The following is a 57,186-nucleotide window of genomic DNA, read 5'->3' on the forward strand; positions in this document are numbered from 1 at the left end:
AATTGACCGTGCGATGCGTCCGGATTGATCGGGACGGACAAAAAACACAAAATCCGACACTTTTGACTGGTCCAAACGGACGATTTCTGGAGCGAACAGATACCAGGATTGGACCGGTGATCGCGAAACACGGCGTTATCAGACCGTGCAAGCTGAACGGCAGTTCATTTACGTCGGTGTTCAAAGGCCAAGGACAGGTCATTGTGCCAAAACGGCGGTCATCGCGCCTGTGACGACAACGAGATCCACGGATTGAAGTGGACCTGTTTGGGAAGAAAAGCCGCCCGCTTCACTAGACGTACGGGAGGAGGTGTACGCTGGCAGAACGGGCGACCTTGCTTCTCTACCAATGACCGTATTGGCTGGCGCAGCCATCTCACAACAAGAAAATGGTGATCTGGCCGTGAAATCTTCTGCATTGCAGCATTTGCTGAAGAAATGGTCACACCGACAAAGAAAACGCAAAAGTTTGGCGATCACGTTGTGCGTTTGGCTCAAGGTCCTGCGTGCTGCAGTGCGAATCCGGTGGTCTGTTGCGTCACGGGACGGCAGTCCGACTGCGTCGTGCAATACTCGGAATGTCCAGTCACCCTTTGTGCAAGATCAGTATGAACGGGCCAAGATATGTCATTATCCGATGCAGCCCGGACCGTCGGGCCGAACACTCAAATGCCAGCGGTGTCCAACAAAGCTCTGGTGTGCTGAAAAAATTCACCGCACAGTTACGATCGGAAGTCCGAAAAACACGGGAAAGCGCCAAATGCCCAATGCACCGAAACACAGCACGTACGATGTAGTGATCGTTGGCGGCGCCATTATGGGGGCTTCGACGGCTTGGTTTTTGACAGACAACTCTGACTTTGACGGTCGTGTTCTGGTCGTTGAACGGGACCCGACCTATTCGTCATGCTCGACTGCTCACACAAACAGCTGCATGCGACAGCAGTTTTCCAGCGAGTTGAACGTCCGCATCAGTCAGTTCGCTGCGGAATTTGTAAAGAATATGCGTCAATACATGGGGGGCGACGATCGGATACCAGAATTGGGAATTCGTAGCTTTGGCTACATGTACTTGGCCGATACAGCAGAATTTGCCGACACGTTGCGCTCAAACCTCGACGTACAGCATGCAGCGGGTGCTGCAACGCAACTGATGACACCCGACCAGATCAAAGCGGCGTACCCTTTCTACAATGTGGACGACATTCTGCTGGGATCCATCAATACTGTGGACGAAGGGTATTGGGATGGCGCAGCGGTCTTTGATTGGTGGCGCAGACAAAGCCGCGAGCGTGGTGTCGAGTATGTTCAAAATGAAGTGGTCGCGATGGCGCGTAACGCAACGGGGACCTCAATTGAAAGCGTCACGCTGGCCAGTGGAGAGGTTGTGTCGTGCGGACACGTCGTGAATGCGTCAGGCCCCCGTGCTGCACGTACGGCGCGCATGGCGGGCATTGATGTTCCGGTGGAACCGCGCAAGCGTTATTCATGGGTGTTCAAGGCTGAGCGGCCTCTTGATCGCGATCTTCCGCTGACCATCGATCCGTCAGGTGTCCATGTACGTGAAAATGGCGGTGGCACATACCAGGCGGGCGGGCACTCGGACGTTGATCCAGCCGTCGACTATGACGATTTCACAATGGACCACAGCCTCTGGGAAAACCATGTCTGGCCCATACTGGCCACGCGCATTCCGCAGTTTGAGGCGATAAAGGTGACCAGTGAATGGGGTGGCCACTATGCCATGAACACCTTTGATCACAATGCGATTGTGGGGCCGCATAATGAGGTTGAGAATTTCATCTTCCTCAACGGGTTTTCCGGCCACGGTCTGCAACAATCACCTGCGATGGGCCGCGGCGTGGCCGAATGGCTGACATATGGGGCGTTTCGCAGTCTCGACCTGTCTCTGTTCAGCTACGATCGACTTGTCTCAGATGAGCCTATCTTCGAAAAAGCAGTGATCTGAACAACTAAGAAACGAGCCGCCCAATGCGCATCGACAACCTTCAGTACTGCAGATGGTCTGAGAAAATATTTCGCCAGATGCGTCAGGGCGACATGGATGCCGTGCATGTCACCATTTCTTACCACGAGAATTTCAGGGAAACCGTGTTGAATTTCGAGGCGTGGAACCGTTGGTTCGAGCTTTATCCTGACCTCATCGTCAAAGGGGTGTCAGCCTGTGATATTGATCGAGCTAAGGCCGATGGCAAAACGGCGATCTTCTTTGGATTTCAAAACCCCAGCCCCATCGAAGACGATATTGGTCTGGTCGAAATCGTTCACACGCTTGGCGCACGCTTTATGCAGCTGACTTACAACAACCAGTCCCTGCTTGCGACGGGTTGTTACGAGAACGAAGATACCGGCATCACCCGAATGGGGCGGCAGGTGATCAAGGAGATGAACCGCGTAGGGCTTGTCGTGGACATGAGCCATTCGGCAGACCGGTCGACGATCGAGGCGGCGGATGTTTCGGAGCGGCCTATCGCAATTACCCATGCGAACCCGCACACTTGGCACCCGGCCTTGCGGAACAAGCGCGACGACGTCATCCAGGCGGTGACGTCGAATGGCGGAATGCTCGGGTTTTCGCTTTACCCGCACCACCTCAAGGACGGGTCGAACTGCACCCTGCAATCCTTTTGCGAGGCAATTGCACGTGCTGCGGACAAGTTTGGTACCGACAAGATCGGCATTGGGTCGGACCTGTGTCAGGATCAACCGGATTCTGTCGTTGAATGGATGCGCGTAGGCCGGTGGTCGAAAGAAATCGACTATGGCGAAGGGTCTGCCGCCAATCCGGGATTTCCTCCGCAACCGGATTGGTTCCGCGACAACCGTGATTTCGGAAACATCAAGAATGGTCTACGAGCGATCGGCATGTCCGACGACGAAGTTGACGGCATCATGGGGGGCAACTGGTATCGGTTTTATTCCGAGAATTTTGGTCCGGCGGTTTAAACGGAACGGATGGTGACGGCCATCACAATCAGCTTGATCGGCCTGAACAGTGTGAGTTGGCAGCGGGTCCGGCCATCCGATCCGTGACGGGCATGATGTAAAAGCGTTCGATTTCTTTGCAGAAATGACCGAGGACCTGTCGAAAGAGCAGGGGACGGAGGTGATCGTGCGCCGCTAAGCCTCTTGTTCGTTTGTACTAGCCGAGCTAAGGGCGAACCATGCAAGGTTTGGATTTCAAAGAAGGCGAAGTTATCGCAACGATAGCGGCATCGCCTGGACGTCGCATCCTGGGGATAGGTTCGCTTTGGGTGCTTTCACTGTTGGTGATCTATGTAGGCGTCGTGAGACCACCCGAGATTGGTTGGCAACTGTTTCTCTTTGCCCTCGGTGGTGGCTCAATTTGGATTGCGGAAAAGATGCGACGGGCAACTGCCCTAACGCTGGAGCTGACACCGGAAGTGCTGCGAGACAGTTCGGGTGCGATGGTTGCACTTACCGCCGACATCCAATCCTTGGATCGCGGCATGTTCGCCTTCAAGCCATCAAACGGGTTCTTGCTGCGTTTGAATACCGCGGGGGGACGAGCGTGGCGTCCTGGACTGTGGTGGCGTCTTGGCAATCGGGTTGGGGTAGGTGGTATGACCCCGGGTCACCAAGCAAAATTCATGGCCGAGATACTCTCGGCCATGATTGCAGAGCGTTCGTCGGACTAGTCATCCGTCCGACCAAAGTACGCGGGGCGCATAGCGAGGACGTGTGAACACAAAGTTCTGGATCTCGCGGTTCTGTAGGCCCGTCGCAAACGGTGGGTCATACTTGACGAATGTTTCGACCACCATCACGTGCTCGTTGTGCGGCATGACGGGCAAAAGCGTTTTCAGCTCGCTTACGTCAGCGTCTCCGCGCGCCGGTCTCCACCCCTTGGCTTGAGACCAATCGCGCTTGTACACACCATTCTCGGCGTCGTATTTCACGCTTGTCACCCGGACTGCCACGTTGCCTTCGGTATTGGCTGTCAGGTAGGCAAGGACGTCTCGTGTACCATTCATATAGGCCGTGTCCAGCGGTGTTGTTTCGCGCGAGATGATGTCGCCGATTGTGTACGCCGCCTTCTGATTGATCGAATGCTGCCGATACGAGTCAAAGATGGCAAACATCGACAGATAGGCCCAGAACAGAACCGGAATAATGATAACCGTTTCAACCGCAAGGCTGCCACGCTCGTCGTCGTGGAAGGTTCTTAGTTTTGCGATAAAGCGTTTCATCAGCTTGGCTCCTGCACAAATCCGGACATCGAGACCATTTTAACGCGGCCTGCACCATCCTTGGTGAACGATGCCCCCAACCCGGTCATCGGGAACACCGGTTTGAAGCTGTAGCAAGCGCGCAGCATCATCAGCTGGTGTTCGGCCCCGTGCACGAAGGTTGTCGACGGTGTTATGGGCATTGACACATCCGCACAGTCGGGCTCATTCGGGAACACTGCAAAGTTGCGCGCAGATACTGGCATCATTTCCAGTTTCAGCGTGGTGTCACAGTCTTCCAGGAAGCCGGCATATTCGCACACCATCGTTTTGATGTCGCTGTGTGAATAATTGGCTCCTGTATTCAGCCGGACGTTGCGGACCGCAATGTCCAGGCCCCGATCCAGAAATCCTTGGCGGACTGAATAGATGCCGAGTTCGACCGATGTCATGAAGAGGGTGAACATAAGTGGGATTGCAAGTGCGAATTCCACCACCATCTGGCCATCCTCTTCACGCCGGAAACGGCGGAGGAACGATTTGGGATTGAAGGTCATTGGGTCAGCCTCAGTTGGTTGATTTGCTTGGCAATTGCCGCGAAGGCTTCGGTGATTTCGACGCCTTCCACCCGGAAGAAGTGACTGGGCGAAGACGCGCAGTCTTCCATGACACCTGCAGAGTAGTCGGTGACTTCGAAGCCGACGGACCACACGACGATACCTTGTTCTTTGGCGGCGTCGCAGATGTTGCTAAGCATGGAGTCAGCCTGTGCCGACGTATACTTGGTGTAGCGCCAATTGCTCCAACTGCCGCGCACATAGTTGTTTAGGTACCAGTGCAGCGGATAGCGGCTCCAGTGTGCGTAGTGTGAAGTGTTGGCATAATACCATGGCTGGATACGTGTCGTGTCCACGTTTTGACCATCGGTCATCAGAACGACCGTCTTGAGCGTTTCACCATCGGAGTAGGCAGCAGGACGATTTGCGAATACATCAGCCACGATGTTTTCATCCGGCCCGGCCAGCTCCTGGGTGATCGGGCGGAAGGTTGGGTCCAGCAGCGCCACGCCCCATTTCATACCAAGGTGGATCGATGTGTTGGCGCGTGCGCGGTAATCTTCGATCGTGTTCTTGAGAGACGTGGCGTTCTGGCTGAACGGAACGATCTCTTCGAAGCTTTGCTTGGGGCAACCAGGGTTGCTGACTGGATTGGAGTAGTTCCAACCTTCGTCAAAGTGCTGCATCTGCTCATATGTTGAATCCAGATCCAGACCAGTTGTCGAAAAGTCTGGAATTTCGAAGTCAACGCAATACGAGTAGTTGTGCAGGTGGTTTGTGTCCATCCGCGAGAAGATTTCATACCCGGCATTCACCTGCGCGGTGTATGGGATCAGAGAAATCGAGATCAGGTTCTCGTTTTCCTCTCGAATGACGGTGTCCACAAAAGTCGTGGCCGCATCCTGCAGGTTCTCCATCTTATTGTTCCAGCCCATCGAGCCGGAAATATCGAGAACCATTGAAATCTCAACATTGGACACACGCTCTTCAGCCTGAGCTAATGCTGGTACAGGCAGTTCACTTACGCCCATCAGGCGCATAAACTGCGTGTTGGTCGACATATTCGCCGATGCGGTAACCGTCCGAAAATTCAAACCTTGGTCAACGGTCACCGAAGAGAGGTACGCACTCATCCCGGACTTGTCGAAGTAGTCGCGTACCACGGCTTCAGGATCCAGAGGCTGATCCAGGTCGGCAGCCGCCAGAACGGCGCGGTCAACAGTTGCCTGCATCCGCGTGCGTTCCATCTCGTTCCGCATCAGGTCGACGCCGATGCCGCCAACCAATATCATCATAAAGAACATCGCGACGGCGAAAATGGTCATGGACCCCGAGTCGTCGCGCGCAAATCCGGCAACGCTGTTTTTCAGCCCCGCCTTTGTCGTCAGTTTCCGTGTCCACATCATTAACATAATGCACCTTATATTTTTTGGTCATCACAGGCCTTAACAGCCTTTTGTCCAACAGTCGGTGTGGCGTCCGAATGTGGCCGAAATCAGGCAAAAGGGGGAAACCTATGGGGAGATTTGGAATGGATTGTCATCAATCCGTCTGCGTATGTCATACTGTTTACAATTCATTAAGAAGTGACGCTAAAGCGTGTGATGTTCTCAATACGCACAAAAAATTCGCACTGGTTAACGGAACCGTCATAGGCTGGCTTCAATGACTCGAACTCAAGTGAGTCGTGCCGGAAAAAGGAGATCCCGGATGAGCACCCCCAATGAGCCCAGTTTCCGTGAAAGTGTGGACATCATGTTCAACCGCGCTGTTGCACTGATGGATCTTCCACCGGGCTTGGAAGAAAAGATCAGGGTGTGCAACGCCACCTATACCGTCCGGTTCGGCGTGAGACTGCGCGGACAGATACAGACGTTCACTGGATATCGATCCGTTCATTCAGAGCATATGGAGCCGGTAAAAGGCGGTATCCGCTTTGCCTTGGGCGTTAATCAGGACGAAGTCGAAGCGCTGGCCGCGCTGATGACATACAAGTGCGCACTGGTCGAAGCTCCATTCGGGGGCTCAAAGGGCGGATTGCATGTTGATCCGCGCGAATATGATGAGCACGAGATGGAGTTGATCACCCGTCGTTTCGCATACGAGCTGATCAAGCGCGACATGATCAACCCGGCTCAGAACGTACCTGCCCCTGACATGGGGACCGGTGAGCGCGAGATGGCTTGGATTGCTGACCAGTATAAGCGGATGAACACGACCGACATCAATGGCGTGGCTTGTGTCACCGGCAAACCGACCAATGCTGGCGGCATTCAAGGCAGGACCGAGGCCACTGGTCGAGGTGTCCAATATGCGCTGCGCGAGTTTTTCCGCGATGCCACGGGCGTCGAGAAGGCTGGTATGTCCGGTACGCTGGATGGCAAGCGGGTCGTCGTCCAGGGGCTGGGCAATGTGGGATACCACGCAGCGAAGTTCCTTGCCGATGAGGATGGTTGCAAAATCGTCGGCATCATTGAACGCGATGGTGCGCTTGTAGATGATCGCGGTTTGGACGTGGATGCAGTACGCAACTGGATTGCAGGTCACGGCGGCGTCTCGGGCTATCCCGATGGCACATATGTGGAAAACGGCAGTTCAGTTTTGGAGAAGGATTGCGACATCCTCGTGCCTGCCGCCCTTGAAGGCGTGATTAACCTTTCGAATGCGGCTCGGGTCACGGCACCGCTGATCATTGAGGCTGCAAATGGTCCGGTGACTGCGGGTGCCGATGCCATTCTGCGCGAAAAGGGAACGGTCATCATTCCGGACATGTATGCCAATGCCGGTGGTGTTACCGTGTCTTACTTCGAATGGGTCAAGAACCTCAGCCACATCCGCTTTGGTCGGATGCAGCGCCGACAGGAAGAGGCGCGGCACCAGCTCGTTGTGGATGAGCTGGAACGGCTTAGCCGCCATCTGGGCGATGCGTGGTCGATGACCCCGGATTTCAAAGATAAGTACCTGCGGGGCGCGGATGAACTGGAACTGGTGCGTTCGGGTCTCGATGACACGATGCGGGCAGCATATCAGTCCATGGCGTCAGTCTGGCACGATAGGGGCGATGTCGATGATTTGCGTACGGCCGCGTATCTCGTGTCGATTGGTAAGGTGGCCGACAGCTATAGGGCCAAAGGACTGTAGTTGCGCGATGACGAGCCAGCGCCGGAATGGCGGTGCTGGTTCGCCACCCGGTGCTTGACCGAATTGGCGTGGAGGCCCGTGTTTCAGGGTTGATGTCCTTTTCTGGTGTTTTGCGTGCAATGGTTCGCCACCAACGCTGCACATGGTATTCTGACCGTCCAATCAGATGGTACAGGTGCATCTGCAATCAATCGACACCAACGAACAATGGTGACCGCAAGTGTCTTGCTTGCGTGCTTGACCGAGCTGCATGCATCGGCTTTTGCCACTTTTTTTACCTTACACGAGAGGCAAATCCGATTGGGATAAGACCGTCGGCAAAGTCAAACATGGCCGGGCGTTAAACTCCTGATGGTTATCACCTGACAGCGTCGTAAAAAACGGGTCTGCAGCGCCGAGCCCCGGTTCGCCGACATTCGAGGCTGAAATACCTCACCTGTGACGTGAAAAACGGTGCGTGCATCGCAATTCGTCGCTGGCAGGCCAGCCCGTGTCGAAAAGCACCGAAAGTTGTGCCGCAGCTCTTGCTACACCCCACGGGATGGTGATGGTGGTGCCATGAAGGAGCGGAGGTGCGCATGCGCTTTTCAGGGCTGAAAGTGTTGACCGAAGGGCTGACCGGGAACAAGGGCTGGGGTCCGCATTGGCGCAGCCCGGAGCCGAAGTCAGAATATGATATTGTGCTCATCGGCGGCGGCGGCCACGGATTGGCCACTGCTCACTATTTGGCCAAAGTCCATGGATTGACCAACGTTGCGGTGCTGGAAAAAGGGTATCTTGGCGGCGGGAATGTTGGTCGGAACACAACCATCGTTCGTGCCAACTATATGCTGCCCGGAAACTCGGAGTTCTACTCCCATTCCCTGAAGCTGTGGGAAGGGTTGGAAGAAGACCTGAACTACAATGTCATGCATTCACAGCGGGGTATCATCAATCTCGTACACTCTGACGGTCAGCGGGATGCCTTTGTTCGTCGCGCAAACTCGATGTGCGGGCAGGGAGATGACGGAGCGATTCTGGACCGAGCGGGCGTAGAAAAGCTGCTGCCTTTCCTCGATTTCGACCAAACCCGTTTTCCGATCTATGGTGGCCTTTATCACAGGCGTGGGGGCACGGCGCGACATGATGCCGTGGCATGGGGTTTCGCACGTTCGGCCAGTGATCGCGGTGTTGACCTCATCCAACAATGCGAAGTGACAGGCATCGATGTGGTCAACGGTGTCGTGAAAGGCGTGCAAACAACCAAGGGCCCGATCCGTGCCAAGAAGGTCGGCATGATTGCAGCGGGGCGCTCCAGCCAGGTCGCTGCCATGGCCGGTCTGCGTCTTCCCATCGAGAGCCACGTCCTACAGGCCTTTGTGACAGAAGGACTGAAACCCTGTCTTGATCATGTTGTGACCTTTGGCATGGGCCATTTCTACATCAGCCAGTCGGATAAGGGTGGCCTTGTTTTTGGCGGCGATCTCGACATGTACGCAAGCTATGCCGCCCGGGGGAATCTGCCGCTTGTCGAGCACGTTGCCGAGGCCGCGATGACCCTGATGCCGGTGATCGGGAAGGCCAAGATGCTCCGCAGTTGGGGCGGCGTTATGGACATGTCCCCTGATGGATCCTTCATTATCGACAAGACCGAAATTGAAGGCCTCTTTGTGAACACTGGTTGGTGCTATGGCGGTTTCAAAGCAACGCCTGCTTCTGGCCATACGTTTGCGCATTTGCTTGCCACAGGAAATCCGCATCCTACCACCGTGCGTCACCGTTTGGATCGTTTTCGCACGGGTCGTGGGCTCATGGACGAAGAGGCCACCGGGTCTCAGCACAATCTGCACTAGGAACGGTTGAGATGATCAGAGCGACTTGCGGCGATTGTTGTGAAAAACGGAAGGTGTGGATGTTGCGCCCCTATGGAGAAGCCTGATGCGACTGCACTGTCCGATTTGCGGTGAGCGTGATCGACGCGAGTTTTACTATCAGGGTGCGGCTGTGATGCTTGAACGTCCTGGTCCCGATGCAGGCGCGGCGGCATGGGATGATTATCTGCATTTGCGTGACAATACCGCCGGGGATCTGGATGAACTGTGGAGCCATGACGCAGGTTGCGGCGCGTGGCTGCGCGTGACGCGAAACGTGTCGACACACGAGATCAAGACCGTGGTACTGGCACGGGAGATCAAGCGATGAGGGTTGATGGCAAAGGACTGATCGACCGGTCGCAACCGGTGACTTTTCGTTTTGACGGTACTGCGTACCGGGGATTTGCGGGCGATACGCTGGCATCCGCCTTGCTGGCGAATGATGTGCGGCATGTGGCACGGTCGTTCAAGTATCACCGACCGCGCGGCATTCTCACCGCCGGGTCGGAAGAACCTAACGCACTGATGACCATCGGACGCGGCGCTTCCGCCGATCCCAATGTGCGGGCAACGGTGCAGGAACTCTTTGAGGGACTTGAGGCGCGTAGCCAGAATTCATGGCCATCGCTGGGGTTTGATCTGCTGAGTGTGAATGACCTTGCCGCGCCATTTCTTGGAGCGGGGTTCTACTACAAGACGTTCATGTGGCCGCGGGTGTTCTGGGAAAAAGTCTATGAACCTTTTATCCGGCGCGCGGCGGGTTTGGGCGCATTGAGCGGCGAGCAAGACGCCGATCATTATGAAAAGGCCTATGCGTTTTGTGACGTTTTGGTGATCGGTGCAGGGCCGGCTGGCCTGATGGCGGCATGGACAGCGGCGCAATCAGGCGTTCGTGTTATTCTGGCCGACGAAGACAGCCGAATGGGCGGGCGCCTGAACGCGGAAACCTTGGCCATTGATGGAGCATCGGGCGCGGATTGGGCTGCGCGCATGGTGTCGGAACTGGCGGCCATGGACAATGTGCGCCTGATGCCGAGAACCACGGTAACGGGTGCGCATGATGGTGGTACATTTGGCGCTCTTGAGCGTGTGTCTCACCATTCGAATGGTGTGCCCAAGGGCGGGGTTAAGGAAACCTTCTGGCGCATCGTGGCCAAACGGTCCGTGTTGGCGGCAGGGGCGATCGAACGCCATGTTGCATTTCGGAACAACGACCGCCCCGGTGTTATGGCGGCAAGCGCAGTGCGTGCATATCTAAATCGATTTGGTGTCAGCCCGGGCAAAGCAGTGACAGTTTTTGCCAACAATGACGATGCGCACCGCACTGCCATGGACCTGCAGGACGCAGGCGTGCACGTCGCGGCGGTCATTGACAGTCGCCGGGATGCTCAGGCCATGGGAGACTATCGGTTGATGTCAAGCGCAATGGTGTCCGATGGCCATGGGCGACGCGGTCTGGAAGCGATTTCAGTTCGGACCGCTTCGGGTGTTGAGAAAATTGCCACGGATTGTCTGGCAGTTTCGGGGGGATGGAACCCGACAGTGCACATGACATGTCACATGAACGGACGGCCCACATGGCAGGACGACATAGCCAGTTTCGTCCCGACACCGGGCGCAATTCCGGGCATGGATACAGCAGGGGCTTGCAACGGAAGTTTTGCGACAGCTGCATGTTTGGCCGAAGGCGCCGCGGCAGCTATGCGCAGCCTCGAAGCGCTTGGCGCGACATCGACCGAGGTCGCAGTACCTGAAGCTGATGACAGCGCGTACAAGATAGAACCGCTGTGGGCCGTGCCCGGAAACGGCCGTGCGTGGCTGGATTTTCAGAACGATGTGAGTGTGAAAGACGTCAAACAGGCCGCGCAGGAGAACTTTGCGTCTGTCGAGCACATGAAGCGCTATACAACGCAAGGCATGGCGACGGATCAAGGCAAGAATTCGAACGTGGCCGCGTTGGCAGTCTTGGCCGATGCAACGGGTCGCGGCATCCCTGAAACGGGCACCACGACATTCAGGCCTCCGTACAGCCCAGTGGCGCTTGCAGCGCTGGGAGCAGGCGCACAAGGCAAAGGGTTTGCGCCTGAACGTAAAACCACAAGTCACGCCGCCACCGTTGCTGCTGGTGCACCGATGATTGAAGCCGGGCTTTGGTATCGTCCGTCGTATTACCCACTGCCTGATGAAACGACATGGAGGCAATCCTGCGATCGCGAGGTTGGGTGGGTACGAAATACTGTTGGCATCTGCGACGTCAGCACTCTTGGCAAGATTGATATCCAAGGGCCGGACGCAGCGCAACTTCTTGATTTCGTTTACACAAACATGTTCTCGACCTTGAAGGAAAACCGCGTGCGGTACGGTCTCATGTTGCGCGAAGACGGGTTTGTCATGGATGACGGAACCACTGCGCGGTTGGGGCCCAATCACTATGTCATGACCACCACAACCGCGGCGGCCGGCCAAGTGATGCGGCACTTGGAGTTTGTCACGCAGGCGCTGCGCCCCGATTGGGATGTGCGCATCATGTCCGTGACCGAACAGTGGGCGCAGTTCGCTGTGGCTGGACCGAAAGCGCGCACGCTTTTGAACGGTTTGTTGGATCATTCCATCGATGATGATCAATGGCCCTTTATGTCTTGTGGAACGGTGGGCGTGCAGGGTGTCGAAGGGCGCCTTTTCCGTATCTCGTTCTCTGGCGAACACGCCTATGAGATCGCGGTGCCATCCCGCTTTGGTGACAGTCTTTTCCGGTTGCTTGTCGCGCGGGCTGAAGCACTCGGTGGCGGTGCCTACGGTATGGAGGCTTTGAATGTTCTCCGCATTGAAAAAGGATTCATTACCCATGCTGAGATTGATGGCCGCGTGACGGCACAAGATATCGGGATGGAGCGTATGCTGTCCAAGAAGAAGGACTTCATAGGTGCCACCATGGCGCGACGTCCCGGTCTGACTGAAGACGGTCGCGCGCAGCTGGTGGGCCTGAAACCTGCAGGTGCGGTGAAACAGCTGACGGCGGGTGCCCATATCTATTCCGATGGCGAAGAACCGATGCACGAACATGATCAAGGCTACGTCACGTCGGTGGGTTTTTCACCAACGCTGGGCCACTACGTCGGATTGGGTTTTGTAAGAGACGGGCTGATCCGACATGGTGACGTATTGAACATGGTTGATCATGTGCGCGGTATCCAGACGCGGGTAGAGCTGTGTGATCCGGTGTTCTTTGATCCAGAGGGAGGGCGGACACGTGGCTGAATTGATGGCAAAGACCCCCCTTGACGATATGCCGCCGCGCGGCATTGGGTCCTGCACGCTGGAAGAAATTGACTTGGGTGCCCTGACATCGATCTCTCCCTATGCGGGGGCTCAGATAGACGCACCGTTCAAGGCGGCGCATGGCATGGCATGGCCTGCACCAAACCGTGCAACTGGTAAGGCCGGCGCGCGTGCTATCTGGTTTGGGCGAGACGTTAGCCTTTTGGCTGGGCCAAAGCCTGACCCGAAACTTGCAGAATACGCCGCACTGACAGATCAATCGGACGCATGGACCGCAGTGGCGCTGTCCGGTGACCGGGTTGAAGATGTCCTGGCCCGCCTTGTACCTCTGGATCTGTCAGTTGCGCAGTTCAAACGCGGTCACACAGCGCGCAGTCAGATCCAACACATGAATGCCTCGGTTACGCGCATCGGGACGGACAGATTTCTGTTGATGGTTTTCCGCTCTATGGCGGGCACGCTCTTGCACGATTTGGAGAGGGCCATGGCAAGCGTCGCGTCACGCGGCTAAAAACGACCAAATCGATTCCCAAGTGTCTGGAGCTGTCCATGATCCGTTTTGCCATAGTTGCCGCCATTGCGTTTTCCGCAGTCCCTGCTTTTGCCCAAGACAGCAAAGAGGAAAGCTGTGGATATCAAGCCCAGGTGGTCGGTGCCATCCAGCAAGCCCGACTGGACAGGGTCAAGGAGCGAGATGTGCAAAGCCACATTCTGGCGCAGAACCCTGACTGGCCCGCGCAGTACAATAACGCAATCCCTTTGATCACACCTTGGGTGTACGAACAAAAGCGCCGCGTATTGCGTAACGAAAGCCTGTCGGATGCGTGGAGTGAGTTGTGTCTTCAGCAGTGACTCGACTCCTGCGGCCACACCACCAATATTAAGGGCATGAGCCTGCCCCCCGGATTTCTCGATGAATTGCGCACGCGCCTGTCCCTAGGGCAGGTGGTGGGACGTAAGGTCATGTGGGATGCCCGCAAGTCCAATCAGGGCAAGGGCGACCTGTGGGCGCCGTGCCCGTTTCACCATGAGAAGACGGCCAGTTTTCACGTCGATGATCGCAAGGGCTACTACTATTGCTTTGGTTGCCATGCGAAGGGCGACGCAATCAGCTTTGTGCGCGAGACCGAGAATGTTGGCTTTATGGAGGCTGTTGAAATTCTTGCGGGTGAGGCAGGTATGCCGATGCCTGAACGCGACCCCCGCGCGCAGGAAAAGGCCGACAAACGCACCCAGCTTGCCGATGTCATGGAAATGGCCGTCCAGCACTTCCGCCTGCAACTCAAAACCGGCGTGGCTGGTCCGGCGCGTGACTATCTAGAGCGGCGTGGCCTTGATCCGGCAGCGCAAGACAGGTGGGAGATCGGCTTCGCGCCCGACGCGTGGCAAGGCTTGTGGGACACACTAAAGGGCAAGGAGGTCGAGGATGATCTGATCCTTGATGCTGGCCTTGCCAAACCCAGCCAGAAGGGTGGTAAGCCATACGACACCTTCCGGGGGCGCATCATGTTCCCGATCCGCGATGCACGTGGGCGCTGCATCGCCTTTGGTGGGCGGGCGATGGACCCGAACGACAACGCCAAGTATCTGAACTCTCCCGAGACGGAGCTTTTTGACAAGGGGCGCAGCCTCTACAATCATGGACCGGCACGGACGGCGGCGGGCAAGGGGCAGCCGCTGATTGTCGCTGAAGGCTACATGGATGTTATCGCGCTTGCGGAGCATGGGTTTGGCGCTTCCGTAGCACCTTTGGGCACAGCCGTGACCGAGAACCAGCTCGCGATGCTCTGGCGCATTGCAGATGAGCCGATCATTGCGCTGGACGGGGACAAGGCTGGGCTGCGGGCGGCCATGCGCTTGATCGATCTTGCATTGCCTATGCTGGAGGCAGGTAAATCATTGCGCTTTGCGTTGATGCCGGAAGGGCAGGACCCGGACGACTTACTTAAAGCCCAAGGGGCCGGTGCTCTGCAGAAACTGCTGGATGGCGCTATACCTATGGTTCAATTGCTCTGGCAACGCGAAACCGAGGGCAAAACCTTTGACAGCCCTGAACGCAAGGCTGCGCTCGACAAGGTATTACGTGACAAGATCAAGCTGATTCAGGACCCATCGATCCGCCAGCACTATGGGCAGGCGGTCAAGGACATGCGCTGGCAACTCTTCCGCCCACAACGCAGTGGCGGCGGACAAAAGCGCAACTGGCAGAAGGGTCGCGGTTGGCAGGCACCGCCTGTTCCAATGCCCAGCACTAAAACTTCCGCACTAGCGGCAGGTGATGCGCAAGTGACAGACCATCTACGGGAATCGGTGATCCTTGCGGCGCTGATATGTACGCCTGAGGTGGCTGAAGAATTTGAAACTGGGCTTGAAAGCTTGGCCTGTGATGATCGCGACCATGCCGTATTGCGCGACCTGATCTTACGCCATGGGCATGCTGGTTCTGATGTGTTGCAGGAAAAGATTTTCAGCGCGCTGGGCCCGGAAGCCCTTGATAACCTGCTCTCTTCACGCCATGTGGCAATTGTCCCATGTATCCGCACACCCGGCGATGCCGACATGGCCCGTATGACCGTGGCCGAAGAACTCGCAAAACTCAGCGCGGTGAAGGGACTGAATGCCGAGATCGCAGATGCGGTGCAGGACCTCGAAGGTGTGGCTGATGAAGGCGTGACATGGCGCCTCAGCCAAGCGGCTCAAGCCGCAGCTCAGGCCAGCCGTAGCGGGAAAGAAGATGATTCAGAATATGAGACGGGCGACAACGGCGCCCGAATCAGCCGCAGTGAGAGGGATGCTTTTGCAGCGCTCATGGATCAGATCAGCTTCTCAAAACGCGGTAACTGATGCGATTTGGTCTCAAAACATAAAGAAAATGCACGTACATGGGTGGCCGAATCACCCAAAGCACTAAATGTTTCTGGGAGTGATTCGTGGGGACGAATCACCAAGGAGCCCCGGTAAAGGAGCCCAGTATGGCCGCAAAAGACACGAACGAAGACGCGAAGACCGAAGATCAGGACGGCGCCCACTCGCTGGACATGAGCCAGGCAGCCGTCAAAAAGATGATCTCCGAAGCCCGCGAGAAGGGCTACATCACCTATGATCAGCTCAATACTGTACTGCCGCCTGATCAGGTCAGCTCTGAGCAGATCGAAGATGTGATGTCGATGTTGTCCGAGATGGGCATCAACATCATCGAGGACGAAGAGGCCGAAGAGGAAGAGCAGAAAGGCTCGACCGAGGTCACGACCACCGAAGGCACCCGCGACTTGACGCTGGGCGCGACCGGTCAGGAAAAACTCGATCGCACCGATGACCCCGTGCGCATGTACCTGCGCGAGATGGGTAGCGTTGAACTGCTGTCCCGCGAAGGCGAGATCGCCATTGCCAAGCGGATCGAAGCCGGTCGCAATACGATGATCGCAGGGCTTTGCGAGAGCCCGCTGACCTTTCAGGCAATCACCATCTGGCGCGACGAACTTCTCAGCGAAGAGATTTTGCTGCGCGATGTGATCGACCTCGAAGCCACCTTTGGTAACCAAATGGGCGAAGACGGCGAAGAGGTTTCCGAACCTGTTGTCGACACCAGTGCCAAGCCCGAGGAAAAGGCGGATGCAGGACCAGAGCTTGATGCCGACGGCAACCCCATCGCCAAAGACGACGACGAAGACGAAGACGAACAGGCCAACATGTCGCTTGCCGCGATGGAGGCTGCGCTCAAGCCGCAAGTGCTTGAAGCGTTGGAAGTCATTGCACATGATTATTCCTTGTTGTCCGAAATGCAGGACAGCCGGATCTCTGCAACGCTGAACGAAGACGGTTCGTTCAGTAAAGGCGACGAAGAAACCTATCAGAAGCTGCGGGCCGAGATTGTTCTGCTGGTGAATGAACTGCACCTGCACAACAACCGGATCGAGGCGCTGATTGACCAGCTCTACGGCATTAACCGCCGGATCATGCAGATCGACAGTTCCATCGTGAAACTGGCTGACCAGGCACGGATCAACCGCAAGGAATTTGTGGACGCTTATCGTGGTCGCGAACTCGATCCGAACTGGCTGGACGAGATGGGCGAAAAGTCCGGTCGCGGTTGGCAGATGTTCATTGAACGCTCTGCCGAAAAGGTCGAGGAATTGCGTGCTGACATGGCGCAAGTGGGCCAATATGTTGGCCTCGACATTTCCGAATTCCGCCGCATTGTGCAGCAGGTTCAGAAGGGCGAAAAAGAAGCCCGTCAGGCCAAGAAAGAGATGGTCGAGGCAAACCTACGCCTCGTGATCTCGATCGCCAAGAAATACACCAATCGCGGCCTGCAGTTCCTTGACCTGATCCAGGAAGGGAACATTGGCCTTATGAAGGCAGTCGACAAGTTCGAATACCGTCGTGGCTACAAGTTCTCGACCTACGCCACGTGGTGGATTCGGCAGGCGATCACCCGCTCCATCGCGGATCAGGCACGCACCATTCGTATCCCTGTGCACATGATCGAAACGATCAACAAACTGGTCCGCACTGGCCGCCAGATGCTTCACGAGATCGGGCGCGAACCCACCCCCGAAGAACTGGCCGAAAAGCTGCAAATGCCGCTTGAGAAGGTTCGCAAAGTGATGAAAATCGCCAAAGAGCCGATTTCGCTTGAGACCCCCATCGGGGACGAGGAAGACAGTCAGCTTGGCGATTTCATCGAGGACAAGAATGCCGTGCTGCCGCTCGACAGTGCCATTCAGGAAAACCTCAAGGAAACCACCACACGGGTCCTTGCCTCGCTCACACCGCGCGAAGAACGCGTGCTGCGCATGCGTTTCGGTATTGGCATGAACACCGACCACACCCTCGAAGAGGTGGGGCAACAGTTCAGCGTGACCCGCGAACGGATCCGTCAGATCGAAGCCAAGGCCCTGCGCAAGCTGAAGCACCCCAGCCGCAGCCGCAAACTGCGCAGCTTCCTCGACCAGTAGCGCGTTTTCAAATATCGCGGGCGGTGGCCGCCACGTCACCGCCTGCATCAACTGCCGCGCATTACAAACACGGAGTTGGCCCATGTCCCTTCTCAAAAAACTGTTTGGCGGCGGCGCACCAGCGGAGCCGGAAGGCGAAACCTATAACGGCTTTAGCATCATCCCAACGTTGCAAAAAGAATCCGATGGATACCGTATCTCTGCCCGGATCGAGAAGGAACTGGGCGGAGAAACCAAGATCCACAGCCTGATCCGTGCAGACACCATAGCGTCGCACGAAGACGCGACCAAGGCGACAATCGCCAAGGCCAAGCAGGTCATCGACGAACAGGGCGAAGCGCTATTTCGCTGAATGCGTATTGCGTCACTTGATCACGGTGCCAACACTTGCCTTTTCCCGTAGCGTTGGGACGTCAAGGACAGTCCAATGCCGCGCCCAAACCCTCTCTCACCCGACCTGATGTGCCATCTGAACCAACGCGACGTGATCGTGTTTGATGGCGAATGCGCACTGTGTTCAGGGTTTTTTAAGTTCATGCTGCATCACGACCGAAACCGACGGTTTGATTTCGTGCTGGCGCAATCACCTCTCGGCGCGCGCCTCTATACTGCGCTGAACCTGCCCACGGACGACTTCGAAACCAACCTCGTGATTGTTGACGGACTGGTGTATCAACGGCTCGACGCCTTCGCCGTCGCGATGAGCTGCCTAGACTGGCCTTGGAAGGCGTTGTCGACCTGCCGATTCCTACCGAGGGCAGTTAAGGACCCTCTCTACCATCTGATCGCGCGCAACAGGTATGCCATCTTCGGTCGCTACGATACGTGCATGATGCCTGACGCGGGGGTGCGGTCGCGGTTCGTTGCAGAGGGCTGGACCTGACCGGGGTTGTACTCAAGGTGTTGGGGAATCGGGCGCGGGAATTGCCCGGCCCCTTAGTGGCGTTTCACTCCGGTGACCGCAACGCCGTCTACGTTGGCGCCGTGACCGTAAAACAGGGCAATGCGTTGTTCAGGATTTTATGCCGCATGGGAGGGTTCCCTGCGCCGATGGCCAACCGCCCCATGCGCATGTCCATTACCTCGGATGCCAAGGGGGAACAGTGGCACCGCGATTTCGACGGGCACACCCTGTCCTCAACTGTCCGGCAAGTCTCGCCCACCGATGTTGCAGAGCGGTTCGGCCCCTTCGATGTGCACATGCGCCCCTCAGTGACCGAGGACGGGCTTGAAATGCCCGTCTCTGGGATACACCTGCTTGGCATTCCTATGCCAGCTTTCCTGTTTCGTGGAAGCGGCGGGCGCGAAACGGTGGACAAGACCGGGCAGATTACCTTCTACGTATCTTCACGTGTATGGTGGCTTGGATGCGTGATTGACTACAGCGGCACGCTTGTGCCGTCCTCTACGTCAACTCTGAGTCAACAAGGCTAAACTCCTAAGTCACATATGTGCGTTTGCAACCAATCCCAGCCCAGCGCAGGATGGCGTTATGCAAACCACATTTCAAATCCAGACAGGCGGACAAGGTCTCTACGAGTTTACTCGTGACGTCGTGAACTGGTGCCGCGGAGACGGCTTGCTTACGCTCTTCGTTCAACACACATCCTGCTCTTTGCTCATCCAGGAAAATGCAGACCCAGAGGTGCAAACCGACTTGCAAAACTTCTTTGCCCGTCTCGTGCCGCCCAGTACGCACCCTTCGATGTCTTACTTGACGCACACCTACGAAGGGCCAGATGACATGCCAGCACATATCAAGGCAGCGCTGCTGCCCGTCAGCCTGCAAGTGCCGGTTCAGAACGGACAGCCACAATTGGGGACCTGGCAGGGGATTTATCTGTTCGAACATCGCGACACCCCTCACCATCGACGGGTCGCTGCCTATCTTGGGTAAAGGACAAAGCATTTTTTTACTTGATCCCGTTCATGACGACTATGTCGCCGCAAGTTGATTTTCATTTCAGCCTGCACTGCCTACATCCATTGAACAAAGGAGACACCCGATGTTCAAACCTATCGCCCTTGCCTTCGCCATAACGCTGCCAACGTTGGGACATGCACAGGATTTCGTGCGCCGCGAGCGATTTACTATTCCGGTCAATCAGATCGACGGCACAACGTTCGAGGTGATTGAGGCGGATGCCGCAGGTGGGACGCAAATTTGGTGCGCGGCAGGAATCTACGCGCGCAACGTTTTGGGGTTGCGTGGCGGCGACTTGTACATTGCAGAAGGACGCGGGGACGCGCAGACTGCATCTGGTCGCAAGGGGGTAACTTTCAGCACGCAAGCTGTTTCCGACGCGTTTTCATCTGTCGGCCAGGGCGTGCGCCGTTCGGGCAAGGTATTTTCCATGGCCCATGCCTATGCCCTTTGTCGCAATTTGCCATTCCTGCGGGTGCGCACGTCAAACGATCAACTCGTACGGCGCTAGGGAAGGGACCGCTTATGTAGCGGTGTCATTTCCCCCCTACCCAAAACCTAGACAACCGCCTATAGTTTCGCGGAACGGGGGAAAACCCCCACTACAGGCGGGACTAGAACAAGGGGATGGGCGATGCGCTGTCCGTTTTGCGGGAATATTGACACACAGGTGAAAGACAGCCGACCGGCAGAGGATCACGTATCGATCCGGCGCAGGCGTTTCTGTCCGGCTTGTGGTGGACGGTTTACCACTTATGAGCGTGTTCAACTGCGCGATCTGGTGGTCATCAAGTCCAACGGCAAGCGCGAAGACTTTGACCGTGACAAGCTTGAACGATCTATCCGTATCTCGATGCAGAAACGGCCCATTGATCCTGAACGCATTGATCAGATGATTTCCGGTATCGTACGTCGTCTGGAAAGCATGGGTGAAACCGATATTCAGTCAAAGCAGATTGGTGAAATCGTGATGGAAGCACTGAACCGTATCGATACGGTGGCATATGTCCGATTTGCCAGTGTTTACAAGAATTTCCAGGCCGCGGACGATTTCGACAAGTTCGTGGCTGAGCTGCGACCAGACGCCCCTTCAGACGAGTGAGCGAAGCGGAGGACATCCGTTTCATGTCACTTGCGTTGTCTCTGGGACGGCGTGGAATGGGGCGAACGGCTCCAAATCCGGCGGTGGGATGCGTTGTTGTAAAAGATGGGCGCATTGTCGGTCGGGGGTGGACCCAACCGGGCGGTCGGCCGCATGCCGAACCGGTGGCTCTGGGGCAAGCGGGTGATGCCGCACGCGGGGCAACGGCATATGTGACTTTGGAGCCTTGCGCACACCACGGCCAGACGCCACCTTGCGCAAACGCCTTGGTCGACGCGGGCATCTCGCGCGTGGTGATCGCCACACAGGACAGCGATGCGCGTGTCGATGGCGCGGGTATTGCAATCCTGCGCAAAGCGGGTGTCGATGTGACCATGGGCATATGCGAAGCTAAGGCACAGGCGGATCACGTGGGCTTCTTTCTTCGTACTGAACAGGGGCGCCCGTTTGTCACCCTCAAGCTGGCCAGCAGTTTCGATGGTCGCATTGCGACAGGCACTGGCGAAAGCCAGTGGATTACTGGTCCTTTGGCGCGCAGACAAGTTCATGCTCTGCGGGCTCGGCATGATGCCGTTATGGTCGGGGGCGGCACGGCACGGCACGACGACCCGTCGCTGACCGTGCGAGGGTTTGGCGATGTACAGCAGCCCGCCCGCGTCGTGGTGTCACGCCGGTTGGACTTACCCCTTCTGTCGACGCTTGCACGCACGGCCAAAGACATCCCCGTTATTGTTTGCCACGGACGCGACGCTGATCCGGTTCTTCAAGACACGTGGCGCGATCTGGGGGCCACTCTCCTGCCTTGTGGCACATCGGGTAGCCAGCTGGATCCACATGACATCTTGCAGCAACTCGGCGGTCACGGTTTCACTCGTGTATTCTGTGAAGGCGGCGGGGCGCTTTCGGCATCACTGATCGAAGCAGACCTGGTCGACGAACTTGTCGGTTTCACTGCCGGCATCGTCATCGGCGCGGAAGGCTTACCAAACATTGGGGCGCTGGGAGTCGAGACGCTTGCTGCCGCGCAACGTTATGCTCTGAAATCAGTATCGCCGGTCGGGGAGGACATTTGTCACACATGGACGCGCGTTTAGCGCCATAAGTGAGCGCGACTGGCCAACAAGCCTTGTAGCTTCGACAGCATTCTGTTGGCCGGTCCCGGGCGTGGCAAAGGTCCGTCACGCAAACGCTCGACAACAACCTCGACGGGGCATGCCGTTCCCGTTACGGGGTCGAAATAGCGCGGGTAGTCTATGAGTGTTGCGTGCACCAATCCGTTCAACGGGATATTTTCGCGTCGGCGCGGCGGCACGTCTCCTAGGTCTTCGGTCAGTCCCCAACCGGCGTAAAAGGGCGCTCCGGTTGTGACGACGTGTACGCCACGCAACAGCGCTTCGAAGCCTGTCAGCGACGTCATTGTCCACACCTCGTCCACCTGCGCCAGAAGGGCGGCAATGTTTACATGCCTTGCAACGGCATTGGCCAAGTCATTGACCTCGAGATCACCCGGGCGAAGACCTGCTTCCACATCCGGGTGTGGTTTATAGATCAGGATGTCATTTGGCCGCGCTTTCCGCACCGCTTCAAGCAGCGCTCGATTTGTGGAAATCGAACCGGCGCCCAACCGGATGGATGCGTCATCCTGGACCTGGCCGACAACCAACACATGCCGCCCTGCGGGCAAGTCGGGTGGATCGCCAACCATGTTATACTTGCTCAGACCGCCCCCGGTCAGCGCGCCTATCAACCGTTCGACCCGTTGGGTTTGGTCGGAGCGTAAAGTGCGACGTGCACGGATCAAGTGCTCCAAGCAGCTGGGCGAGGATGGATCATAGTAAATCCCCAAGTCGTCGGTGACCAAAGACAATGGCGGCACCAGTTCCGCACCCAATCCGCGCGACCGCAAAAATCCGTCTTCGACCCGAATGGCACCTTCGTGTCTCGTATCTGCTTGACCGGCCCACACCATCCAAGGGCGGTTCATCGCGCGTGCCCGGTCAGCGTTGTCTTGAAATTGGACAGGCGTGTGGCGACCGAAGAACTTTTGCAGAGGTTTCCGCTTCCACAAACGCATACCGCTTGCGACCCATCCCTTGTGATCAGCCCGCCACGCACGCGTCTCTGCTCCCAACGCTTCCATTGCAGTTGTAAGGGCGCACAGGCAATCGCGGTGCGGGTCGTACCATTTGGGGTACAGGATCATGGCACCTGCAAACAATTGTGCACGGGTCAGCACCCGCTGTCGGCGCTGTACTGGAAACTCGTCAACTGTCAGTCCCCAACCTGCATAGAAGGGTTGCCCAAATACCCGCGGTTTGTGCCCTGCAATGATTGCTTCGAACCCCAGTCCGGATGATACAGTGTAAACGGCCACCGCCCCTTCCATTAGTGCCCACGGGCTGACCGGATCAGACATTAACGAAATACGGTCATTGCAGTCTTCGGGGTCAAAGTATCCTTCGCGAAAGCCCTGAATGGTTTCCGGATGGGTCTTGATCAAGATGCGAGCGCCTGGATGCTCATCTTGTGCGACGAACAGCATTTCCAGAAACCGATTCCGGTCGGCACCGCATGCCGTAACGGATGCATCCCCGCGCGTTTGATCAATCACCAGGACGTATCCCGGATCGGGCACTGGCAGTTCGGGATCGAAGCCGGTGTATTTGGTGAGATGTGCTTCTTGCATCCGCGCCATCGCTCCGCGCGCGGTATTCAGAATTGCGGTGTCGTCCAGCGGATTGGTTGCTAGTATCTCTTCCAGATCAGAAGGGGTTGTCGGATCAAAATGCACCCCTTTGTGATCGATCAAAAGCCCGATCGGAGGGCTGCCAGCACGTCCGGGTAAAACGGAGCGCAAGAACGCGTCTTCGACCCTTACCAGATTTGCGTCACGTCGCACTGCCACGGTTTCACCCCGGTGCGCCGTCGGAGAGTTCCCCCAGACACCGACCATCCCATCTGGGGCGGGCAAACCCAGGGTGATGTCATAGCCAGCCAGCTCGACAATGCGCCGTACGCGCCCACGACCAAGGAAGCCACCATTATACACGTAAAGCCGCCGGGCCTTTTTGGGTCCGGCGGCAGAAGCGTTTTCTCGAGGCATCCGGGTCAGTTGCCAGATACACCATCGGCAAGCGTGTTGACGCTCGAGACCGGCGTGGTGATCGAAGTGATGATCTTGGCGAACTGGGTATAGGGCGCTTCGGTCACATAGAGCGTGTCGCCGTCGCGGATCACGAAGTCCCGCGCTTGGAACATGCCGTTGGGCTGGGTGAGATCCAGTACGTAGACCAACCGCTGTGCGCCCACGAGATCATCACGACCCAGAACAACGTTGGCAACCGCGGCAGGCTCGTTACGGAAAACGAAGATGCCCGTCGGGTCCGATGTGTTGGTTTGCAAACCACCGACTTGCGCAATTGCCTCAAGTGCGCTCAGGTTTTGGCTTTCAAATGGCACGCGCGCCTGTCCACCGGTTGCACCCAGTGCGGTAAAGGCGCGGGTGTCTTCTTCGACCAGAACACGGTCTCCTCCACGCAGGGCAATGTCCAGTTCTGGATGGTCATAGATATCTTGAAACCACACTTGGCTGCGCATGCCGCCCCGGATGACCGTGACGCGCGCAATCTCTGGCACAATAGTGACGCCACCGGCGCGGGCAAGCATCGTTGAAAGGGTGCGTGTCGGACGTTCAATGGCATAGACGCCCTGCGCACCAACGGAACCGATCAGCGACACGGTTGATCCGTCACCGGCCACGCGCCGCACCTGCACCTGCGGGTCAGGTGTTTGGTCTTCGAGCTTTGTGGTGATAATTCTGCGAATGGCGTCGGGTGTGTTTCCCGCGGCCCGAATGCGGCCCGCATATGGGACAAAAATGAAACCGGCACCGTCAACCTGCACTTCTTCCAGGATAGTGGAATTCACTGACTCTCCGGCCAACAGGCCATCGTCAACGTTCTCCCAGATGGTCAGCCCCAGAACGTCCCCAGGTCGGATCGTGTCTGAGCCCAAAAGGCCTGCGTTCCGAAACTCATCAGAAAACCCCAGTGCTGGTGTGACGGCTGTGGCCTCGGTGACCCGGTCATTGACGGACACGATAAAGGCGTCGCCTTCACGCTGAACTGAGCCTGCGAAAATCTGACGTTTGTTCGGACCGATCTGCGGCAGACCGCAAGATGCCAGAATCCCCAAAAGGGCCAATGACGCAGCCACGCGCGCCCAGCGGAACGGTAGGAAAATCACTGCTCGGTCTCCTCGACCTATTTTTGTTCTGCCTCGGATGCGGTTTGGTCCGCACCAAATTTTGTGTATCGCGACGGTTCTCCGACGCTGACTTGTCGTCAAGCTACCGGAGTCTGGGGATAAAATCCAGCCATAGGGATAGTGGTGGTCAGGTCACCAACCGCAACTGTTGCCTTGGCGCCGCGGTGCCGGATGCCAGCGCGTCATAGGGATCGTCCGGTGAAAGCATCATGTCGACGACCTGACGCAGCAACTGGCGTCGCCCCCGCGCTGAGTAGTAGCCGCCTGGAATCTGGCTGGTTTCCAGCAGGTAGCGGCGATAATCGCGGTATGCACGGTTGTCGGGTCTGCTTGCCCCGGCAAAGAAAGCGGGCAGGGGTTGATCGCTTACAAATTCAGGTTTTGCAAAAACGGCTTTGCCAAAGACCTTGAGTGGAATACCGCGCCACAGCACCTGTTGTGCAGATGTTGAATTCACGGTGACCGCGCTTCGAGCGTCGTTCAGCAGTTGCGCAAGCTTCCCACCCCGCACAAAGTGAACCCGCCCTTGGAGACCAAGTTCCCGCGCCAGTGTTCGAATAGTCTTGCGTAGAGGCGTGCGACCGTCTTCCAAAGGATGCGCCTTGATAACAAGGTGATGGTGCGACAGGGCGCCTTCGGCAAAACCACGGATCACGAGATCCAGAAATTCTGGCATTGTGTTGAAGGGAGAGTGTTCTTGAAAGCTGCTGTCATGCTCAAGCTGGAGCAGTGCGATGTGATAGGGAAAGCCGCCATATCGGATGCGCAGAGTTGCTTGCATTCGGTCCAACGTCTGAACCGGCATCAAAAGCAATCGTTTGAGGTAGAGCTGAAATTCGCGTGTTACGCTTAGCGCGCGGTGGGGTTGGAAATTGCGATAACGTCCGTTTCGAAACATCACAAACCAATGATAGAGCGCGCCATAGAATATATGCTGGCGCATGTCGCCCCAAGTGCCGGGGGGCAAAGGGGCCTCCATATCTGACAAAGCCAATGCTTCCTGCATCTTGGTTACGGACATGTCCATCAGCCGCGAATGACCATTGGAACCACCGCGTTCGTAGGTGATCCAGTAGGGGCGCATGTAGCCTTCCTCGAAGACGTGTACGGTGACGCCGCACCGCTTGGCTTCGGCCACCGCCTGCGCGTGGATCGGGCGCACGTCGCCATAAAGGACGATATCGGTCACGCCTTTGTCAGCCAGCAATTCGGCAAACATGCTTGGCCAATCCGACGTTCTGCGGGTGAAGGGAATGTAGCTGTTTTTGTGAAACCAGAACGCCTGATCACCGGCATTGAACCCGACGCGCCAAACAGTCGCTCCTGCACGCCGCAGCATTGCGCCAAGACGATTGAAAAATGGCCCGTGCGGTCCCTGTAGAAACAGGAACACCCTGTCTTCGGGAGCGTGCAGTGTCATTTGGTCCCTGATACTCGGCAATGTCTTGATCTATGATGAACACCTGACTGGGGCAGATTTATGGCCCAATCGGCGAAATTCCGCAACGTGCCTGACACTTGCCCTTGCTGATGGGCAGAGTTACCTCGGGTCAGAACGGCAAGGAGAGCGATCATGTTCACGGGCATCGTCACCGATATTGGAACCATCACTGACCTGTGGCAGGAAGGTGACCTTCGTGTGCGCATCCAGACAGCATATGACACGTCCGGTATTGATATGGGGGCATCCATTGCTTCGGATGGTGTCTGTCTAACTGTCGTTGACCTTGGTCCTGACTGGTACGATGTGCAGGTCAGCGCCGAAACCGTCTCTAAAACCAATCTGTCGGGCTGGGCCGTTGGTCGCCGCGTGAATTTGGAAAGAGCGCTGCGCGTTGGCGATGAGCTGGGAGGGCACATTGTATCAGGGCATGTCGACGGCGTTGCCGAAGTGGTGTCCGTCGTTGACGACGGGGACAGCACGCGGGTGCAGCTGCGCGCTCCCGATGAACTGGCGCGTTTTATTGCGCCGAAAGGGTCCGTCGCGCTGAATGGCACGTCTCTGACGGTGAACGAGGTGCAAGGCGTCGTCTTTGGTATCAACTTCATTCCTCATACCAAGGACGTGACAACCTGGGGCGATGTGGCCGTCGGTGATGCAGTCAACCTGGAGATCGATACGTTGGCCCGTTACGTCGCGCGACTGGCCGAGGCCGGTTGATCCGGCGGACAGGCTACGCCTGACACCATCATTCCGCAGTCGACATGCGTGCTCGCATCACGACAGGTTGGGGTTCCTAAGTGAGCCAGGGCTTGAGGGACGGTTTTGCGCGAACGAACAGGCGCGCAGGAATTGTGCGCCGGGCAACACTGGCATTGCCGCGTCCGATCCTCTATGTCGCCCACAACGCTGCCACAGGTGACCCATGAGCTTTGAGACCCCAGGCCCGGTTGAGACTGATCTTGCCGCCGCCATTTCGCCCATCGAAGAGATTATTGAAGATGCGAAGTTGGGCCGGATGTTTATCCTGGTCGATCACGAGGACCGGGAAAACGAAGGTGATCTGGTGATCCCCGCCAATTTTGCTGATGCGGCGGCCGTGAACTTCATGGCGACCCACGGGCGTGGTTTGATTTGCGTGACTTTGCCTGCTGAACGTATCGACGACTTGGGCTTGCCGATGATGGCCATGCACAACTCCTCTCGCCATGAAACGGCCTTTACCGTGTCGGTCGAGGCGCGCGAAGGTGTCAGCACGGGCATTTCCGCAGGTGATCGTGCTTTAACAATTTCGACGCTTGTGAACCCGCAAGCCACCTCTGCCGACTTGGCGACCCCTGGCCACGTGTTTCCCTTGCGTGCGCGCAAGGGCGGTGTTTTGGTCCGCGCGGGCCATACGGAGGCGGGCTGTGATGTGTCGCGCCTGGCAGGGCACTATCCGTCGAGTGTCATTTGCGAGATCATGAACGAGGATGGCTCAATGGCGCGGTTGCCTGACCTCGTCGACTATGCGGCCAAGCACAAGCTCAAGATAGGTACGATTTCCGACCTCATCGCTTACCGTCGTCGCCACGACAACCTGGTGGTGGAAACGGACCGCCGCATGGTCACGTCCCAACACGGCGGTGATTGGGACATGCGCATCTTCACCGACCAGACCTATGGCATTGAACATGTCACGCTGTCCAAGGGGGATCTGACGACGGACGAACCCGTGTTGGTGCGCACCCACGCGTTGGCCGAAGTGACCGATATCCTGGGCCTTAGCGACAAACCGGTTGGTGAGTTGCCGCGTGCGATGGAGCTGATCGCGGCAGAGGGGCGGGGCGTTGTCTGCCTGTTCCGCGAGCCGCGCAAATCGCTCTTTACTGACGAAGAGGCAGGGCCGCGCATTGTGAAAAACACCGGACTCGGCGCGCAGATGCTGTCCAACATGGGTCTGTCACGTCTGGTCCTGCTGACAGACAGCCCGCGTACGACCTATATGGGCATCGACGCTTACGGACTTGAGATTGTCGGCACCCGCCCCATCCTCGGAGAGAAATGATGGCATCCATCGACCACCACGTGCTGGACCGCCCCAGCTTTGACGATCCAACCAAGTTGTTGATCGTCGTGTCCCCTTACTACAAGCAAATCGCGGAAAACCTCGTGGCTGGGGCAAAGACCGAGATCGAAGCCGCCGGCGCCACCTGGGATCTGGTCGAGATGCCCGGAGCGCTTGAAATTCCAACAGCTATTGGCATCGCCGAACGCCTTTCCAACTTCGATGGCTACGTGGCGTTGGGCTGCGTGATCCGTGGTGAAACCACGCACTACGAAACGGTCTGCAATGACAGTTCTCGCGCTATTCAACTTCTGGGCTTGCAGGGCCTTTGTATCGGCAACGGCATCCTGACGGTCGAGAACACCGAGCAGGCCGAGGTGCGCGCCGATCCTGCGGCTCAAAATAAAGGTGGTGGAGCTGCAGCAGCGGCCTTGCACCTGATCGCGCTCAGCCGTAAGTGGGGCCGCTCCAGCAAGGGGGTCGGGTTCAAACCGGCCACCGAGTATCAGCTGGCAGGCAAGACAGGATCCACCACCGCATGACCCTTTCGGGCAATCAGAAACGCAAGATGCGCTCGGCCGCGCGGCTATATGCTGTGCAAGCGCTGTTCCAGATGGAGCAGACGGCGCAGACCGTAGATCAGATCAAGGTCGAGTTTATGGACCATCGCTTTGGCGCGTCCTACGAAGGGGACGAGATGGCCGAGGGTGATCCTGACCACTTTGCCCGCGTCATGGATGATGCGGTAAACTATCAGGCCCCGATTGACCAAATGACCGACCGGGCTTTGGTTGCGAAATGGCCGATTGCGCGGATCGATCCAACGCTGCGGGCCCTGTTTCGCGCAGCGGGTGCCGAGCTGCGAGACTCAGGCACACCGCCAAAAGTGGTCATTGTTGAATATGTGGACGTCGCACGGGCCTTTTTTCCAAATGGGAAAGAGCCGAAATTTGTCAACGCAGTGCTTGACCATATGGCGCGAGAGGCTCGGCCAGAAGCATTCTGACGGTGGTTTTCGAATTCGAGTACTTTGACTGACAGGATGGTTTCCGTCTTTCGGTGACGTTCTGCTGTGTCCCGAACGGATTGTGGCTGGTTCAGTTTCGGGACGCGGGCGTTCGCAGTCTGACGTCTGCTCCATCGAGGCAAGTCCCTTTATTCGAATAAACACTCATTAGCATGTTGGCGTTGGCTGAAGTGGGCGCGGCATGTGTCGCACCGCGCGTCGCTTGAACTGTCACTTTGCAATCCCCAAGTCGACTTCGAGTGGAACACGCCTTCGAGTTGTATTGCTCGCGGGTGGTGCGCCCATCGCCTCTCAACCGCCCAAAGACGCAAAGGATGAATTTCATAATGGGTCGTGAATTTACCCTTTTCAGCAGCAAGGAAACAAAGAGCCGCAGCGACATAGCGACTTTCCTACACAGCCTCGCCGATCGCCTTGATACGGCAGAGGTGACCTTGCGGAAAGGTCAGGACGAGATCGTGCTAAACCTGCCCGACCAGATGACACTCGAGTTGAAGGTTGAGGACGAGGAGAAGCGAAACAAGGGCCTTCAACACAGCCTTGAGATCGAGCTGAAGTGGTTTGACAATGATGGGCCAACCGGGCCTGTCGAGTTGGGTTAGGGTGCCACATCAATCAGCGTTCTTTCGGGCGCATTTTACCAACTTGTTCTGATCTTGATATGGTGCTCACCCTTTTGATGGGCACCAGCCAGATTATGCTGTCTTGTCTTGCTGCCTGGATGCCGCATGATGTTACTCATTCGATGCGGTACCTGTGCTGTTTGCTGGACAATTTGCTTGCTTTGGCCGACAACGCGACCCGGACCTCAGTTTCGGAGCACCATGTCAGTTTTCCACATTTTGAAGATAGGTTGCAGTTCCCAGTTCAAGTGGGATGGGGCAAGCGGTCTGAACGGCATGAATCGAAACAATGCCAAACTGATGCGAGGGGCGGGATGACGGACATTCTGTTCAAAAACGCGAAGTTGGTGGACCCGGAGACTGACAAGGTGACGACCGGCGCCCTTATCGTGCGCGGCGGCAGCATCGCCGAAATACTGGCACAGGACGTTGATTTGACTGCAGATGCGTTCGCTGCGGCGAACTTCTCGCGAGTGGTCGACTGCGAGCGCAAACACCTTGCTCCTGGTATTGTGGATATCGGCGTTAAAGTGTGTGAGCCGGGAGAACGACATAAAGAGAGCTTTGGCTCTGCGGGGCTTGCGGCGGCGGCGGGCGGAGTCACCACGATGGTCACTCGTCCAGACACCGATCCGGTCATTGACAACCCGGAAACCCTGGAGTTTGTGATCCGCCGTGCCCGAGAAGCGGCACCCGTTCATGTGTTGCCCATGGCTGCCCTGACCAAAGGGCGGCAGGGACGTGAAATGACCGAGATCGGGTTCCTTTTGGATGCGGGCGCCGTTGCCTTTACCGACTGTGATCAGGTGGTCACCGACAGCAAGGTTTTTGCCCGCGCTTTGACCTATGCAAGATCACTGGGCGCGCTGGTGCTTGGGCATCCACAGGACCCGGGCCTAAGTTCTGGTGCGGCCGCCACGTCGGGGAAATTTGCATCGCTTCGGGGGCTACCTGCAGTATCACCAATGGCAGAGCGTATGGGGTTGGACCGTGACATAGCGATGGTGGAAATGACCGGCGCGCGCTATCACGCGGACCAAATCACTGTTGCCCGCGCGCTTCCGCCGCTTGAAAGGGCGAAAGGTAATGGTTTTGACATCACTGCGGGAACATCTATTCACCACCTCGCGCTGAATGCGCTCGACGTGTCTGACTACCGCACGTTCTTCAAGATCAAGCCCCCCTTGCGGGATGAGGAAGACCGGGTAGCGATCGCCGAAGCCGTTCGCACCGGCCTGATAGACATCATCAGCTCAATGCACACGCCGCAAGATGAAGAGAGCAAACGCCTGCCTTTCGAAGCGGCGGCATCTGGTGCGGTCGCTCTTGAGACATTGCTGCCTGCGGCGATGCGCCTGTTCCATGCTGATCAAATCGACCTGCCGACACTGTGGCGGGCAATGTCGCTGAACCCGGCCAAGCGCCTTGGCTTGGACTCTGGGCGGCTGGCCGTGGGCGCGCCGGCCGACCTCGTCCTGTTCGACCCACATGCGCCTTTTGTGATGGATCGTGCCACACTCCATTCGAAATCGCGCAATACCCCATTTGACGGGGCTAGGATGCAAGGTAAGGTTTTGGAAACCTTTGTCGCTGGACGATCCGTATACAAAAGAGACTGAATGCCCCTTCTTGAAAGTACGCAAGCCACGTTGGTCCTGTGGGCCGTGATTGGCTATCTTCTTGGATCGATCCCGTTTGGTATGGTCTTGGCGCGGGTGATGAACCTTGGAAATCTGCGCGAGATTGGATCAGGCAACATCGGCGCCACCAATGTTCTTCGGACCGGTAACAAGACCGCGGCTGCGCTGACCCTTTTGCTGGATGCGGGAAAGGGCGCACTGGCGCTGGTCCTGGCGCGCTTGATCACGGGGAGTGAAGATGCAGCCCAGATTGCCGGCCTCGCCGCGATGCTGGGGCACTGCTATCCGATCTGGTTGCGGTTCAAAGGCGGTAAGGGTGTCGCCACCTTTCTTGGCTTGTTGATTGCGCTGCATTGGCCGGTGGGTCTTGGAGCTTGCATCGCGTGGCTGGTCGGGGCTGGCCTATGGCGCATTTCCTCTATGGGCGCGTTGGTTGCCGCTGCGGCGTCGACATTCCTTATGATGTTTCTCGGCGGGCAGGACGGGCTGTTCCTTGGAGTTATCCTCACGCTTTTGGTGTTTTGGCGGCATCGGGAAAACATCCGCCGTATCAAAGCAGGTACAGAGCCGAAGATCGGTCAAAAAACACCGGGTCAGTAGTGCAAACAACAGCTCTCAGGTAACTGAGTTCCTCCGTCAGCTGGCAGCGCCAAGCAGTGCCGCATTCCCGCCGGAGGCGGTGGTATCTACACAAATGTGGCGTTCAACATGGACATGCGCTTTGTCAGGCTGTCCCGTGATCAACGGGATGATCGGTCCACTGCGTTTCGCGAGCGCTTTTTCCAGCGCGGTTCCTTGCTGCATATCAGTGCCCCACCAGAGTACCCCGCCATAGGCTGGACCATCGGTTAGCGCCTTGGGGTCAACTTGTCCTGTCGCTGGCACGGCAATGCCGCCCAAGGCTGTTACAGCTGCCATTTGCGCAGCCGTCGCCTCTGCGCCGGGGCCTGCGCAAAGCAACGCGGGTCGTGGCGAGCGGCTGTGCATATTGGATTCACCCGTTGGCCCAGGCAAAGCGGTGCTGTCCTGTACAGTATCTGAACCTGGCGGCAACGATGGGGGGGCGACCGTGCTAGGCCATGTGGTGCACGCCTGAACAGCTCTTTGCCCACGGAAACGCAGCAGATAATCCGGACCACCTGCCTTTGGTCCCGTGCCCGACAGACCATGCCCACCAAAAGGCTGACTGCCGACGATGGCACCGATCTGATTGCGATTTACGTAGATATTGCCTGCCGCGATACGGTCCGTAACATGTTGCACCCGATCATCAATGCGGGTGTGAAGGCCGAATGTCAGCCCATAGCCCGTGTCGTTGATCGCATCGATGATCGCGTCCAGATCAGTGGCGCTGTACGTCGCAATGTGCAGAACAGGGCCAAATACTTCGCGCTCAATATCCTTAATTCCGTTCACGCGGATCAGGGCGGGGGCCACGAAATGCCCGTGGTCCGGTGTTTCCAACTGATGCAACAGCCGCCCTTCCGCGCGCGCAGTGGCGATATGCGCATCTATGCTTGCTTGAGCCTCGGCATCGATGACAGGACCCACATCAGTTGCAAGGTGCCAAGGTGTACCAAGCTGCAGGGCGTCCATCGCCCCAATCAACATCTCAGTCAGGTGGGGCGCGATATCTTCTTGAACATAAAGGCATCGTAAGGCCGAACAGCGTTGCCCTGCTGATTGGAACGCGCTTTCAACGATGCTTCTCACGACCTGTTCCGGCAATGCGGTGCTGTCGACGATCATCGCGTTCAATCCGCCGGTTTCTGCAATCAACGGTGTGCCGGGTGCAGTATGATCGGCTAGGTTTGCCCGGATGCGCAATGCGGTTTCGGTCGAGCCCGTAAAGGCGACTCCATTGACGCTTGGATGGCTGGTCAGTGCTGCCCCAATGTCACCTGCGCCCAAAATCAGCTGTAACGCGGCGCGGGGAGCGCCAGCCTCGTGCAACAGTTCGACGGCCCGGTGTGCGACCAGCGATGTCTGTTCGGCCGGTTTGGCCAGGACCGCGTTTCCAGCTGCAAGCGCCGCCGCCACCTGGCCTGTGAAGATAGCCAAAGGAAAGTTCCAGGGGGAGATGCATACAAATTTACCCGCTGGGGCACCACCGTCCGCCTGTGTCGCATAGTAACGAAGAAAATCGACGGCCTCGCGCAATTCAGCCACGGCATCCGGCAGGGTTTTCCCCGCCTCTCGGGCGAGAAGCGCAAAGAGCTCACCGAACTGCGCCTCGTAAAGATCGGCGGCCACGTTCAGCACGCGGGCGCGTTCCGCAGCAGACGCAGGCCATGTCACCGCGTCCGCGATCGCTTGTGGCACCTGATCGGGCGTCGCCCAAGAGGCGCTTCCGACCACGTCCTGAGGGTCGGCAGGGTTCTTGATTGTCTGTCCAACACCGGTTCCCGCACTGACAGTCAATGTCTGTGCCGTCCACTGGTGCGCGGCAAAGCCCTTTCGTGCGGTTTCAATCCGCGACAGCGTAGGTGCATGTGTCAGGTCGAAGCCCTGTGAGTTTTGGCGCTCGGGTGCAAACAGCGAACGACCATCAGGGATTTTGATCACGCTATCTTCCAAGGCTTCGAACGGGTCCGCTGCCACCACTTCTGGCGGCACATCCTCGTCCACGATCTGGTTCACGAAGCTGGAATTGGCGCCATTCTCCAGCAGGCGTCGCACCAGATAAGCCAAGAGATCGCGATGCGCGCCCACCGGCGCATAAATCCGGCATCGTGTACCGTTTTCGCGCAGCACCATGTCGTGCAACGCTTCACCCATCCCGTGAAGACGTTGAAATTCGAAAGGTTGGTCATCGGCCATGTGGAGGATCGCCGCGACGGTATGGGCGTTGTGGGTTGCGAATTGCGGATAGATGCGGTCGGTTAGACCCAGCAGTTTGCGAGCATTGGCAATGTATGAAACGTCGGTTGCTGCCTTGCGCGTAAAAACGGGGAAACCTGCAACTCCCTCGACTTGCGCCCGTTTGATTTCAGTATCCCAGTAGGCGCCCTTGACCAGTCGGACCATCACTTTGCGGTCATACCGGACGGCCATCTTGTGGATTGCATCGATGGCGGAACCCGCACGCGGCCCATAGGCCTGTACCACCACACCGAACCCGTCCCAACCCGCAAGGGCCTCTTCGCGCAGGACCGCATCAATGACCTGCAGCGACAGCGACAATCGATCGGCTTCCTCGGCATCCACGTTCAGGCCCATTCCTGCGGAAGCCGCCAGAAGAGCAACTGATCGCAGACGCGGTACAAGCTCTCGCATAACGGCGCCCTCTTGAGCGCGTTCGTACCGGGGATGCAGGGCCGATAACTTGACCGAAATGCCGGCATTCTCGCGGATGTCGGCACTGTTACACGCACGAGCGATGGCAGAGATCGCCCGTGAATAGCTCAGGTGGTAACGCCGCGCATCGGCATCCGTCATAGCAGCCTCGCCAAGCATGTCATAGGAATAGGTGAAACCTTTGGCTTCCATTCCAGCAGCGCGATCCATTGCGCTGTTTATGTCTTCACCCAACACGAATTGCCGCCCCATCTCTTTCATCGCACGAGAGACGGCGACGCGGATCACTGGTTCGCCTAACCGTTTGATTGCGCCACGCAAATGGCCAATTGGCCCCGGTTGATCATCATCCAGTACACGGCCCGTCAACATGAGCGCCCAGGTTGATGCATTTACGAGTGACGACGTTGAATGACCCAAATGCTTGCCCCAGTTTGAAGGGGCAATCTTGTCTTCGATCAATGCGTCGATGGTATCGGCATCGGGCACACGCAACAGGGCTTCGGCCAAGCACATAAGTGCGATACCCTCATCTGTCGACAAGCCGTATTCGGCCAGGAATGTCTCCATCAACCCAGGTGTATCTTCACTGCGGATGGCATTGACCAAACCGGCGGCGTTTTCGCAAATTGATTTTCGATCCTCGGCAGACAGGTTGACCGTTTGGATCAGGTCCGCAAGGACGGCGTCTGGATCTGCATACATATCCGCGTCAAGCTGAGTGGCCAGTTCACGGTTCACTTCTTGTACCATGGCGCTTTCCTTTTCCATTTAGGTAAGTGTAACATCCTGTGAGCGGTTAAAATGATTGAAATTGATAGCAATGGCAGGACAAATGACGGGTTTGAGCTCAGCTTTAAGAGCGAAGGAACCAAAGGCACTGGACAAGCTGGATCAATCGATTCTGACAGCCCTTGCCGAGGATGGGAGGATCAGTATCACCGATCTTGCGATACGGATCGGTCTGTCCAAATCTCCGACACAGGCGCGGCTGCGGCGGTTGGAAAAAGACGGGATCATAATGGGGTATCGCGCGCTGCTTGACCCGATCTCCTTGGGACTTGATCATGTCGCGTTTGTTGAAGTGCGCCTGAGCGACACCCGAGAGGCAGCACTGCGTGCGTTCAATTCAGCCGTTCAGCAAATTCCGGAAATTGAGCAAGCCCACATGATTGCCAGTCATTTCGACTATCTCTTGAAGGTCCGCACCCGCAGCATGGCCCAGTACCGCCAGTTCCTTGGGGATGTGATTTCAAGCCTTCCGCATGTGGCATCGACCTCAACCTATGTGGCGATGGAGGCCGTCAAGGAGGTCATGCTGCCCGGGCTTGACTAACGTGTGGCTTGACCAGTGAGATCGCAGCATCATTCTTGACGTCATGAGATACGTGATTTTGTCCCTTCTTTTGTCCACGCCCGCATGGGCGGACAATTGTCCGCCAGCGCCGGATATTTCAGTCGAACTGCAAGCGCTGATCGGCGATGCGAACGCTGCGCCGGATGAACGCAACGGACGGGTTGCGTCCGACCAGATGTGGCAATTGTGGCTGCGTGCGCCCGATGAAGCTGCACAAGAAATTCTGGATCGTGGGATGCGCCAACGCAGCAGTTTCGACTTTGCTGGTGCCTATGACAGTTTTGATGCGCTTGTGACGTACTGTCCGGACTACGCCGAAGGATACAATCAACGCGCATTCATCAGTTTCCTGCGGGAGGACTTTACCGCTGCGCTAGTTGATCTGGATCGGGCGCTGGACCTGTCTCCTGATCATGTAGGTGCACAGTCTGGACGTGCGTTGGCGCTGATGAACCTTGGACGACGGGACGAAGCGCGGACGCAGCTTGAGAAGGCACTCGCTAACAATCCGTGGCTGTCCGAACGTCACTTGCTGGCCGATGGCGCTCCACTCGGCCCGGGAGGGCAGAAACTGTAGCTCTCATAGCCCGGCTGGTATGTGAAGAATGCCGAATTGTTTCAGTGAGATGTAAGCATTTCGCAGCGGTTGAGCATCGTACAAGCTGTGCCGGAATTTTGCGCCAAACCACCGTGGTCAAAGCTAAGAATCTATGGCAACGTCCTGACCAGATGCGGACGTGGTGGAATCGGTAGACACAAGAGACTTAAACCATGTTTTGAGTGCCCCGAGGGAAACCTCGGGAGTAGAACTGCTCAAATTCGGGGAAAGCTAACGACCACACTGGTCCATGCCAATCCCGAGCCAAGCCGACGAGGTGGGTGATTTCGTCGGAAGGTGTAGAGACTAGACGGGCAGCACCTAAGACCGGGCAACCGGAGAGGGTGAAGGGATAGTCCAGACCACAAACGGCGCGATAGCGTCGGCGGCGAAAGCCGTAGCAGGTAAGAAAATCTCTCGATCGTATGATCGTGCGGGTTCGAGTCCCGCCGTCCGCACCAGCACTCAGTCCTTGGCCTTTACATCAGGTAGACGGTGTCACGACGCTGGGTTGCCTTCATGCATGTGAAAGTGCCGTTCCACCCCTGTTCCCATGTGCTTCTTCAAATTTTCATAAGTTGGATGCGGCGTCGATACGACGATTTTTGGCTGTGTTAAGTCAGCAGTAATTGCATTGGCCTAAGGACATGGCTCAGCTCATGTCGCTGCAACACGTGTTGCTGCGCACAACGTCGAGGGTCATGCCATGCAAGTTACCGGTCGCAATTTGCCTGTTCTGCCTCGCCTGAACACTTTGATGGCGAAAGCAGTTTTGATGACGGCGTTGGTCACGCTATCGGTTCTTGCCGCAATGGTGTCCTTTGACTACTCAGCGCAGCGCAGCCTCCTCCATTCCGAATTGGAGGCCCGTGCGCAAAACGTCACTGAACTTCTTGCCATGCAAATGGGCGGGTCCATCAAGTTTGCAAATGATGTCGCCGTTTCCGAGATAACCGAAAGTGTTATTGCTGCCGCCGAGCCCGAAGTGCAGGGCGCAATGGTTGTCGCCTCGGATGGAAGACAAATGTTTGCGAGTTCTGGAATGGATGACCAGGCACTGGAGGCGCAGTCTCTTGCGGTGAACGCGATTGAGACGGGACAGGTGTCGGCAGCAGAGAGCGGATTGATGGTCGCATATCCGGTGATGTTCGGCCCGGAAGCAACTGTTGCCGGGGCGGTTGTCACAACCTGGGACGATGCGCAGATGATCGCCTTACTCGCGCGCAATCAGATCATGGCCATGGCTGTAGCAGCGGCGGTTTTCATTTTCGCGATGGCGCTGATCATTACATACACATGGTACGACGTGTCACGCCCATTGAACGGGCTTGCCGACGCCATGTCCGCAATTGCACGAAAAGAATACCAAACCGATGTGAGCGGAACCAAGCGTGGTGATGAAATCGGAAACATGGCGCGACGTTTGGACGGGTTCAGGCTGGCATTGGCCAAAGCGACGAAAGGCCAACGCGAAAGTGCATTCAAGGGCGCAGCTTTTGAAGGGTCCACAGCCGCGATGATGATGGTGGACGAAACCCACCAGATCATCTTCGTCAACCCGTCCTGCGCTGCGCTGTTGAACAGCCTGTTGCCGGATCTTGAAACGTTGTGGCCTGGGGTTCGGTGCGACGCCTGGATTGGGTCCAATTTGAGCGACATGAAAGACGTCGTGGGACTGCTCGACGTTTTGAGTCACCCGGACGGTCCTCAAGACAACAGTATGGTTCTACGGATCGGTGAACAGCATGTGCGTATCAATCTGAGCCAAACGAAGGATCATATGGGGCGAACCATCGGTGCCGTTGTTGAATGGTCGGATCAGACCACTGCGCATCGCGATGCAGCCCTGCTGGCGGGAATTGACAGCACGCAGATGCGCATTGAATTCGACAATGTTGGCCAATGCTCTGATGTGAACCAGGTCGCCGCACGGCGTTTGGGTTTCGAACCGTCTGCTTTGACAAATGTAACGCTGGGCAACTTGTTCGCTGCCGACCAGCCTGATCCGAAAATCCCTGGCGATGTTCTCTCTGCGTTGCGGAAAGGACAAAACTTACACGGTAAAATACATCTCCTGTCTCACAGTGGCCAACGCCTGGTCATTGATGGCGGTTTCGTCTGTGTCCGTACGGAAGGTGCTGAGATTGAACGCTGCATCTTGATTGGTACGGATGTGACCGACGCCGAGATGGAAGTGCAGGATGCGCGAGATCACCAAGCAAAAATTGCGCGTGAGCAGGCCGTGGTTGTCATGGCCTTGGGGCAAGGGTTGCAGGGGTTGTCTGAAGGCAACTTAACCACCGAACTGACAGACCCGTTTCCGGAGGACTATGAGAAACTGCGGCTGGATTTCAACGGCGCACTGATCAGTTTGCGCAATGCGATGGCGACAGTGATGCACAACGTGAACTCCATTCGCAGTGAAACAACCGAGATCACAAGTGCGGCCGATGACCTGTCTCGTCGCACAGAACGACAAGCGGCCACCCTGGAAGAGACAGCAGCAGCGTTGGATGAACTCACCTCTTCCGTGCGATCCGCTGCCGAAGGTGCAGATGCGGCAAGCAAAACGTCAGAGCATGCAAAGCGCAACGCGCAGCAGGGCGGCGACATCGCACGCCAGGCGGTGAGTGCCATGGACGGTATCAAAACATCGTCTCAAGAAATTTCCAAGATCACTTCAGTGATCGACGACATAGCGTTCCAAACAAACCTGCTGGCGCTCAATGCAGGCGTCGAAGCCGCCCGCGCCGGAGAGGCAGGTCGCGGATTTGCAGTTGTTGCGACCGAGGTGCGCGCTCTGGCTCAACGATCCTCAGATGCGGCACGGGAAATCAATACGCTCATCTCTACCAGCGCTGAACAGGTTCAACACGGCGTCGAACTGGTTGATCGCACGGGGACTGCCCTCTCGTCCATCGTATCTTCCGTGGCTGACATCTCCGAACGGATGATTGAGATCGCGACATCTGCCCGCCAACAATCCGCGGGTTTGAATGAGATCAACGCGGCCGTGAACGAACTTGACCAAGTCACGCAGCAGAATGCCGCAATGTTTGAGGAAACGACTGCAGCCAGCCATGCTTTGACGGGCGAAGCTGACACACTTGCGGACGCCGTCGCGCAATTCAGAATTGGATCGGAGCGGCACCGGGACAAGCAGTCTTCGGTCACCTGCAACGTCCCGTCAGAGGCAAATCCGGCGCTGGCCGTGAATGGTGCCCTTGCGATTGAGTTTCCGAAGCATGACGTGTCTGATCCAACAGGATGGGAAGAGTTTTAGTCCGTTGCGTTTGCTGTGGATTGTTTCAAACCTTCGCGGCACTTGTCGCGACAGTGCATCGCCGACAAGAGCGTGACACGACAAGGCGCTCATCGCCGGAAGCTCGCTGGTTCAGTGAACACGCCAGTGGTGCCAAACCAGCCCTACAATAAGGCGTTGGTGATCAGGCAAACGACGCGAGTTTGATCACTTTGTCTGGTCGGACCTGTAGGACCAGCTGCTTTCAAGCACGGCCGCCGGCGAACCGGTCCTGCCATACCTGCCGTTCTTCATCGCTGATCTTGGCAAAAAGGTTTTCCGGTACGGCAAAGCTTTGCCCAGCGGGCAGGGTGTCGAGCGCATCGAACGCACTGTCGGGCCATTGAGAACTTTCAATCTGCAGCGCAGCGTTCATCTTTTGGGCCGCATCTGGTATAAAGGGTGCTGAAAGGGTGGCATAGAGGACGATCAGGTTCAGACCAAGGCGAACCTGCATAGCAGCCGTTTCCGGGTCTTCCTTGATAGTGGCCCAAGGCGCTGCCGCTTGGAGATATTCGTTCCCTGCAACCCAGATTGCGCGAAGTTCTTGCGCGGATTTACGCACTTCCATTGCATCCATCATATTCGCATAGCGTGTGAGGCGGGTGTCCAGTTCGGCAATCAGCGCTTGTTCCCGATCGCCATATGTCCCACCGTCCGGAACGGTCTCACCGAACTTGGAGCGGCAGAACTTTGTGACGCGGCTTACAAAATTGCCAAGGACGTCTGCGAGGTCCTTGTTCACGCCTTGCTGAAAAAGTTCCCAAGTGAATTCTGAGTCCGATGTCTCGGGACAATTGGACAACAACCACCAGCGCCAATAGTCGGCGGGTAAGATCTCCAGCGCCTGGTCCATGAACACACCCCGCCCCTGGCTGGTCGAGAACTGGCCGCCATCGTAGTTCAGGTAGTTGAAAGACTTGAGGTGGTCGACCATCTTCCATGGCTCACCGGAACCAAGGATGGTGGCTGGAAAACTGAGCGTGTGGAACGGCACGTTATCTTTGCCCATGAACTGGGTATAGCGCACGTCCTCTGCGCCCTTGTCCGTCCGCCACCAGCGTTCCCAATCCACGCCTCCCTGCGCCCCGGACCATTCTCCGGCACAGGCTATGTATTCGATGGGTGCGTCGAACCAGACGTAGAAAACCTTGCCCTCCATCCCCGGCCAATCGGCGTCGCCGCGGCGTACGGGAATGCCCCAGTCCAGGTCCCGTGTGATCCCGCGATCCTGTAAACCGTCCCCATCGTGCAGCCATTTCTTGGCGATGGATGTGGTCAGCACCGGCCAGTCCGTTTTGCTGTCGATCCAGGCATCCAGATCGTCCTTGAGCGCGGATTGGCGCAGGTAGAGGTGCTTGGTCTCGCGCACTTCGAGGTCGGTAGAGCCGGAGATGGCGCTGCGTGGGTCGATCAGGTCAGTGGGTTCGAGTTGCTTTGTGCAATTCTCGCACTGGTCTCCGCGCGCCTTGTCGTATCCGCAATTGGGGCACGTTCCCTCAATATAGCGGTCGGGCAAAAAGCGTCTGTCGGCATGCGAATAGACTTGTTTTTCCTTCACTTCGCGGATCAGGCCCGCATCGGCCAGACGCCCGGCGAAATGCTGTGTCAATGCGTGGTTTTGCGGCGAAGATGAGCGCCCGAAATGGTCAAAGGACAGGCGAAAGCCCTTCGCAATTTCGGCCTGAACGGCATGCATCTCGGCGCAGTACTCGGCCACCGGCTTGCCCGCTTTGGCGGCCGCAAGTTCCGCTGGTGTTCCATGCTCGTCAGTTGCGCACAGAAACAGGACCTCGTTTCCCCGTGCGCGCTGGTAGCGGGCATATAGGTCGGCAGGCAACTGGCTGCCCACAAGGTTACCGAGGTGTTTGATCCCATTAATGTAGGGAATGGCGGACGTGATCAGATGACGCTGCATGGTGGGCCTTTGCATGATTGCGGCCCGTGTAGCAGTGCGATGCCCGGTGGAAAAGACCCGTTACTTGTTGTCGCGGCTCCTGCCCGTCAAACGTCCGATCAAGAAGGATGTGCGCGGGGCGTAGATATAGCGCGTACGCTCGATAGGGGTTGCGCGGGAACGCATCCGAGCCAGACCAAATATGATCAGAACACCGTGCCCCACAGCGATCATCGCAAAAAGCGCGGGCGGGCCGAATACGTCGATCAGCGCCGAAGCTGTCAACGGAGCTGCGATTGCGCCCAGGGCATAATAAAACATCAGCGCGGCAGACAGTTCCACTCGTTCTGAGGCGTCAGCAAAGTCATGGGCATGTGCGGCTGCAACCGAGTAGATGGGAAACGTAGTCAGTCCGAACAATCCAGCAGTCAGCATCACACCCGTTGTATCGAGGTCGGTTGCAAGGGCTGTGATGGCACAGCTTCCCATTGCAGCGGCTGAAAGCCAGATCAGCACCCACCGGCGGTCGTATTTGTCCGCCAGCCAACCGACGGGATACTGGGCGAGTGCACCGCCCAATACAAATGCAGCCATGAACCATGCAATTTGCTGAGCTGTCAGCCCCACCTCTTGCCCATAGATTGGGCCAACCATGCGGAAGGAGGCGCTGGACAATGCAGCCACAACGACACCCGCGGCGGCCAATGGAGAGCGTTCGATTGCCAATCTGGGTCGTAGACGCGGTGCGCTTGGGGTGTCGGGTTGTTTGACTTTGGTCAGTGTCAGCGGCAGCAAAGCCGCACAGCATATGATCGCCAACAGGTTGTAGCTGATATAGCTTGCCGGTTCGAGCACTCCGATCACGAGCTGCGCGGCCAGTGATGCGCCCATATCCATCAACCGATACACGCCCATGGTCCTGCCGCGTGTGGCATTCGTGACCTTGGATTGCAGCCATGCCTCAATAACGGTGTAACAACCCGCAACACACATACCTGATGCCACCCGCATGACCGCCCATGCCAACGGGTCTACAATCATCATGTGGGCGATCAATCCGATGGCTCCAGCCGCGGTAAAGGCTGCAAAGGCGCGGCTATGTCCGACACTGCCCATCAGTCGAGGCGCCCACCAACATCCGATGAAAAACCCGAGAAAGTGGGCTGACCCCAGCAGGCCGATCTCTTGCCGTGTGAAGGCAAGCGCAATGCCCGACAGTGCATCAAGCGGGCCCAAAGCGCCCGAGCTGAGTTGCAGGAGAATGACCGACAGAAACAGGGCCGCGAAGGAGATGAGCATGCGCATAGCCTGCTCCTTGTGGCGTGAGTCGTGATGCGTGCCTATCGGGTATTCGACGGAGCAGCGTCGTTTTTCAGCCAGCCACTGTGATTTCGGCAACGATGTCGATGCCGACGTTGTTGTCGACCAGATCGGCATAGCCCGTCGCGCCAAAATTGCGCCTGTCGATGCGGCCTTTCAACATGACGGTGAGTGTGCTGAAGTCCTCTGTGGTGCTGCCACGGGGGCGAAACAGCCCCGCATCGAAGCGAATGCTGCGGGTAACGCCGCGCAATGTCAGATCCCCTTCGAGCATGGCGCCGTTGGAGAGGCGCCCACCAGGACCCAGCTTTACACCTGTTGATCGGAAGCGGGCGTTAGGATGGTTTTGTGCGTCAAGAACCGAAGGTGATTTCAGCGCTTCCGTCGCAAAGATCAGCCCGGTGCGGGCGCGGCGCACATCTGCGCTGACGAGGGCGGTGGACTTGTCCAGATTGTCGGGGTCTACGGTCAGGTCGGCTTGGCTGACGGGCACCGTTCCTTTGACCGGCGCGCCGTTCAGCATGAATGTGTAGGTGATTGTAGCGCCGCTCGAACCCAGACGATATGGGATTGGGGCGGCCCATGCAGTGCGTGGTGCGAGCGTGGCCAGTGCACAAAGCAACAAGTGGCGGCGGTTCATGGCGATGTCCTTTGCAGGTCTGTTCTGCAGAGGTAACACGCCAGCGCCGGATTTAGTCGCAGGTCACGCAGCCTTGATCAAACCGGAGATGCGGGGAAGGGCGTGATCTGGATTGCGCGTGATTTCCCACGTCTGTTCAGGGGCCGCACGTGCACGCAGCCGTGTCAGGTGCCAGCGGCCTTGGCTGCCTCGGTGATCGGGGGCCAGATGCCAGCGGCTTTCGACCCCCTGTGCACCGCCCATTCCAGGGGTCAGCAACAGGCCCAGCGGGGCATCGCCCTTGCCTGCTCCTCCGTTTTCCGCTGCCAGATGCATGCGGCGAACGGGTGTCAGCCCCGGCAATCCGGGCATATCGGCGATGACAAGCGGGACGGTGCCACTGCGCAACGCTTCCTCCATATTCCACAACACATCATCAGCCCGCTTTGCATGAACCATGATCAGCCGTGCCGGGGCGATGGATGGCATCATGCCGCAAGGGTTCAGATGTTCGGTGTTCCAATCCAGGGTGATCCAGATCACCAGCCCTTTGGTATGTGCTGCCAGCCACATAGCAAGCCGGTGGCGGGCGGGGCCGCACGCCTCGTGGATCCGGCCCATGGCCAGCCCATGCCCAAGCCCATGTTGTGCCCCTTCGGACAGCAGGGGCAGGCAAGCGCGTGCGCGTGATTGTGTGTGGTGGACAAGTGACGTGGGCAATGGCATATCTATACGGTAGCGTGTTCTTGATATGTTCTCAATTCTGATTTGCACAAAACTGGTAGATTTTTGGCTTGTTCCCAAGGGACTGGTCGCTAGGGTCACCCGGACGCAATAGGAGGGCCTGACATGGAACGACGCAAGCTGGGACGCACGGGAATCGAGGTGTCGGCCTTATGTCTTGGGTCCATGACCTGGGGCACGCAGAACACGACCGAGGAAGGCCATGCGCAGATTAACCGCGCTCTTTCTACGGGGATCGACTTTGTTGACACCGCCGAGATGTACCCGGTGAACCCCATCGCCAAGGAAACCATTGGCCGCACGGAAGAGATCATCGGCAAGTGGTTCGAACGGGGCGGCGCGCGTGATCGGATGATCCTCGCCTCCAAACATTCGGGCGCAGGGATGCGCCATGTTCGGGACGGTGCCGACATTTCCGGCGCAACCATTCCGGATGCAGTTGAAGGGTCGCTGAAGCGGCTGCAGACAGACTACATCGATCTGTATCAGTTCCACTGGCCCAACCGCGGCAGCTACATGTTCCGACAAAACTGGGCCTATGACCCGTCGGGCCATGATGTTGCTGCCGTTCGTCAGAATATGGAGGACTGTCTGGGTGCACTGCAGCGCGAGGTGGATCGCGGCACGATCCGCGCCTTTGGTCTTTCAAATGAAAGTGCGTGGGGCACAGCGCAGTGGCTGGCTGCGTCCGAGCGTGCGGGTGGGCCGCGCGTCGCCTCGGTTCAGAATGAATATTCGTTGATGTGCCGGTTCTACGATACGGACATGTCCGAGTTGAGCCTGAACGAAGATGTGGGGCTTTTGTCTTTTTCACCTCTGGCAACCGGGCTTTTGACTGGAAAATACCAGGGTGGTGCCGTGCCGGATGGCTCACGACTGACGCTGAACCCCGATCTGGGCGGGCGCAAGACCGAGCGGGCTTTCGATGCGGTCGATGCTTATCTAGCCGTCGCGCGCAAACATGGTCTTGATCCAAGCCAGATGGCCTTGGCGTGGTGCATGACGCGCCCATTCATGTGCTCGGTCATCTTCGGAGCCACAACGATGGACCAGCTGGAGGTTGCCATCGGTGCGGCTGATGTGCGGCTGATCGATGAGGTGCTGGCCGATCTTGACGCCGCGCACCGTGCACATCCGATGCCGTATTGATCCGAATGTGCTGACGCATTCTATTTCCGGTGACCCCCACCCTGGCCCTCCCCTCGGGGGAGGGGAGCATGGTTGCAGGCCGACCCAGATGACGGTGGCGACCAGGCCAATTTAAAACTGTGGGTCAAATTGACAGGTTGTGCGCGTCGTACGGGGACTTGCCCCATACTTTTCCGAATGCGCCCGGGCGAGGCTGGATTGAGATCCGAACCCTGTTGCCAAGGCAATGCTGTGCAGCGGCGTTTTCGTATGCTTGATCAACCTGTGCGCTTCGGCCAGCCGCAGGGTCAGGTAGTGCGTTTTTGGCGTGATCCCAAGCACTTGCTGGAAGTGAAGTTGCAGGCAGCGGGTGCTTAGCCCAAGTTTCTTTGCGATGGTTGGGATTGGAATAGGGGTGTCCAGCGCATCCTCCATGATGGCATGCGCCTTGTTGGTCAGTGCACTGTGTCGGCGCGCGTCCGGGTGCCGAATCTGGGGATCCGTGGACGACGGGGCGCGTGTGTGGATGAAGCCGGCGGCGACGCGCGTGGACAATGATGTTCCGTGCTGAAGCTCGATCAGTTGCAGCATCATGTCGAGGGTCGGCGCAGCACCACTGCTGGTCCATCGGTTGCCGGATGTCACGAACCTTGCGTTTTGCAGAGTGATGTCCGGGAAGCTCGCGGAGAACTCCGCCAAATCCTCCCAATGGGTGGTGGCGGCGTGCCCATCCAGCAGGCCAGCCTTCGCGGCGAGCCACGCGCCGCCATCAATGGTCATAAGCACAGTGCCAGGTGCAGTGAGGCGCCGGATGCTCGACAACAGGGCCGGGGTGGCCTGTGGGATCACGTTGAACCCGGCCACGAGGATCAGAAGATCGCAAGAGACAACGCGTTGCAGCGGGGCAGCGGGTACGGTCAGGCCGCTGGTCAGCTGAACGTCTTCATTGGTTGGTGTTGCGAAGCTCCAATCATAGAGCTTTCGTTCGGATTGTCGGTTGGCGGCGCGCAGAGGGTCCACGGCTGCGGCAAGCGAAAGGGTATTCGTATCTTGTAGAACGAGGATTGCGGTTTTTGTCATTTCGTTTCGTTTTTTGACAAGTCTTGATCGCAATGGATGGCAGAGTGCCTTGGAATGCAAGGAGGAACACATGCCGCTGACCATGAATCGTGAGGTTTTCATCACCTGTGCCGTGACCGGATCGGGCGGTACGCAGGATCGCAGCCCCCATGTACCGCGCAGTCCTGAAGAGATTGCGAACAGTGCGATCGCGGCAGCCAAGGCCGGTGCGGCTGTTGTGCATTGCCATGTGCGCGATCCCGAGACAGGTGTTCCGAGCCGGAAACTTGAGTATTATCGAGAGGTTACGGATCGTATCCGGGATGCGGATGTTGATGTTGTCCTCAACCTGACAGCCGGAATGGGCGGAGACATGGTGTTTGGGGATACCGAGGCCCCGTTGCCGCTGAAAGATGACGGAACCGACATGATAGGCGCGTCAGAACGGGTGGCGCATGTGGCGGAATGCCTGCCGGAGATTTGCACTCTGGATTGCGGCACCATGAACTTTGCCGAGGCCGATTACGTGATGACCAACACGCCCGGCATGTTGACCGCCATGGGGCGGATGATGACAGACCTGGGGGTGAAGCCAGAGATCGAAGCCTTTGACACCGGGCATTTATGGTATGCAAAACAACTTGTTAAGGATGGTGTTCTGGACGCGCCCGCGCTGGTTCAACTGTGCATGGGCGTGCCCTGGGGTGCGCCGGACGATTTGAATACATTCATGGCGATGGTCAACAATGTGCCGGAGGATTGGACGTTTTCGGCCTTTTCATTGGGGCGCAACCAGATGGCCTATGTTGCGGCAGCGGTGCTGGCGGGCGGCAATGTACGGGTCGGTCTTGAGGACAATCTGTGGCTTGGGAAGGGCGAACTGGCTCAAAACTGGCAATTGGTCGAACGGGCGGGCACCATCATCGAAAACATGGGCGCGCGGGTCATTGGACCGGCGGAGGTGCGCGAGAAATTGGGGCTGACCAAGCGGTCGCCAAAAGGGTGATGACAGGGTGTCACCCCCCGTGCACCAGGCGTGCACCCCCTGTACACCCCCATCGGGCGCTTTGGCTCCTGATCGTTAACCTTTGCGCAATAGGATGGCTGGCTGCCTGCGCGCCCGCACCTACGAATGACCCTCAATTGCTGCGCAACCCGACTGTGCCAATCGGCGCCATCAGCAGGTTCGAACAGGCGAGGTTCGACGGACATTGGCAGGTCGAACGGGCGGGTGCGGGTGAGTGGGCGTTGGCAGGGTTCGACATTGCCAATGGTCGATGGCAGGAGCGGAGCGAGACCGGGGCACCACGCGACGGACGCGTGATGCCACTTGGGCGCGGTGTTTTGGAGATCACCTACGACGATAGGTCCAAGCGCGATCTGTGGGTCGTATGGATCGACCCTGATCACAACACGGCGGCTTTGGGGGACCCGGATGGACGGTTCGGCTTTGTGGTGACGCGCGTTGGAAAACGGTGGGCGGATCAGATTCGCGCTGCGGAGCAGGTTTTGGACTTTAACGGGTATCGCGTGGCCGATTGGCGTGATGGCAAGCCTGGTATTTGAAATGGATATGGTGGGTTCCCGAGGAATCGAACCTCTCGCGGAGACCACTCCAACGTTTTACCGCCACGGATTTACAGTCCGCCATGGAGAAGGGAACCCAAGTGGTCGCGATGGTTCTGAGGAATTCAGACGTCACGACATGGCAAAGAGGCCCATTGGAGCCTCAGAAAAGTTCAATAATAGAACCAGATATGCCGTGTCAGTTTGGTCATGTTTGGCGAGTTAGTCCGCCAAGGAAAAAGAAGCAATGAAAAGAATGAGAAAAGTTGCAGCGATCATCGGCGGCGGTGTGATTGGCGGCGGTTGGGCAGCGCGGTTCCTGCTGAATGGTTGGGATGTGCGGGTGTTTGATTCCGACCCTGAGGCGGATGCAAAGCTGGCCCCTGTTCTGGCGCAGGCGCGGCGGGCGTTGCCGAGCCTGACGGATGTGGCCTTGCCCGACGAGGGGCGGCTGACCTTTCACGACGATCTGGCGGAAGCCGTGGCGGGCGCGGTCTGGATACAGGAAAGTGTGCCGGAGCGGTTGGACATCAAGCACAAGGTGTTGGCGGGCCTGCAAGTGGCGTGCTCTGCGGATGCGATCATCGGCTCGTCTACCAGCGGGTTCAAACCCAGCGAGTTGCAGGAGGGCGCGGCGCGACCGGAACAAATCATGGTCTGTCACCCGTTCAATCCCGTTTACCTGATGCCGCTGATCGAGGTTGTGCCGTCATCTGCAACAGACCCTGCTCTGGTGGAGAAGGCCGAGGGCATTCTGCGGTCCCTTGGGCATTATCCTTTGCGTGTCCGCAAGGAGATCGACGCTCATATTGCGGATCGGTTCCTTGAGGCCGTCTGGCGCGAGGCGCTGTGGCTGGTCAAGGACGGTGTTGCCACAACCGAGGAGATCGACGAGGCGATCCGCATGGGCTTTGGCATCCGCTGGGCGCAGATGGGGCTGTTTGACACCTATCGCACCGCTGGTGGCGATGCTGGGATGCGCCATTTCATGGCGCAATTTGGCCCGGCCCTGCAGTGGCCTTGGACCAAGCTGATGGATGTGCCTGAGTTTACAGACGAGTTGGTGGATTTGATTGCCGGGCAATCGGATGCGCAATCCGGGCACATGACGATTTCCGAGATGTTGAAGGCGCGGGATGACAATCTGGTGGGCATGATGCGCAGCCTGAAGGCCAATGATTGGGGCGCGGGTGCGGTGATAAATGCCCACGAGGCGCAGTTGCGGGCAGGGACCGTTCTGGCGGCCCATGTGGATGATCTGGAGGATGTCTCTGCGCCCATCCTGACCGTGCGCCGGGCCGTGCCGCTGGATTGGACGGATTACAACGGCCACATGAACGAGGCGCGGTATTTGCAGGCCTTTGGCGATGCGACGGACCGTTTCATGGAGATGATTGGCTGTGACGCGGAGTACATCGCGACCGGCGGCAGCTATTTCACGGCCGAGACCCATATTCGCCACGTGGACGAAGTGCATGCGGGCGCCGTGATCGCAGTGCGCACGCAGGTTTTGGCCGGGGCGGGCAAGAAGCTGCACCTGTTCCATGAGATGTATGAGGGTGAGCGGCTTTTGGCGACGGGAGAGCATTTCCTGTTGCATGTGAGCCTTGAGACTCGGCGCCCGTCCGAACCTGCTGCCGCGATTGTTGCGGCTTTGGAACGGGTGTCGGTGGCGCATGCGGATTTGCCTGCGCCCGAGGGTGTTGGCCGGGCTGTCGGGCAGCGCCCATGAGCCGGGTTCTGATCACCGCCGGTGCGTCGGGGATCGGTCGTGCAATGGGCGAGGCTTTTGACGCTGCCGGGTACGAGGTTTGGGTGACAGATGTGGATGCGGCTGCGTTGAAGGCTTTGCCTGCCCAGTGGTCTTCGCACTTTTGCGATGCCTCGGACGAGGACGCGGTCGCGGGTGTGATGTCCCGGGCCGGGGCGTTGGATGTGCTCTGTGCAAATGCCGGGATTGCGGGACCAACGGCGCGGGTCGAGGATGTGGCCTTGGGCGATTGGCGGTCTTGTGTGTCGGTCAATCTGGAAGGTGCCTTTCTGGCCGTGAAACATGGTCTGCCTGCGATGAAGGCGGCGGGTCGAGGTTCTGTCGTGTTCACATCCTCGACCGCCGGGATACATGGCTACCCCAATCGTGCGCCCTATGCGGCGGCGAAGTGGGCCGTCATCGGATTGATGAAGACCGTCGCGATGGAGGCGGGGCCTTTTGGCGTTCGTGCAAATGCGATTTGTCCAGGCGCGGTTGAAGGACCTAGAATGGAAGGGGTCTTGGCACGTGAGGCGGCAGCCAAAGAGACGACCCGTGATCAGGTTTATGAGGGTTATGCTTCCGGGACATCCATGCGCAGCTTTGTGGAGGCATCGGATATTGCTGACATGGCCGTGTTTCTGGGGTCAGATGCTGCACGGCGCGTGTCGGGGCAAGTGATTGCGGTTGACGGCCATACCGAAAATCCGGACCCGAAGCTGTAGGCCGTCGGGCGGCTCTGTTTGCCTTTGGCAAAGGCGCCCGCCCGCCGACCCTTGCGGCGCTCTAGGTGATCAGATGGCGCAAGCCATCCAAATGGCTCGGAATATCTCGTGCAGTGAACGAGGCTTGCCGTATCAAGGTGTCGAAATGCAGGGAGAGTGTTTCTATTCTTTCCCGATCGCGGAAGGCCATGTAGTGACCGCCGGTATAGATCACCGCGAGTAAGGGGCCGAATATAGTGATCGGGGCTGAGTAGAGTTTGCGCTGATCAAAGAGGTAGATACGGAGCCTTGGATAGAGCTGGGTGCTTAGGTCAAGCAGTTGGTCGAGCTGGTCCTGTCGCGTGTCGGCCGGTAGGTCCGCGTAGTAGCCGGTTCCGGCGGCGAAGCTGTGCAATTCGTAGAGCGGCAGCGCGATTTCATAGTCAGACTGTGCTGCACGCATCCAGTTCAGCCGGTCGCGGGACGCGTTGATGGCTTGCGTGGTGGTGCGCCCCAGGTGGGGGCCGTATTCCCACTCCAGCATCTCTTGAGTCTTGAGCATGTCGGGCAGGCCTGCGGGGACGTGTCGGATCTTGTAGCCTGCCGCCTCCTGGTGCCACGAGAAGATGCGCTCGTCGATAAGCGCGCGTGGGGCTTCGGTGAGCGTCAGCGCGGCGGCGGTCAGTGCTGCAGCGCTTTCCGGGCGGTCTGAGAGGCCAAGCAGCCAATCAGCAGACACCCCGAGGGCCTGCGCACAGGCCCCGACCACCTGTGCGCCGGGCAAGCGTGCACCATCATCAGCAAGTGCTTGGCTGATCGTGGATCGGTCGGTGCCGATGTGACGTGCAAGAGCACTTTGCGACATGGATTTCTCAGCCATCGCGCGGGACAGGCGGGCGCGGAATTGGGAGGCGCGAAGGCGTTTGTCGATAATTTCATGCATGTGGTGATAAATATCTGCATCTGCTGGAATTGTTAACTCAATTCGGAATTCGCGGCATGCTCCGTTCACGGTAGCGTGAGCGCATCTTATCCCGGAGCCTTTAGCCAATGCCGTCACGCCGGTCGTCCCGACGTTTACCCTTTGATCGTCCCATGCAGGTCGAGTGGATCACCTTGGGGCTGTGGCTGGTGTGCATGGTGCTGTGGGTGTTTGCCCTAATGGTCTTGCCAGCGGGGTGGGCGTGGGGCGTGCTGGTGCTTACCCTTGTCCTGCATGCCTCGCTGACCCACGAGGTGCTGCACGGTCATCCGTTTCCATCCCGGTGGGCCAGCGAGGCCCTCGTGGTCGTCAATCCGGGGCTTTTCATCCCTTACCTGCGGTTTCGCGATACGCATCTGGCGCATCATCAGGATGCGAACCTGACCGATCCCTATGATGATCCCGAGACGAACTATGTTGATCCGGTGGTGTGGCAGCAGATGCCACGCCTCTTGCGGAGCGTGCTGGCGCTGAACAACACGCTTGCTGGGCGGATGCTGTTGGGGCCGGTCGTGGCGCAGGTCAGTTTCATGCGAGAGGATTGGCGGGCGATCCGGGCGGGTGATGCGCAAGTGCTGCGTGGGTGGTTGGTGCATCTGCCGGGTGTTTTTGCGACCCTGTGTGTCATTTGGGCAAGTCCTACGCCTATCTGGCTGTACCTGACGGCCTGTTACGCGGCGGTGTCCGTGCTGAAAATTCGGACCTTTCTCGAACATCAGGCGCATGAGCGTGCCCGGGGCCGTACGGTGATCGTGGAAGATCGCGGACTGCTGGCTTTTCTTTTTCTGAACAACAACTTCCACGTCGTCCACCACATGCATCCGCGCGTGCCATGGTACCGGTTGCCCGCGCTCTACCGGGCCAATCGCGACCGATACCTGACCTGCAACGAGGGGTACCGCTTTGCTTCGTACCGGGATGTGTTTGCCCGGTACTTCCTGCGGGCCAAGGATCCGGTGCCGCATCCGCTCTGGTCCTCGGACCGCTGAGCCGCCATAGAGGGTCATGGCCCTTTGGATTCCCATTTCAGTCGCTGCGGCGATGTTTCAGACGCTGCGGTTTATGCTGCAGCGGCAACTCTCCCTTGGCACTCTGAGCGCGTCGGGTGCGACGCTTGCACGTTTTCTGTATTCCGCGCCGCTGATTGCTGTTCTGATCGTGCTCTATATGCGCAGCACTGGCACCGTCTGGCCCGCGTTTGGACCGCAGTTCTGGATGTTCGCAGCCGTCGGAGGGCTGGCGCAAATCCTTGCGACGGTGGCCACGGTCAGCCTGTTCAAAGCGCGCAATTTCGCGGTCGGTATCACCTTCAAGAAGACCGAGGTTATCCAGGCCGTCCTTGTGGGGTGGATCGTATTGGGCGATGCGGTCAGCTGGCTGGGCTTTGCCGCCATCGGTCTGGGTCTTGTGGGCGTGCTGCTGCTGTCCGCCCCACCCGAACCCGTACGGTGGGACTGGCGCGACATGGCAAACCGGGCCACCGGGCTAGGATTGGCGGCCGGATTGCTGTTTGCCGTGTCCGGCGTCTCCTACCGGGGCGCTTCGCTCAGCCTTGGGCTGGATGATCCAATTGCGCGGGCCGGGCTGACGCTGGCCGCGGTGACCGCGATGCAGACCGTTGCCATGGTCCTTTGGCTGCGGTGGCGTGATCCGGGCCAGGTCAGGGCGGTGTGGTCCGCGCGCAAGGTCGCGGTCTGGGTCGGTTTGATGTCGATGGCCGGATCGTTCTGCTGGTTCTTTGCCTTCACGCTGCAAAGCGCGGCCTACGTCAAGGCGGTTGGGCAGATCGAACTGGTGATGAGCGCACTGGTCAGCGTTCTGCTGTTCCGCGAGGCCATCACCTCGCGGGAATGGATTGGCATGGCCGTCCTACTGGGCTCCATCCTATTGCTGGTGCTTGCGATCTAGTCCGTCATTGGATGGCCGCGCAGGCGGACGAACAGGCTCTCTTCATCATTGTTCTTGAAGTATGGCACGCTTGGCGGCGGGGCGGGGTCGGTCACGCGCGCCGCGATTTCGGCCAAGACCACTTCGGTGATGAAGGGCATGTCAAAGCCACGCACATCGTCGAGCGCGATCCATTGCAGATGTGACAGTTCATCCGAGGCACGGCTGAAATCGTCGAGGTCGGAGGCAATGTCCTGCGCGTCGATTAGGAAGAACCGGGCATCAAAGCGACGAGGGCGGCCGGGTGGTGTCAGTGCGCGAAAGACGAATTGCAGTGGGGCGGCGTGCGGGCGGTAGCCTGCAGATGCAAATTGTGTCCAATCGGGCGGGGCATCCGGCCAGTTGCCGGGTTGCCCGAGGATTTGCCCGGTTTCTTCAAACAGTTCGCGTATCGCCGCAGCGGCGAGGGCTGGCCCGAGATGGGGTTCCCCATCTTCTGCGAGCCGTGTGTCGTTGGGTGACAAGAGCGTCGATGCGAGCGGGATGGCGTGATCACCCGCATCGACCGCGCCGCCCGGAAAGACGAATTTGTTTGGCATGAAGGCGGCATTGGCGCCACGCTGCCCCATGAGGATACGTGGCTTGGTCATCCGGTCTCGAAGCACGATGACTGTGGATGCGTTGCGAATTTGGGTCTTGTCGATCGTGGTCATGTCACCCCTTTGGCCGATATCGGCGCCGGGGTGCAGGCGCTACCCGGCGCGGCCGAAGCCGCCCATCGACCGCGCCCACTGGAACCCGACGATGGCCCCCTTGAGCCTTGGAAGAAGGTAGAGGGACAAGCCCACGCAGCCAACTGCAAAAATCGTGAACAGCACCAGCGGCTCGGGTCGCCAATGGACAAACACCACGTGCAGGAGCGGCGCCATCAGGTGCCCGACCAGCAGGATCGTCAGATATGCAGGGCCATCGTCAGCCCGTGCATGGGTGTAGTCGAGCTTGCATACAGGGCACGTGTCAGCCAGCTTCAAATAGCCCTTGAGCAGCCGTCCATTGCCACAGCGCGGGCATTTGCGTTGCCACCCACGCATTAGCGCCGGACGCATTGGCCGCTCGAGTTCAGTTGGGATCGTTGTTTGCTCGGTTTGCATACATCTGCCTTTCTAGGACTGCGCCCAACATGTGAGCGACTGCCATAAAACGGAATGCCGCAATCTGTCCTTGCGTCCCGATGTCGCGTTCCATGCCATGCGCGACTCGACCAGGAAATTTTTTTCGACGGAATGTACGCACCCAGCCGTTTGAGGTTGCATAGGGCGGCGGGATCAACCGGCCGGACCTGAGGCAAAAACGGAGTATACACTATGCAACGCAGCACATTTATTGCGGCTATCGCCGCGGCAGCGGTTGGCCTTACCACCTTGTCAGCGATGGCACGTGATCGTGGGCCTGACTTTTCAGCGCTGGATGCGGACGGGAGCGGCGAAGTGACTTTGGAAGAGATGCAGGCAATTGGCCAGGCGCGCTTTGCCGAGGCTGATACGGACGGCGACGGCTTCTTGTCCGTCTCCGAGTTGGAAGCAAGCGCCAGTGAGCGCGCAAAATCTCGGGCAGAGCGTATCATGTCCCGCATGGACGCCAACGAGGACGGCAAGCTGTCACCCGAGGAAATGCAGAACAAGCGCCGCGATCCGGCCCGGATGTTTGATCGCCTTGATGCCGACAACAGCGGTGGGATTTCGCAGGAAGAGTTCGAGCAGGCCCGCGCTGAGATGCGCAAGCGTGGCCACAAGCCGCGCAACAATAACTAAGGGCGCAGGCCCCGCCCCTTGTTCGAGGGGGCGGGGCCGGGCAGGTTGCCGGAGTTATGACGATGCCGCTTGACGCACGCCCGGACGAGGATGACGCTGCACTGCTTGCCCGCTATGCGCGCGGTGATGCAGGCGCGGCCCGTGCCTTGACTGTTCGGTTGGCGCCGCGTGCGCATGCGCAGGCATTTCGCATGCTGGGCGACAGGTCAGAGGCAGAGGACGTGGTGCAGGACGCCATGTTGCGGTTGTGGCGCATTGCGCCGGAGTGGCGCTTTGGCGAAGCGCAGGTGTCGACGTGGCTGTACCGGGTCGTGTCGAACCTGTGTACGGATCGCTTGCGGAAACGTCGCCGGAGTGGCGTTGCACTGGACGATGTGGCCGAGCCGGAAGATCCGGCACCGGGAGCGGAAGCCAGATTGCAGGACCATGCGCGTCACGCCGCGCTGCGCGCTGCAATTGCCGCGCTGCCAGAACGCCAGCGCCTGGCCCTGACACTGCGCCATTTCGATGGGGCGTCAAACCCCGAGATTGCGGAGCAGTTGGGCATCAGCGTAGAGGCAGTGGAAAGCCTGACCGCACGGGCAAAACGCGCCCTTGCAGCGGCCTTGAAGGGGCGGGTGGCCGCCCTTGGATATGAAGGATGATGGATATGACAGTCGCGCCAGAAAAGCCTGATCCCGACGGGATTGACCAGATGCTGGACGAGCTGGCGGCCTTGCCGGTGCCGGATCCCTCGGGTGATCTGGTGGCCCGGGTGCTGGTTGACGCCGAGGCGCATTTGCCCGCACCCGGTGGTCGCGTGGTGGCTGCTCCCTGGTGGCAGCAGATTGTGCGCGGCATTGGGGGATGGGGGGCAGTCAGCGGATTGGTGGCTGCAACCGCAACCGGCTTTGTCATTGGCGTTGGCGCGGTTGGCGACACAGGTGTCGATTCATTTTGGACCCTTGGCTATGATGCGGCCTATGACGACACCAACCTCGGCCTTGATGCATTTGGTTGGGCATTGGAGGAGGGCTGAGCATGGCAGAGACACAAATCGAACGTCGCTGCCCAGTCTGGGTGAAAATCCTGTTGGGCCTGTCCCTTGCGATCAACCT

54 protein-coding genes (1 of these 54 only partly in view) are annotated in these 57,186 nt (G+C 58.0%); 39 read left to right on the forward strand and 15 right to left on the reverse strand.

The window, feature by feature from the left end:
- Window positions 1–760: 760 nt before the first annotated feature.
- The 3 genes from IE087_RS10605 (at window position 761) to IE087_RS10615 (ending at window position 3,680) form a co-directional block, all read left to right on the forward strand.
- Window positions 761–1,969: an NAD(P)/FAD-dependent oxidoreductase gene (locus IE087_RS10605; RefSeq protein WP_189369327.1), complete on the forward strand. Its 1,209-nt coding sequence runs from the start codon at window positions 761–763 to the stop codon at window positions 1,967–1,969.
- A 23-nt stretch (window positions 1,970–1,992) separates the two neighbouring features.
- Window positions 1,993–2,967 (forward strand): membrane dipeptidase, encoded by a 975-nt coding sequence (locus IE087_RS10610; protein ID WP_189369328.1) that lies wholly within the window; start codon window positions 1,993–1,995, stop codon window positions 2,965–2,967.
- Between the two features lie 218 nt (window positions 2,968–3,185).
- Window positions 3,186–3,680 (forward strand): hypothetical protein, encoded by a 495-nt coding sequence (locus IE087_RS10615; protein ID WP_189369329.1) that lies wholly within the window; start codon window positions 3,186–3,188, stop codon window positions 3,678–3,680.
- On the opposite strand, the gene IE087_RS10620 is transcribed toward IE087_RS10615, so the two are convergent.
- The 3 genes from IE087_RS10620 to IE087_RS10630 are packed head-to-tail and all read right to left on the reverse strand — an operon-like array spanning window position 3,681 to window position 6,093.
- Complete coding sequence (locus IE087_RS10620; protein WP_189369330.1) at window positions 3,681–4,232, reverse strand: TadE/TadG family type IV pilus assembly protein; 552 nt, start codon at window positions 4,230–4,232, stop codon at window positions 3,681–3,683.
- Entirely contained in the window at window positions 4,232–4,768 is a 537-nt protein-coding gene (locus IE087_RS10625; protein WP_189369331.1) for a TadE/TadG family type IV pilus assembly protein, read from the reverse strand. Before IE087_RS10625 ends, IE087_RS10620 begins: the two co-directional genes overlap by 1 nt.
- A complete protein-coding gene (locus tag IE087_RS10630; RefSeq protein ID WP_229801348.1) occupies window positions 4,765–6,093 on the reverse strand; it encodes a pilus assembly protein TadG-related protein in 1,329 nt (442 codons plus the stop codon). Before IE087_RS10630 ends, IE087_RS10625 begins: the two co-directional genes overlap by 4 nt.
- A 385-nt stretch (window positions 6,094–6,478) precedes the next feature.
- Here IE087_RS10630 and IE087_RS10635 point away from each other — a divergent pair, with 385 nt between their 5' ends.
- The 15 genes from IE087_RS10635 to ribD all read left to right on the forward strand — a co-directional run bounded on the left by IE087_RS10635 (window position 6,479) and on the right by ribD (window position 22,119).
- The gene (locus tag IE087_RS10635) at window positions 6,479–7,909 is read left to right on the forward strand and encodes a Glu/Leu/Phe/Val family dehydrogenase (protein ID WP_189369333.1); all 1,431 of its coding nucleotides are present in this window, start codon (window positions 6,479–6,481) and stop codon (window positions 7,907–7,909) included.
- Window positions 7,910–8,487: 578 nt separating this feature from the next.
- A complete protein-coding gene (locus tag IE087_RS10640) occupies window positions 8,488–9,741 on the forward strand; it encodes a sarcosine oxidase subunit beta family protein (RefSeq protein WP_189369334.1) in 1,254 nt (417 codons plus the stop codon).
- 85 nt (window positions 9,742–9,826) lie between these two features.
- Entirely contained in the window at window positions 9,827–10,090 is a 264-nt protein-coding gene (locus IE087_RS10645) for a sarcosine oxidase subunit delta (RefSeq protein ID WP_189369335.1), read from the forward strand.
- On the forward strand, window positions 10,087–13,020 hold the full coding sequence (locus IE087_RS10650; protein WP_189369336.1) for a sarcosine oxidase subunit alpha family protein: 2,934 nt from the start codon (window positions 10,087–10,089) through the stop codon (window positions 13,018–13,020). The genes IE087_RS10645 and IE087_RS10650 overlap by 4 nt, the downstream gene beginning before the upstream one ends.
- Window positions 13,021–13,024: 4 nt before the next feature.
- Entirely contained in the window at window positions 13,025–13,552 is a 528-nt protein-coding gene (locus tag IE087_RS10655; RefSeq protein WP_189369337.1) for a sarcosine oxidase subunit gamma, read from the forward strand.
- A 38-nt stretch (window positions 13,553–13,590) separates the two neighbouring features.
- Window positions 13,591–13,893 carry a hypothetical protein gene (locus tag IE087_RS10660; RefSeq protein WP_189369338.1) on the forward strand — a complete coding sequence of 101 codons (303 nt, stop codon included), beginning with the start codon at window positions 13,591–13,593 and terminating at the stop codon, window positions 13,891–13,893.
- Window positions 13,894–13,929: 36 nt separating this feature from the next.
- A complete protein-coding gene (gene dnaG / locus IE087_RS10665) occupies window positions 13,930–15,885 on the forward strand; it encodes a DNA primase (RefSeq protein ID WP_189369339.1) in 1,956 nt (651 codons plus the stop codon).
- A 128-nt stretch (window positions 15,886–16,013) separates the two neighbouring features.
- Window positions 16,014–17,999, forward strand: a complete 1,986-nt coding sequence (rpoD, locus tag IE087_RS10670; protein ID WP_189369340.1) for an RNA polymerase sigma factor RpoD — start codon at window positions 16,014–16,016, stop codon at window positions 17,997–17,999.
- 82 nt (window positions 18,000–18,081) lie between these two features.
- Entirely contained in the window at window positions 18,082–18,351 is a 270-nt protein-coding gene (locus IE087_RS10675) for an HlyU family transcriptional regulator (RefSeq protein WP_189369341.1), read from the forward strand.
- 75 nt (window positions 18,352–18,426) lie between these two features.
- Window positions 18,427–18,882 carry a thiol-disulfide oxidoreductase DCC family protein gene (locus IE087_RS10680; protein WP_189369342.1) on the forward strand — a complete coding sequence of 152 codons (456 nt, stop codon included), beginning with the start codon at window positions 18,427–18,429 and terminating at the stop codon, window positions 18,880–18,882.
- Window positions 18,883–18,938: 56 nt separating this feature from the next.
- The gene (locus IE087_RS10685) at window positions 18,939–19,433 is read left to right on the forward strand and encodes a DUF4166 domain-containing protein (protein WP_189369343.1); all 495 of its coding nucleotides are present in this window, start codon (window positions 18,939–18,941) and stop codon (window positions 19,431–19,433) included.
- A gap of 58 nt (window positions 19,434–19,491) precedes the next feature.
- Window positions 19,492–19,896 (forward strand): secondary thiamine-phosphate synthase enzyme YjbQ, encoded by a 405-nt coding sequence (locus IE087_RS10690; RefSeq protein WP_189369344.1) that lies wholly within the window; start codon window positions 19,492–19,494, stop codon window positions 19,894–19,896.
- A 109-nt stretch (window positions 19,897–20,005) separates the two neighbouring features.
- The gene (locus IE087_RS10695; RefSeq protein ID WP_189369345.1) at window positions 20,006–20,434 is read left to right on the forward strand and encodes a hypothetical protein; all 429 of its coding nucleotides are present in this window, start codon (window positions 20,006–20,008) and stop codon (window positions 20,432–20,434) included.
- A gap of 123 nt (window positions 20,435–20,557) precedes the next feature.
- Window positions 20,558–21,025, forward strand: coding sequence for a transcriptional regulator NrdR (gene nrdR / locus IE087_RS10700; protein ID WP_189369346.1), 468 nt, complete (start codon window positions 20,558–20,560; stop codon window positions 21,023–21,025).
- Window positions 21,022–22,119: a bifunctional diaminohydroxyphosphoribosylaminopyrimidine deaminase/5-amino-6-(5-phosphoribosylamino)uracil reductase RibD gene (gene ribD, locus IE087_RS10705; protein ID WP_373296504.1), complete on the forward strand. Its 1,098-nt coding sequence runs from the start codon at window positions 21,022–21,024 to the stop codon at window positions 22,117–22,119. The genes nrdR and ribD overlap by 4 nt, the downstream gene beginning before the upstream one ends.
- On the opposite strand, the gene IE087_RS10710 is transcribed toward ribD, so the two are convergent.
- From IE087_RS10710 to IE087_RS10720, 3 genes are all read right to left on the reverse strand, one after another.
- The gene (locus IE087_RS10710) at window positions 22,116–24,128 is read right to left on the reverse strand and encodes a capsule polysaccharide biogenesis protein (RefSeq protein WP_189369348.1); all 2,013 of its coding nucleotides are present in this window, start codon (window positions 24,126–24,128) and stop codon (window positions 22,116–22,118) included. The genes ribD and IE087_RS10710 overlap by 4 nt on opposite strands.
- A gap of 5 nt (window positions 24,129–24,133) precedes the next feature.
- Window positions 24,134–25,270 carry a polysaccharide biosynthesis/export family protein gene (locus IE087_RS10715; RefSeq protein ID WP_189369349.1) on the reverse strand — a complete coding sequence of 379 codons (1,137 nt, stop codon included), beginning with the start codon at window positions 25,268–25,270 and terminating at the stop codon, window positions 24,134–24,136.
- Window positions 25,271–25,418: 148 nt separating this feature from the next.
- Window positions 25,419–26,711 (reverse strand): capsule polysaccharide biogenesis protein, encoded by a 1,293-nt coding sequence (locus IE087_RS10720; RefSeq protein WP_189369350.1) that lies wholly within the window; start codon window positions 26,709–26,711, stop codon window positions 25,419–25,421.
- A 153-nt stretch (window positions 26,712–26,864) separates the two neighbouring features.
- On the opposite strand from IE087_RS10720, the gene IE087_RS10725 reads away from it, so the two are divergent.
- The 7 genes from IE087_RS10725 to plsY all read left to right on the forward strand — a co-directional run bounded on the left by IE087_RS10725 (window position 26,865) and on the right by plsY (window position 32,669).
- Window positions 26,865–27,452 carry a riboflavin synthase gene (locus IE087_RS10725; protein ID WP_189369351.1) on the forward strand — a complete coding sequence of 196 codons (588 nt, stop codon included), beginning with the start codon at window positions 26,865–26,867 and terminating at the stop codon, window positions 27,450–27,452.
- Between the two features lie 205 nt (window positions 27,453–27,657).
- Entirely contained in the window at window positions 27,658–28,779 is a 1,122-nt protein-coding gene (gene ribB, locus IE087_RS10730; protein ID WP_189369352.1) for a 3,4-dihydroxy-2-butanone-4-phosphate synthase, read from the forward strand.
- Entirely contained in the window at window positions 28,776–29,321 is a 546-nt protein-coding gene (locus IE087_RS10735; protein WP_373296505.1) for a 6,7-dimethyl-8-ribityllumazine synthase, read from the forward strand. The genes ribB and IE087_RS10735 overlap by 4 nt, the downstream gene beginning before the upstream one ends.
- A complete protein-coding gene (gene nusB, locus IE087_RS10740) occupies window positions 29,318–29,785 on the forward strand; it encodes a transcription antitermination factor NusB (RefSeq protein WP_189369354.1) in 468 nt (155 codons plus the stop codon). The genes IE087_RS10735 and nusB overlap by 4 nt, the downstream gene beginning before the upstream one ends.
- A 335-nt stretch (window positions 29,786–30,120) precedes the next feature.
- Window positions 30,121–30,408, forward strand: a complete 288-nt coding sequence (locus IE087_RS10745) for an amphi-Trp domain-containing protein (protein WP_229801349.1) — start codon at window positions 30,121–30,123, stop codon at window positions 30,406–30,408.
- Window positions 30,409–30,743: 335 nt separating this feature from the next.
- Window positions 30,744–32,048 carry a dihydroorotase gene (gene pyrC, locus IE087_RS10750; RefSeq protein ID WP_189369355.1) on the forward strand — a complete coding sequence of 435 codons (1,305 nt, stop codon included), beginning with the start codon at window positions 30,744–30,746 and terminating at the stop codon, window positions 32,046–32,048.
- On the forward strand, window positions 32,049–32,669 hold the full coding sequence (plsY, locus tag IE087_RS10755; RefSeq protein ID WP_189369356.1) for a glycerol-3-phosphate 1-O-acyltransferase PlsY: 621 nt from the start codon (window positions 32,049–32,051) through the stop codon (window positions 32,667–32,669).
- A gap of 36 nt (window positions 32,670–32,705) precedes the next feature.
- Here the strand turns inward: plsY and putA are convergent, their stop codons facing one another.
- The gene (gene putA / locus IE087_RS10760; protein ID WP_189369960.1) at window positions 32,706–36,119 is read right to left on the reverse strand and encodes a bifunctional proline dehydrogenase/L-glutamate gamma-semialdehyde dehydrogenase PutA; all 3,414 of its coding nucleotides are present in this window, start codon (window positions 36,117–36,119) and stop codon (window positions 32,706–32,708) included.
- A gap of 82 nt (window positions 36,120–36,201) precedes the next feature.
- Between putA and IE087_RS10765 the strand changes: the two genes are divergently transcribed.
- The 3 genes from IE087_RS10765 to IE087_RS10775 all read left to right on the forward strand — a co-directional run bounded on the left by IE087_RS10765 (window position 36,202) and on the right by IE087_RS10775 (window position 40,604).
- A complete protein-coding gene (locus tag IE087_RS10765; protein ID WP_189369357.1) occupies window positions 36,202–36,702 on the forward strand; it encodes an Lrp/AsnC family transcriptional regulator in 501 nt (166 codons plus the stop codon).
- Between the two features lie 43 nt (window positions 36,703–36,745).
- Window positions 36,746–37,300, forward strand: coding sequence for a tetratricopeptide repeat protein (locus tag IE087_RS10770; protein WP_189369358.1), 555 nt, complete (start codon window positions 36,746–36,748; stop codon window positions 37,298–37,300).
- A 778-nt stretch (window positions 37,301–38,078) separates the two neighbouring features.
- Window positions 38,079–40,604, forward strand: a complete 2,526-nt coding sequence (locus IE087_RS10775) for a methyl-accepting chemotaxis protein (protein WP_189369359.1) — start codon at window positions 38,079–38,081, stop codon at window positions 40,602–40,604.
- A 223-nt stretch (window positions 40,605–40,827) separates the two neighbouring features.
- Here IE087_RS10775 and metG read toward each other — a convergent pair whose 3' ends face one another.
- The 4 genes from metG to IE087_RS10795 all read right to left on the reverse strand — a co-directional run bounded on the left by metG (window position 40,828) and on the right by IE087_RS10795 (window position 45,184).
- On the reverse strand, window positions 40,828–42,540 hold the full coding sequence (gene metG / locus IE087_RS10780; protein ID WP_189369360.1) for a methionine--tRNA ligase: 1,713 nt from the start codon (window positions 42,538–42,540) through the stop codon (window positions 40,828–40,830).
- A gap of 60 nt (window positions 42,541–42,600) precedes the next feature.
- Complete coding sequence (locus IE087_RS10785) at window positions 42,601–43,824, reverse strand: MFS transporter (RefSeq protein WP_189369361.1); 1,224 nt, start codon at window positions 43,822–43,824, stop codon at window positions 42,601–42,603.
- 67 nt (window positions 43,825–43,891) lie between these two features.
- A complete protein-coding gene (locus IE087_RS10790) occupies window positions 43,892–44,479 on the reverse strand; it encodes a YceI family protein (protein WP_189369362.1) in 588 nt (195 codons plus the stop codon).
- Between the two features lie 63 nt (window positions 44,480–44,542).
- Complete coding sequence (locus tag IE087_RS10795; protein WP_229801350.1) at window positions 44,543–45,184, reverse strand: ImuA family protein; 642 nt, start codon at window positions 45,182–45,184, stop codon at window positions 44,543–44,545.
- Window positions 45,185–45,307: 123 nt separating this feature from the next.
- On the opposite strand from IE087_RS10795, the gene IE087_RS10800 reads away from it, so the two are divergent.
- A complete protein-coding gene (locus tag IE087_RS10800) occupies window positions 45,308–46,351 on the forward strand; it encodes an aldo/keto reductase (RefSeq protein ID WP_189369363.1) in 1,044 nt (347 codons plus the stop codon).
- Between the two features lie 111 nt (window positions 46,352–46,462).
- Here IE087_RS10800 and IE087_RS10805 read toward each other — a convergent pair whose 3' ends face one another.
- Complete coding sequence (locus IE087_RS10805) at window positions 46,463–47,410, reverse strand: GlxA family transcriptional regulator (RefSeq protein ID WP_189369364.1); 948 nt, start codon at window positions 47,408–47,410, stop codon at window positions 46,463–46,465.
- A 70-nt stretch (window positions 47,411–47,480) separates the two neighbouring features.
- On the opposite strand from IE087_RS10805, the gene bcoG reads away from it, so the two are divergent.
- The 4 genes from bcoG (at window position 47,481) to IE087_RS10825 (ending at window position 51,430) form a co-directional block, all read left to right on the forward strand.
- Window positions 47,481–48,395, forward strand: coding sequence for a 3-dehydrocarnitine:acetyl-CoA trimethylamine transferase BcoG (gene bcoG / locus IE087_RS10810; RefSeq protein ID WP_189369365.1), 915 nt, complete (start codon window positions 47,481–47,483; stop codon window positions 48,393–48,395).
- A gap of 137 nt (window positions 48,396–48,532) precedes the next feature.
- A complete protein-coding gene (locus IE087_RS10815) occupies window positions 48,533–48,955 on the forward strand; it encodes a lipocalin/fatty acid-binding family protein (RefSeq protein WP_229801351.1) in 423 nt (140 codons plus the stop codon).
- A gap of 256 nt (window positions 48,956–49,211) precedes the next feature.
- The gene (locus IE087_RS10820; RefSeq protein WP_189369962.1) at window positions 49,212–50,687 is read left to right on the forward strand and encodes a carnitine 3-dehydrogenase; all 1,476 of its coding nucleotides are present in this window, start codon (window positions 49,212–49,214) and stop codon (window positions 50,685–50,687) included.
- Window positions 50,684–51,430, forward strand: a complete 747-nt coding sequence (locus IE087_RS10825; protein WP_189369367.1) for an SDR family oxidoreductase — start codon at window positions 50,684–50,686, stop codon at window positions 51,428–51,430. Before IE087_RS10820 ends, IE087_RS10825 begins: the two co-directional genes overlap by 4 nt.
- 61 nt (window positions 51,431–51,491) lie before the next feature.
- On the opposite strand, the gene IE087_RS10830 is transcribed toward IE087_RS10825, so the two are convergent.
- The gene (locus tag IE087_RS10830) at window positions 51,492–52,352 is read right to left on the reverse strand and encodes a helix-turn-helix domain-containing protein (RefSeq protein WP_189369368.1); all 861 of its coding nucleotides are present in this window, start codon (window positions 52,350–52,352) and stop codon (window positions 51,492–51,494) included.
- Between the two features lie 152 nt (window positions 52,353–52,504).
- Here IE087_RS10830 and IE087_RS10835 point away from each other — a divergent pair, with 152 nt between their 5' ends.
- Together IE087_RS10835 and IE087_RS10840 are read left to right on the forward strand one after the other, a co-directional pair.
- Entirely contained in the window at window positions 52,505–53,380 is an 876-nt protein-coding gene (locus tag IE087_RS10835; RefSeq protein ID WP_189369369.1) for a fatty acid desaturase, read from the forward strand.
- 16 nt (window positions 53,381–53,396) lie between these two features.
- On the forward strand, window positions 53,397–54,299 hold the full coding sequence (locus IE087_RS10840) for an EamA family transporter (protein WP_189369370.1): 903 nt from the start codon (window positions 53,397–53,399) through the stop codon (window positions 54,297–54,299).
- Here the strand turns inward: IE087_RS10840 and IE087_RS10845 are convergent.
- Window positions 54,296–54,991 carry an NUDIX hydrolase gene (locus IE087_RS10845; RefSeq protein ID WP_189369371.1) on the reverse strand — a complete coding sequence of 232 codons (696 nt, stop codon included), beginning with the start codon at window positions 54,989–54,991 and terminating at the stop codon, window positions 54,296–54,298. The genes IE087_RS10840 and IE087_RS10845 overlap by 4 nt on opposite strands.
- A gap of 39 nt (window positions 54,992–55,030) precedes the next feature.
- Complete coding sequence (locus tag IE087_RS10850) at window positions 55,031–55,429, reverse strand: DUF983 domain-containing protein (protein WP_189369372.1); 399 nt, start codon at window positions 55,427–55,429, stop codon at window positions 55,031–55,033.
- A 213-nt stretch (window positions 55,430–55,642) separates the two neighbouring features.
- Between IE087_RS10850 and IE087_RS10855 the strand changes: the two genes are divergently transcribed.
- The 4 genes in view from IE087_RS10855 to IE087_RS10870 are tightly spaced (at most 56 nt apart) and all read left to right on the forward strand, a layout consistent with a single transcriptional unit that may run on beyond the window.
- Entirely contained in the window at window positions 55,643–56,089 is a 447-nt protein-coding gene (locus IE087_RS10855; protein WP_189369373.1) for an EF-hand domain-containing protein, read from the forward strand.
- A gap of 56 nt (window positions 56,090–56,145) precedes the next feature.
- A complete protein-coding gene (locus tag IE087_RS10860) occupies window positions 56,146–56,733 on the forward strand; it encodes an RNA polymerase sigma factor (protein WP_189369374.1) in 588 nt (195 codons plus the stop codon).
- A complete protein-coding gene (locus IE087_RS10865; RefSeq protein ID WP_189369375.1) occupies window positions 56,730–57,107 on the forward strand; it encodes a hypothetical protein in 378 nt (125 codons plus the stop codon). The genes IE087_RS10860 and IE087_RS10865 overlap by 4 nt, the downstream gene beginning before the upstream one ends.
- A gap of 2 nt (window positions 57,108–57,109) precedes the next feature.
- On the forward strand, window positions 57,110–57,186 hold the 5' end (the start) of the coding sequence (locus IE087_RS10870; RefSeq protein WP_189369376.1) for a periplasmic heavy metal sensor. Its footprint extends 409 nt past the window's final position; the window shows 77 of its 486 coding nt (coding positions 1–77); the start codon lies at window positions 57,110–57,112; its stop codon lies off the right edge, out of view.

The organism is Tateyamaria omphalii (assembly GCF_014651375.1).
GTDB lineage: Bacteria > Pseudomonadota > Alphaproteobacteria > Rhodobacterales > Rhodobacteraceae > Tateyamaria > Tateyamaria omphalii.

Bases quoted from the DNA above. Each gene is read 5' to 3' on its own strand.
- IE087_RS10865 (WP_189369375.1), top strand. From the start codon at position 56,730: ATGATGGATATGACAGTCGCGCCAGAAAAGCCTGATCCCGACGGGATT.
- nusB (WP_189369354.1), top strand. From the start codon at position 29,318: ATGACCCTTTCGGGCAATCAGAAACGCAAGATGCGCTCGGCCGCGCGG.
- ribB (WP_189369352.1), top strand. From the start codon at position 27,658: ATGAGCTTTGAGACCCCAGGCCCGGTTGAGACTGATCTTGCCGCCGCC.
- IE087_RS10765 (WP_189369357.1), top strand. From the start codon at position 36,202: ATGACGGGTTTGAGCTCAGCTTTAAGAGCGAAGGAACCAAAGGCACTG.
- IE087_RS10820 (WP_189369962.1), top strand. From the start codon at position 49,212: ATGAGAAAAGTTGCAGCGATCATCGGCGGCGGTGTGATTGGCGGCGGT.
- IE087_RS10790 (WP_189369362.1), bottom strand. From the start codon at position 44,479: ATGAACCGCCGCCACTTGTTGCTTTGTGCACTGGCCACGCTCGCACCA.
- IE087_RS10645 (WP_189369335.1), top strand. From the start codon at position 9,827: ATGCGACTGCACTGTCCGATTTGCGGTGAGCGTGATCGACGCGAGTTT.
- IE087_RS10860 (WP_189369374.1), top strand. From the start codon at position 56,146: ATGACGATGCCGCTTGACGCACGCCCGGACGAGGATGACGCTGCACTG.
- rpoD (WP_189369340.1), top strand. From the start codon at position 16,014: ATGGCCGCAAAAGACACGAACGAAGACGCGAAGACCGAAGATCAGGAC.
- IE087_RS10795 (WP_229801350.1), bottom strand. From the start codon at position 45,184: ATGCCATTGCCCACGTCACTTGTCCACCACACACAATCACGCGCACGC.
- dnaG (WP_189369339.1), top strand. From the start codon at position 13,930: ATGAGCCTGCCCCCCGGATTTCTCGATGAATTGCGCACGCGCCTGTCC.
- metG (WP_189369360.1), bottom strand. From the start codon at position 42,540: ATGCAGCGTCATCTGATCACGTCCGCCATTCCCTACATTAATGGGATC.
- IE087_RS10850 (WP_189369372.1), bottom strand. From the start codon at position 55,429: ATGCAAACCGAGCAAACAACGATCCCAACTGAACTCGAGCGGCCAATG.
- pyrC (WP_189369355.1), top strand. From the start codon at position 30,744: ATGACGGACATTCTGTTCAAAAACGCGAAGTTGGTGGACCCGGAGACT.
- IE087_RS10835 (WP_189369369.1), top strand. From the start codon at position 52,505: ATGCAGGTCGAGTGGATCACCTTGGGGCTGTGGCTGGTGTGCATGGTG.
- IE087_RS10725 (WP_189369351.1), top strand. From the start codon at position 26,865: ATGTTCACGGGCATCGTCACCGATATTGGAACCATCACTGACCTGTGG.
- IE087_RS10660 (WP_189369338.1), top strand. From the start codon at position 13,591: ATGATCCGTTTTGCCATAGTTGCCGCCATTGCGTTTTCCGCAGTCCCT.
- IE087_RS10655 (WP_189369337.1), top strand. From the start codon at position 13,025: ATGGCAAAGACCCCCCTTGACGATATGCCGCCGCGCGGCATTGGGTCC.
- IE087_RS10735 (WP_373296505.1), top strand. From the start codon at position 28,776: ATGATGGCATCCATCGACCACCACGTGCTGGACCGCCCCAGCTTTGAC.
- IE087_RS10625 (WP_189369331.1), bottom strand. From the start codon at position 4,768: ATGACCTTCAATCCCAAATCGTTCCTCCGCCGTTTCCGGCGTGAAGAG.
- IE087_RS10775 (WP_189369359.1), top strand. From the start codon at position 38,079: ATGGCGAAAGCAGTTTTGATGACGGCGTTGGTCACGCTATCGGTTCTT.
- IE087_RS10640 (WP_189369334.1), top strand. From the start codon at position 8,488: ATGCGCTTTTCAGGGCTGAAAGTGTTGACCGAAGGGCTGACCGGGAAC.
- IE087_RS10635 (WP_189369333.1), top strand. From the start codon at position 6,479: ATGAGCACCCCCAATGAGCCCAGTTTCCGTGAAAGTGTGGACATCATG.
- IE087_RS10745 (WP_229801349.1), top strand. From the start codon at position 30,121: ATGAATTTCATAATGGGTCGTGAATTTACCCTTTTCAGCAGCAAGGAA.
- IE087_RS10675 (WP_189369341.1), top strand. From the start codon at position 18,082: ATGTCCCTTCTCAAAAAACTGTTTGGCGGCGGCGCACCAGCGGAGCCG.
- IE087_RS10610 (WP_189369328.1), top strand. From the start codon at position 1,993: ATGCGCATCGACAACCTTCAGTACTGCAGATGGTCTGAGAAAATATTT.
- nrdR (WP_189369346.1), top strand. From the start codon at position 20,558: ATGCGCTGTCCGTTTTGCGGGAATATTGACACACAGGTGAAAGACAGC.
- IE087_RS10605 (WP_189369327.1), top strand. From the start codon at position 761: ATGCCCAATGCACCGAAACACAGCACGTACGATGTAGTGATCGTTGGC.
- IE087_RS10630 (WP_229801348.1), bottom strand. From the start codon at position 6,093: ATGACCATTTTCGCCGTCGCGATGTTCTTTATGATGATATTGGTTGGC.
- IE087_RS10680 (WP_189369342.1), top strand. From the start codon at position 18,427: ATGCCGCGCCCAAACCCTCTCTCACCCGACCTGATGTGCCATCTGAAC.
- IE087_RS10650 (WP_189369336.1), top strand. From the start codon at position 10,087: ATGAGGGTTGATGGCAAAGGACTGATCGACCGGTCGCAACCGGTGACT.
- IE087_RS10800 (WP_189369363.1), top strand. From the start codon at position 45,308: ATGGAACGACGCAAGCTGGGACGCACGGGAATCGAGGTGTCGGCCTTA.
- IE087_RS10845 (WP_189369371.1), bottom strand. From the start codon at position 54,991: ATGACCACGATCGACAAGACCCAAATTCGCAACGCATCCACAGTCATC.
- bcoG (WP_189369365.1), top strand. From the start codon at position 47,481: ATGCCGCTGACCATGAATCGTGAGGTTTTCATCACCTGTGCCGTGACC.
- IE087_RS10690 (WP_189369344.1), top strand. From the start codon at position 19,492: ATGCAAACCACATTTCAAATCCAGACAGGCGGACAAGGTCTCTACGAG.
- IE087_RS10805 (WP_189369364.1), bottom strand. From the start codon at position 47,410: ATGACAAAAACCGCAATCCTCGTTCTACAAGATACGAATACCCTTTCG.
- putA (WP_189369960.1), bottom strand. From the start codon at position 36,119: ATGGTACAAGAAGTGAACCGTGAACTGGCCACTCAGCTTGACGCGGAT.
- IE087_RS10720 (WP_189369350.1), bottom strand. From the start codon at position 26,711: ATGACACTGCACGCTCCCGAAGACAGGGTGTTCCTGTTTCTACAGGGA.
- IE087_RS10620 (WP_189369330.1), bottom strand. From the start codon at position 4,232: ATGAAACGCTTTATCGCAAAACTAAGAACCTTCCACGACGACGAGCGT.
- IE087_RS10785 (WP_189369361.1), bottom strand. From the start codon at position 43,824: ATGCGCATGCTCATCTCCTTCGCGGCCCTGTTTCTGTCGGTCATTCTC.
- IE087_RS10855 (WP_189369373.1), top strand. From the start codon at position 55,643: ATGCAACGCAGCACATTTATTGCGGCTATCGCCGCGGCAGCGGTTGGC.
- IE087_RS10770 (WP_189369358.1), top strand. From the start codon at position 36,746: ATGAGATACGTGATTTTGTCCCTTCTTTTGTCCACGCCCGCATGGGCG.
- IE087_RS10830 (WP_189369368.1), bottom strand. From the start codon at position 52,352: ATGCATGAAATTATCGACAAACGCCTTCGCGCCTCCCAATTCCGCGCC.
- IE087_RS10615 (WP_189369329.1), top strand. From the start codon at position 3,186: ATGCAAGGTTTGGATTTCAAAGAAGGCGAAGTTATCGCAACGATAGCG.
- IE087_RS10825 (WP_189369367.1), top strand. From the start codon at position 50,684: ATGAGCCGGGTTCTGATCACCGCCGGTGCGTCGGGGATCGGTCGTGCA.
- plsY (WP_189369356.1), top strand. From the start codon at position 32,049: ATGCCCCTTCTTGAAAGTACGCAAGCCACGTTGGTCCTGTGGGCCGTG.
- IE087_RS10695 (WP_189369345.1), top strand. From the start codon at position 20,006: ATGTTCAAACCTATCGCCCTTGCCTTCGCCATAACGCTGCCAACGTTG.
- IE087_RS10840 (WP_189369370.1), top strand. From the start codon at position 53,397: ATGGCCCTTTGGATTCCCATTTCAGTCGCTGCGGCGATGTTTCAGACG.
- IE087_RS10710 (WP_189369348.1), bottom strand. From the start codon at position 24,128: ATGCCTCGAGAAAACGCTTCTGCCGCCGGACCCAAAAAGGCCCGGCGG.